Source organism: Streptomyces sp. NPDC046925 (assembly GCF_040644915.1).
GTDB lineage: Bacteria > Actinomycetota > Actinomycetes > Streptomycetales > Streptomycetaceae > Streptomyces.
This window is the reverse complement of the sequence record NZ_JBEYWZ010000001.1, coordinates 1,368,537-1,425,441: the sequence shown is the minus strand read 5'-3', so window position 1 is coordinate 1,425,441 and position 56,905 is coordinate 1,368,537. Positions and strand designations below refer to the sequence as shown.

General features: G+C 71.2%; 51 protein-coding genes (2 of these 51 only partly in view). 15 read left to right on the top strand and 36 right to left on the bottom strand.

Features of this window, described 5'->3' with window-relative positions:
* From ABZ906_RS05915 to ABZ906_RS05895, 5 genes are all read right to left on the bottom strand, one after another.
* On the bottom strand, positions 1–100 hold the 5' end (the start) of the coding sequence (locus ABZ906_RS05915) for an SDR family NAD(P)-dependent oxidoreductase (protein ID WP_361377823.1). Its footprint begins 1,406 nt before the window's first position; only the first 100 of its 1,506 coding nucleotides appear in the window; it begins with the start codon at positions 98–100; the stop codon falls past the left edge of the window.
* Between the two features lie 69 nt (positions 101–169).
* Positions 170–1,552 (bottom strand): wax ester/triacylglycerol synthase family O-acyltransferase, encoded by a 1,383-nt coding sequence (locus tag ABZ906_RS05910; RefSeq protein WP_361377820.1) that lies wholly within the window; start codon positions 1,550–1,552, stop codon positions 170–172.
* A 207-nt stretch (positions 1,553–1,759) separates the two neighbouring features.
* Positions 1,760–4,102 carry a GH92 family glycosyl hydrolase gene (locus ABZ906_RS05905; RefSeq protein WP_361377817.1) on the bottom strand — a complete coding sequence of 781 codons (2,343 nt, stop codon included), beginning with the start codon at positions 4,100–4,102 and terminating at the stop codon, positions 1,760–1,762.
* A 111-nt stretch (positions 4,103–4,213) separates the two neighbouring features.
* Positions 4,214–4,924, bottom strand: a complete 711-nt coding sequence (locus ABZ906_RS05900) for a hypothetical protein (RefSeq protein ID WP_361377814.1) — start codon at positions 4,922–4,924, stop codon at positions 4,214–4,216.
* 118 nt (positions 4,925–5,042) lie between these two features.
* Positions 5,043–7,652: a PA14 domain-containing protein gene (locus tag ABZ906_RS05895; protein WP_361378114.1), complete on the bottom strand. Its 2,610-nt coding sequence runs from the start codon at positions 7,650–7,652 to the stop codon at positions 5,043–5,045.
* 202 nt (positions 7,653–7,854) lie between these two features.
* Here ABZ906_RS05895 and ABZ906_RS05890 point away from each other — a divergent pair, with 202 nt between their 5' ends.
* The 5 genes from ABZ906_RS05890 to ABZ906_RS05870 all read left to right on the top strand — a co-directional run bounded on the left by ABZ906_RS05890 (position 7,855) and on the right by ABZ906_RS05870 (position 13,646).
* Positions 7,855–8,868, top strand: coding sequence for a LacI family DNA-binding transcriptional regulator (locus ABZ906_RS05890; RefSeq protein ID WP_361200093.1), 1,014 nt, complete (start codon positions 7,855–7,857; stop codon positions 8,866–8,868).
* A gap of 154 nt (positions 8,869–9,022) precedes the next feature.
* Positions 9,023–10,120, top strand: a complete 1,098-nt coding sequence (locus ABZ906_RS05885) for an ABC transporter substrate-binding protein (protein WP_361200096.1) — start codon at positions 9,023–9,025, stop codon at positions 10,118–10,120.
* Position 10,121: 1 nt separating this feature from the next.
* Complete coding sequence (locus ABZ906_RS05880) at positions 10,122–11,651, top strand: sugar ABC transporter ATP-binding protein (protein WP_361377811.1); 1,530 nt, start codon at positions 10,122–10,124, stop codon at positions 11,649–11,651.
* On the top strand, positions 11,644–12,618 hold the full coding sequence (locus tag ABZ906_RS05875; protein WP_361200102.1) for an ABC transporter permease: 975 nt from the start codon (positions 11,644–11,646) through the stop codon (positions 12,616–12,618). Before ABZ906_RS05880 ends, ABZ906_RS05875 begins: the two co-directional genes overlap by 8 nt.
* 29 nt (positions 12,619–12,647) lie before the next feature.
* Entirely contained in the window at positions 12,648–13,646 is a 999-nt protein-coding gene (locus tag ABZ906_RS05870) for an ABC transporter permease (RefSeq protein ID WP_361200105.1), read from the top strand.
* Between the two features lie 25 nt (positions 13,647–13,671).
* Here ABZ906_RS05870 and glgC read toward each other — a convergent pair whose 3' ends face one another.
* The 4 genes from glgC to ABZ906_RS05850 are packed head-to-tail and all read right to left on the bottom strand — an operon-like array spanning position 13,672 to position 17,622.
* Positions 13,672–14,892 carry a glucose-1-phosphate adenylyltransferase gene (gene glgC, locus ABZ906_RS05865; RefSeq protein ID WP_361377808.1) on the bottom strand — a complete coding sequence of 407 codons (1,221 nt, stop codon included), beginning with the start codon at positions 14,890–14,892 and terminating at the stop codon, positions 13,672–13,674.
* A 22-nt stretch (positions 14,893–14,914) separates the two neighbouring features.
* Positions 14,915–16,081 carry a glycogen synthase gene (gene glgA / locus ABZ906_RS05860; RefSeq protein ID WP_361200110.1) on the bottom strand — a complete coding sequence of 389 codons (1,167 nt, stop codon included), beginning with the start codon at positions 16,079–16,081 and terminating at the stop codon, positions 14,915–14,917.
* 51 nt (positions 16,082–16,132) lie between these two features.
* Positions 16,133–16,873: an IucA/IucC family C-terminal-domain containing protein gene (locus ABZ906_RS05855; RefSeq protein ID WP_361377805.1), complete on the bottom strand. Its 741-nt coding sequence runs from the start codon at positions 16,871–16,873 to the stop codon at positions 16,133–16,135.
* A gap of 11 nt (positions 16,874–16,884) precedes the next feature.
* Positions 16,885–17,622 (bottom strand): class I SAM-dependent methyltransferase, encoded by a 738-nt coding sequence (locus tag ABZ906_RS05850; RefSeq protein ID WP_361377802.1) that lies wholly within the window; start codon positions 17,620–17,622, stop codon positions 16,885–16,887.
* A 434-nt stretch (positions 17,623–18,056) separates the two neighbouring features.
* Here ABZ906_RS05850 and ABZ906_RS05845 point away from each other — a divergent pair, with 434 nt between their 5' ends.
* Positions 18,057–19,097, top strand: a complete 1,041-nt coding sequence (locus ABZ906_RS05845) for a DMT family transporter (protein WP_361377799.1) — start codon at positions 18,057–18,059, stop codon at positions 19,095–19,097.
* Between the two features lie 70 nt (positions 19,098–19,167).
* On the opposite strand, the gene ABZ906_RS05840 is transcribed toward ABZ906_RS05845, so the two are convergent.
* Both ABZ906_RS05840 and ABZ906_RS05835 read right to left on the bottom strand, forming a co-directional pair.
* Complete coding sequence (locus ABZ906_RS05840) at positions 19,168–20,346, bottom strand: transglycosylase family protein (RefSeq protein WP_361377796.1); 1,179 nt, start codon at positions 20,344–20,346, stop codon at positions 19,168–19,170.
* Positions 20,347–20,461: 115 nt separating this feature from the next.
* Positions 20,462–21,433 (bottom strand): acetylxylan esterase, encoded by a 972-nt coding sequence (locus ABZ906_RS05835; protein WP_361377793.1) that lies wholly within the window; start codon positions 21,431–21,433, stop codon positions 20,462–20,464.
* Positions 21,434–21,532: 99 nt separating this feature from the next.
* On the opposite strand from ABZ906_RS05835, the gene gndA reads away from it, so the two are divergent.
* Complete coding sequence (gndA, locus tag ABZ906_RS05830) at positions 21,533–22,975, top strand: NADP-dependent phosphogluconate dehydrogenase (protein ID WP_361377790.1); 1,443 nt, start codon at positions 21,533–21,535, stop codon at positions 22,973–22,975.
* 16 nt (positions 22,976–22,991) lie between these two features.
* Here the strand turns inward: gndA and ABZ906_RS05825 are convergent, their stop codons facing one another.
* The 12 genes from ABZ906_RS05825 to ABZ906_RS05770 all read right to left on the bottom strand — a co-directional run bounded on the left by ABZ906_RS05825 (position 22,992) and on the right by ABZ906_RS05770 (position 33,452).
* Positions 22,992–23,180, bottom strand: coding sequence for a hypothetical protein (locus ABZ906_RS05825; RefSeq protein ID WP_361200130.1), 189 nt, complete (start codon positions 23,178–23,180; stop codon positions 22,992–22,994).
* A gap of 102 nt (positions 23,181–23,282) precedes the next feature.
* Positions 23,283–23,723 carry a nitroreductase family deazaflavin-dependent oxidoreductase gene (locus ABZ906_RS05820; protein ID WP_361200133.1) on the bottom strand — a complete coding sequence of 147 codons (441 nt, stop codon included), beginning with the start codon at positions 23,721–23,723 and terminating at the stop codon, positions 23,283–23,285.
* A gap of 70 nt (positions 23,724–23,793) precedes the next feature.
* The gene (locus ABZ906_RS05815; RefSeq protein ID WP_361377787.1) at positions 23,794–24,453 is read right to left on the bottom strand and encodes an aspartate/glutamate racemase family protein; all 660 of its coding nucleotides are present in this window, start codon (positions 24,451–24,453) and stop codon (positions 23,794–23,796) included.
* Complete coding sequence (locus ABZ906_RS05810) at positions 24,447–24,797, bottom strand: GNAT family N-acetyltransferase (protein WP_361377784.1); 351 nt, start codon at positions 24,795–24,797, stop codon at positions 24,447–24,449. The genes ABZ906_RS05815 and ABZ906_RS05810 overlap by 7 nt, the downstream gene beginning before the upstream one ends.
* Positions 24,794–25,234 (bottom strand): aspartate 1-decarboxylase, encoded by a 441-nt coding sequence (panD, locus tag ABZ906_RS05805; protein WP_361200142.1) that lies wholly within the window; start codon positions 25,232–25,234, stop codon positions 24,794–24,796. The genes ABZ906_RS05810 and panD overlap by 4 nt, the downstream gene beginning before the upstream one ends.
* A 64-nt stretch (positions 25,235–25,298) precedes the next feature.
* A complete protein-coding gene (locus tag ABZ906_RS05800) occupies positions 25,299–26,246 on the bottom strand; it encodes a LysR substrate-binding domain-containing protein (RefSeq protein ID WP_361377781.1) in 948 nt (315 codons plus the stop codon).
* Positions 26,247–26,307: 61 nt separating this feature from the next.
* Positions 26,308–27,696 (bottom strand): MFS transporter, encoded by a 1,389-nt coding sequence (locus ABZ906_RS05795; protein ID WP_361377778.1) that lies wholly within the window; start codon positions 27,694–27,696, stop codon positions 26,308–26,310.
* A gap of 66 nt (positions 27,697–27,762) precedes the next feature.
* Positions 27,763–28,905, bottom strand: coding sequence for a M20 family metallopeptidase (locus tag ABZ906_RS05790; RefSeq protein WP_361377775.1), 1,143 nt, complete (start codon positions 28,903–28,905; stop codon positions 27,763–27,765).
* Entirely contained in the window at positions 28,905–29,579 is a 675-nt protein-coding gene (locus tag ABZ906_RS05785) for a DUF1028 domain-containing protein (RefSeq protein ID WP_361377772.1), read from the bottom strand. The genes ABZ906_RS05790 and ABZ906_RS05785 overlap by 1 nt, the downstream gene beginning before the upstream one ends.
* Positions 29,576–30,076 carry a RidA family protein gene (locus ABZ906_RS05780; protein WP_361377769.1) on the bottom strand — a complete coding sequence of 167 codons (501 nt, stop codon included), beginning with the start codon at positions 30,074–30,076 and terminating at the stop codon, positions 29,576–29,578. The genes ABZ906_RS05785 and ABZ906_RS05780 overlap by 4 nt, the downstream gene beginning before the upstream one ends.
* A gap of 9 nt (positions 30,077–30,085) precedes the next feature.
* Positions 30,086–31,372: an NAD(P)/FAD-dependent oxidoreductase gene (locus ABZ906_RS05775; protein ID WP_361377767.1), complete on the bottom strand. Its 1,287-nt coding sequence runs from the start codon at positions 31,370–31,372 to the stop codon at positions 30,086–30,088.
* A 199-nt stretch (positions 31,373–31,571) separates the two neighbouring features.
* Positions 31,572–33,452 carry an ABC transporter ATP-binding protein gene (locus ABZ906_RS05770; RefSeq protein ID WP_361377764.1) on the bottom strand — a complete coding sequence of 627 codons (1,881 nt, stop codon included), beginning with the start codon at positions 33,450–33,452 and terminating at the stop codon, positions 31,572–31,574.
* Positions 33,453–33,631: 179 nt separating this feature from the next.
* Here ABZ906_RS05770 and ABZ906_RS05765 point away from each other — a divergent pair, with 179 nt between their 5' ends.
* Positions 33,632–35,923 carry a glycoside hydrolase family 3 N-terminal domain-containing protein gene (locus ABZ906_RS05765; protein ID WP_361377761.1) on the top strand — a complete coding sequence of 764 codons (2,292 nt, stop codon included), beginning with the start codon at positions 33,632–33,634 and terminating at the stop codon, positions 35,921–35,923.
* A gap of 63 nt (positions 35,924–35,986) precedes the next feature.
* Here the strand turns inward: ABZ906_RS05765 and ABZ906_RS05760 are convergent, their stop codons facing one another.
* Positions 35,987–36,850, bottom strand: a complete 864-nt coding sequence (locus ABZ906_RS05760) for a GNAT family N-acetyltransferase (protein WP_361377758.1) — start codon at positions 36,848–36,850, stop codon at positions 35,987–35,989.
* A gap of 236 nt (positions 36,851–37,086) precedes the next feature.
* Between ABZ906_RS05760 and ABZ906_RS05755 the strand changes: the two genes are divergently transcribed.
* Positions 37,087–38,622, top strand: a complete 1,536-nt coding sequence (locus ABZ906_RS05755; protein ID WP_361377755.1) for an AMP-binding protein — start codon at positions 37,087–37,089, stop codon at positions 38,620–38,622.
* Positions 38,623–38,641: 19 nt separating this feature from the next.
* Here the strand turns inward: ABZ906_RS05755 and ABZ906_RS05750 are convergent, their stop codons facing one another.
* Together ABZ906_RS05750 and ABZ906_RS05745 are read right to left on the bottom strand one after the other, a co-directional pair.
* Entirely contained in the window at positions 38,642–39,022 is a 381-nt protein-coding gene (locus ABZ906_RS05750) for a hypothetical protein (protein ID WP_361377752.1), read from the bottom strand.
* Between the two features lie 111 nt (positions 39,023–39,133).
* Positions 39,134–39,844 carry a TetR family transcriptional regulator gene (locus ABZ906_RS05745; protein ID WP_361200184.1) on the bottom strand — a complete coding sequence of 237 codons (711 nt, stop codon included), beginning with the start codon at positions 39,842–39,844 and terminating at the stop codon, positions 39,134–39,136.
* Positions 39,845–39,952: 108 nt separating this feature from the next.
* Between ABZ906_RS05745 and ABZ906_RS05740 the strand changes: the two genes are divergently transcribed.
* The gene (locus ABZ906_RS05740) at positions 39,953–40,738 is read left to right on the top strand and encodes an electron transfer flavoprotein subunit beta/FixA family protein (protein WP_361200048.1); all 786 of its coding nucleotides are present in this window, start codon (positions 39,953–39,955) and stop codon (positions 40,736–40,738) included.
* Positions 40,739–40,794: 56 nt separating this feature from the next.
* Positions 40,795–41,757 carry an electron transfer flavoprotein subunit alpha/FixB family protein gene (locus ABZ906_RS05735; RefSeq protein ID WP_361377749.1) on the top strand — a complete coding sequence of 321 codons (963 nt, stop codon included), beginning with the start codon at positions 40,795–40,797 and terminating at the stop codon, positions 41,755–41,757.
* Between the two features lie 37 nt (positions 41,758–41,794).
* On the opposite strand, the gene ABZ906_RS05730 is transcribed toward ABZ906_RS05735, so the two are convergent.
* On the bottom strand, positions 41,795–43,816 hold the full coding sequence (locus tag ABZ906_RS05730; protein WP_361377746.1) for a BTAD domain-containing putative transcriptional regulator: 2,022 nt from the start codon (positions 43,814–43,816) through the stop codon (positions 41,795–41,797).
* 147 nt (positions 43,817–43,963) lie between these two features.
* On the opposite strand from ABZ906_RS05730, the gene ABZ906_RS05725 reads away from it, so the two are divergent.
* From ABZ906_RS05725 to ABZ906_RS05715, 3 genes are all read left to right on the top strand, one after another.
* A complete protein-coding gene (locus ABZ906_RS05725; RefSeq protein ID WP_361377743.1) occupies positions 43,964–44,887 on the top strand; it encodes an alpha/beta hydrolase in 924 nt (307 codons plus the stop codon).
* 166 nt (positions 44,888–45,053) lie between these two features.
* A complete protein-coding gene (locus ABZ906_RS05720; protein ID WP_361377740.1) occupies positions 45,054–46,679 on the top strand; it encodes a sigma-70 family RNA polymerase sigma factor in 1,626 nt (541 codons plus the stop codon).
* A 94-nt stretch (positions 46,680–46,773) separates the two neighbouring features.
* Complete coding sequence (locus ABZ906_RS05715; protein WP_361377737.1) at positions 46,774–47,562, top strand: VOC family protein; 789 nt, start codon at positions 46,774–46,776, stop codon at positions 47,560–47,562.
* A 79-nt stretch (positions 47,563–47,641) separates the two neighbouring features.
* Here ABZ906_RS05715 and ABZ906_RS05710 read toward each other — a convergent pair whose 3' ends face one another.
* The 9 genes from ABZ906_RS05710 to ABZ906_RS05670 form a co-directional block, all read right to left on the bottom strand.
* Positions 47,642–48,322 (bottom strand): hypothetical protein, encoded by a 681-nt coding sequence (locus ABZ906_RS05710; RefSeq protein ID WP_361377734.1) that lies wholly within the window; start codon positions 48,320–48,322, stop codon positions 47,642–47,644.
* Between the two features lie 63 nt (positions 48,323–48,385).
* A complete protein-coding gene (locus tag ABZ906_RS05705) occupies positions 48,386–48,793 on the bottom strand; it encodes an N-acetyltransferase (RefSeq protein WP_361377731.1) in 408 nt (135 codons plus the stop codon).
* A 142-nt stretch (positions 48,794–48,935) separates the two neighbouring features.
* Entirely contained in the window at positions 48,936–49,958 is a 1,023-nt protein-coding gene (locus ABZ906_RS05700) for a hemolysin family protein (protein ID WP_361377728.1), read from the bottom strand.
* The gene (locus ABZ906_RS05695; RefSeq protein WP_361186107.1) at positions 49,955–51,298 is read right to left on the bottom strand and encodes a hemolysin family protein; all 1,344 of its coding nucleotides are present in this window, start codon (positions 51,296–51,298) and stop codon (positions 49,955–49,957) included. The genes ABZ906_RS05700 and ABZ906_RS05695 overlap by 4 nt, the downstream gene beginning before the upstream one ends.
* 208 nt (positions 51,299–51,506) lie before the next feature.
* Positions 51,507–52,541 carry an alpha/beta hydrolase-fold protein gene (locus ABZ906_RS05690; RefSeq protein ID WP_361377725.1) on the bottom strand — a complete coding sequence of 345 codons (1,035 nt, stop codon included), beginning with the start codon at positions 52,539–52,541 and terminating at the stop codon, positions 51,507–51,509.
* A 68-nt stretch (positions 52,542–52,609) separates the two neighbouring features.
* On the bottom strand, positions 52,610–53,404 hold the full coding sequence (locus ABZ906_RS05685) for an ABC transporter permease subunit (RefSeq protein WP_361377722.1): 795 nt from the start codon (positions 53,402–53,404) through the stop codon (positions 52,610–52,612).
* Positions 53,401–54,357 carry an ATP-binding cassette domain-containing protein gene (locus ABZ906_RS05680; RefSeq protein WP_361377719.1) on the bottom strand — a complete coding sequence of 319 codons (957 nt, stop codon included), beginning with the start codon at positions 54,355–54,357 and terminating at the stop codon, positions 53,401–53,403. Before ABZ906_RS05680 ends, ABZ906_RS05685 begins: the two co-directional genes overlap by 4 nt.
* 186 nt (positions 54,358–54,543) lie before the next feature.
* Positions 54,544–55,218: a response regulator transcription factor gene (locus ABZ906_RS05675; protein WP_361377716.1), complete on the bottom strand. Its 675-nt coding sequence runs from the start codon at positions 55,216–55,218 to the stop codon at positions 54,544–54,546.
* Positions 55,219–55,471: 253 nt separating this feature from the next.
* Positions 55,472–56,665: a sensor histidine kinase gene (locus ABZ906_RS05670; RefSeq protein ID WP_361377713.1), complete on the bottom strand. Its 1,194-nt coding sequence runs from the start codon at positions 56,663–56,665 to the stop codon at positions 55,472–55,474.
* A gap of 180 nt (positions 56,666–56,845) precedes the next feature.
* Here ABZ906_RS05670 and ABZ906_RS05665 point away from each other — a divergent pair, with 180 nt between their 5' ends.
* Positions 56,846–56,905 carry the start of a helix-turn-helix domain-containing protein gene (locus tag ABZ906_RS05665; RefSeq protein ID WP_361186009.1) on the top strand. The gene runs 297 nt beyond the window's last position, so only the first 60 of its 357 coding nucleotides appear in the window; it begins with the start codon at positions 56,846–56,848; its stop codon lies off the right edge, out of view.

Below are 56,905 nucleotides of genomic sequence, written 5' to 3'. Positions count from 1 at the left end.
CGAGGCAGACGGCGAGCCGGTCGGGGTCGATGCCGGGGCCGAATTCGACGGCCTCTCCGGCCGGACCGGCAGCCCCCGGACTGTCCTCTGTCACCGTCATCGCCGCTGTCCTCGCGTCACTCATGCCGCGGCTGTCTGAGTGACCGCGGAAGCTCCAAAGAAGAGAACTTTACGTAGCGACGGGCCCCTCTATCAAACTCGGGCGCTCTACGCACGCGTCGACGAGCCCCGCGAGCTCCTCCCGCACACTGCGCGCGAGAACGTCCAGGTCGGGCACGGCGGCCGCGTCCGCGACAAGCCCGAAGTGCACCCGACCCCGGTAGGTCGACACCGCGACGGCGAGCGCCTGCCCCCGGGCCAGGGGCGCGAAGGGGTACACGGCGGCGAGCGGGCAGCCCCCGAGTCTCAGGCCCAGGCTCGGCAGCGGGACGCTGGTGACCAGGAGGTCGAAGAGCAGCCGTGCGGCCTGCGCGACGACGGGTCCGCCGATGCGGTGGCCGAGCGGCGGCACATGATCGGCGAGCAGCGCGACCGCGCCGGCGCCGCGGTTGGGGCCCGCGTCCTTGTTGCGGTCCATGGCGGCCCGCACCGCCTTCAGCCGCGCGACCGGGTCCGCCTCTCCGACGGGCAGCCGCACCAGATATCCGGAGAGCCGGTTGCCCTGCGGCTGCGCGCCGCGCGGCCTGCGCCGGGAGACCGGCACCAGGGCCCGCGGCTCCACGCCCTCGCTGCCGTCGCCCCGCTCGTCGAGCCAGCGGCGCAGGGCTCCGGCGACCACGGCGATCAGTACGTCGTTGACGGTGCCGCCCACGGTCTTGCGCACGCGGTGCACGTCGTCCAGGTCGAGCAGCACGCCCGCGGTGCGCCGCGTGCCGGTGGCCCGTGACGTGAGGGCGGCCGATGACCGTACGCCCAGCGTCGCGCGGGCCACGGACGAGCCGATGTCGAGGGCCTGCCCCACGTCGGTGACGGTGTCGCGGACCAGGCCGGGCAGCCTGCGCGGGTCGGGCAGCCACGACCAGCGGGAGGCCTCGGGTGCCGCGGGCGCCGGGCGCGCGGCGGGCAGGTCGACGGGGTCCATGACCGCGGCGGCGAGCATCAGGGCGCGCAGCCCGTCCGCGAGGGCGTGGTGGAACTTGAAGAGCACGGCGAAGGACGCTCCGTCGTCCCCGGGCAGCACATGCGCCTCCCACGGCGGCCTGCCGCGCTCCAGGGGGCGCTGCATGAGCGCGCCCGCCACGGCGTGGAAGTCCCCGGTGGGCTCGGCGAGCCGGACGTGGTCCAGCGGGTCGAAGGCGGGCGCGGGCGCCCGGACGGCCGCGCCGACCGGCAGCAGGACCGACCGGATCCGCAGCCGCAGTCCGGGCACGTCGGCCGCGCGGGAGGCGAGCAGCCGGGCGGCGCGCTCGGCCGCGTCCGGCGAGTCGGCGTCGAAGACGCCCAGTGCCCCCAGGTGCATGGGGTGCTCAGCGGACTCGATGTTCCAGAAGGCGAGGTCGAGGGGTGCGAGCAGGTCGGAGGTCTCGGCGGGCTGCGCTTTCAACGGGTTCAACGGGCTGCTCTCGCGTCGAGGACGATGCGGGGGATGGCATGAATCTGCAGTCAATCGCCGTTGCGTGACTACGGTCAAGTACGATCAAGCTACGCACAGTTAACAACAGATTAAGGCCCGCCTCTCTGGGAGAGGCGGGCCTTGTGGTGCACAAGTGGCGTATGTCCTACGTCACTTCCGAGCGGTCGGTCGTTTCGGGGCGGTCGGTCACTTCAGGGCGGGCGGGGCCGCGCTCGTCGACGTACCCCAGTCCGAGGGCTTGTCGCCGACCGTGAAGGACAGCTCGCGGGTGTCGCGGATGTCCTCGGTCGTCAGATACGTCTTGCCGTAGTCGGCGCCGTCCGCGCGCGCCGACTGGATGTACCGGTCGGTGTCGGAGGTGCCCGGCGCCTTCACCGTCAGGCGCCCCTTCGGGTAGTAGCGGCGGTCGAGGGTGAGGTCGACGCGCTCGAAGACGGGCGTCGAAAGACCCCAGGTGTCCGTGCCGGGCTGGACCGGGAAGACGCCGATCGAGGAGAGCACGTTCCAGGCGGACATGGTGCCGAGGTCGTCGTTGCCCGTCATGCCGGTCGGGGTGTCCGTGAAGAGGGTGAGCGCGGCGTGCACCACGTCCGTCGTCTTCCACGGCTGGCCCGTCGACAGATAGGTGTACGGGGCGATGAGGTCGGGCTCGTTCTGCGGGTTGTACTTGTCCGCGTTGTAGTAGTCGTACGGACCGTTGACCCACACCTCGCGCGCGGTCTTCGCCGGGTCCTTCAGGAGCTGCTCGTAGGCGAAGAAGGAGTCGAGGCGTTCATTGGTGGCCTGCTTGCCGCCGATGAGGTCGACCATGCCGGGCAGGTCCTGCGGGACGAGCCACTGGTACTGCCAGGACGTGCCCTCGTGGAAGCCTTCGCTCTTGGCGGGGTCGGCGGGTCCGGTGAAGGCACCGTCCTTGTCCCGCGCGCGGAAGAACCCGGTCGAGGTGTCGAAGATCTTCCGGTAGTTCTGCGCGCGCTTCGCATACCGCTCGGCGTCGGCCTTGTGTCCCAGCTCGCCGGCCATCTGCCCGAGCATCGCGTCCGAGAGGGCGTACTCCAGGGTCGCGGAGGCACCGTGGTCGTAGTCGGAGTCGCCGGGCTTGGCGTGCGGGCGGCCCTTGATGTACGGCGCGAAACCGTCGCTCAGGTACTCCTTGTTGGCCTCGCGGCCCACGGGCGCGGAGTCGGCGGGCGGCACACCGTCCGCGTTCTTCTTCAGCGCGCGGTAGGCCTCCTCCTCGTGCCCCTTCAGGAGACCCTGCTGGTAGGCGTTGGTGAGGAAGGGCGTGACCGGGTCGCCGGTCATGATGTTCGTCTCGACCGTGCCGTAGCCCCACTTGGGCAGCCAGCCGCTCTCCTCGTCGATCTTCAGGACGGAGAGCGCCATGTCACGGGACTCGTGCGGCGCGAGCAGCGACAGGAGCTGGGCCTGGGTGCGGTAGGTGTCCCACAGGGACCAGTTCTGGTAGTACGTGAATCCCTTGGCGCGGTGGGTCTTCTGGTCCCAGCCCGTGTAGCGGCCGTCGACGTCGCTGCCGATGTTCGGCGCGAGGAACGAACGGTAGAGGGACGAGTAGAAGGTGCGGCGCACGGTCTCGCTGCCGCCCTGCGCCTTCACGTCGTCGAGCCGGTCCTCCCAGGCCCGCTGGGCCGCCTTCGCCACCCGGTCGTACGAACGCCCGCCCTCCGCGCGGAGGTTGAGCGCGGCGCCCTTGGCGTCGACGTACGAGAGCGCGGTGGTGGCCTCGACGGTGCGGTCCTTGGAGGTGTCGAACCGGACATAGGCGCCGTTGCGCTCCTCGCCCGCCGACGAAGTCTTGGAGCCCGCCGTGACGGTGTCGCCCTTCCAGGTGCCCGACGTCTTGAAGGGGCGGTCGAAGCGGGTGATCGTGTAGACCGTGTACGGCTTGGTGTCCTGGCAGAAGCCGCTGCCGGTGATCGCCGTGCGGACCGTACGGCTGTCGAGGATCTCGACCTTGGTGCTGCCCGTCTTGTGCAGCGACTGGCCCGCGTTGAGCAGGACGTTGGCCTTGTCGGTGGCGGGGAAGGTGTAGCGCTGCACACCGGTGCGCTTGGTGGCGGTCAGCTCGGCGTCGATGCCGGACTTGAGGCCCACCTTGTACGAGCCGGGGCTCGCCTTCTCGTCGTCGTGGCTGAACTCCGCCGCGTACTTCGCGTAGTCCGTCTCCTTGACGTCGCCCGTGGTGGGAAGCACCGGCAGATCGCCGCCCAAGCCGCAGCCCACGCCCGAGAGATGGACGGTCGAGAAGCCGCGGATGTGGGTGTCGGAGTGGTCGTAGCCGGTGTTGTGGCCGGTGTCGGGCGAGAACTGGACCATGCCGAAGGGCACGGCCGCGCCGGGATAGGTGTTGCCTTCGTTCTCGGTCCCGATGAACGGGTTGACCAGGTCGGTAAGGCGGCCGTCCGCCGCCGGGGCGGCCTGCGCCGCCGGTATGGCGAGGGCTCCCCCGAGGAGTGCGGCCGCGGCCACCACCACTCCCGTGCCGCGTAGCCGTCGAGTCCGTCTCATGGGTGGGAACGCCTCCTTGGACAACGTTGTCAAAGCGCGGAACGCGATCATTCTTCGGGGGTGGCCTCGCGTGCGTCAAGGGGTGGGAGGCAGCCAGAAGGCCGCGGCGTGTCAGGCGGTGTGCAGCCAGACCCGCAGCGGCCCGATCGGGGTGAAGCCCTGGCGGACGGCGGCGTCGAGGCTGTCGCCGCTCTCGTATCCGACGACGGGAACGCCGGGCCAGAGCCGGGCCACCTCGGCGAGGACGCCGGCCCAGGCGGATTCCTCGTCCGCCGAGGAGAACAGGTTGGAGACACCGACCACCGACGCACTGCGGCTCGCGATGGCTCCCGCCACGATCCGCCCCTCGGAACGCCCGGCCAGGAACGTCGAGTTGCCGTCGAGCAGTGCGGGCCGGAACAGGCCCTCGCCCTCCTCGCCGCCGTTCCAGGCGGTCTCCCATGCCGGCAGCGACCCGGCGTCCTTGAGCGGCTCCCATGTGACGTCCTGCGCGAGAGCCTCGGGAACAGGCTTGTCCGCCGGGCGGTGGATCCACTGCGCCTCGAAGAGCACCTCGAAGCCCAGCGGCCCCAGATCGAGGCAGGCGAAGCTGTCCTTGACCGAGCAGCCCGGCGACGCCGTGTCGATGCGGGCCACGAGATCGGCCGCCGCCACCTCGGGGGCCAGCGAGACGGCGTCCGGATACAGCGGCGGTGTCCGCCGGGCGCTGCTCCAGATCCCTTCGCGCAACTCCCCCGCCAGGCCGTGCGCGCGGCAGACCGCGTCGCACCACTCGGCGTTGTTCCGGGCCGCGGCCCCTGCCCACTCGTTCACGGTGATCACCGGCTGATGATGCCAAGCCGGCGGGGCCGCGTCCACCGGTTATCGCGTCGGCGGGAAGTACGTACACGGGGCAGGCGCTCCGGACCGCCGACCGGTCCGGAGCGCCCCCGTACCCGGGTCAGGAACCCGGGCACCCCGCCGGGTCGGGCCGCGACGCGTCGCTGATCAAGGCTTCATGTGCTGCCTTGAGCCGCTTCACGTCGGGCTTGACGACCCTGCGGTCGTAGGTGAGCAGACCGTTCAACTCGCCTTCCACATCCGAGATCTGGGTGTAGACGGCGCCGTTGCCGCCCTTGCAGGCGAGCTTGTGCACCTCGTCGAGCTTGGTGAGGTAGTCGTCGGTGTACGTCGCCGGGTCCACGTCGACGTAACTCTGCTGGACGGACCATGCGTGGCCGGGCACCGCGAGTCCGAGACCGCCGTACTCGCCGTTGATCTGCGCCCGCACGCCGTCGGGCTTGGGCGGCAGGGCCGGGCTCGGGTAACCGTGCTCGTCCATGAGGTCGCCGGTGCCGCCGTCGCGCCCGAGGTTGAGGCCCGACATGCCGTTGACCAGGCGGGTCGGGTCCCAGGCCTTGGCCTGGGTGGCGATGCGGCCCTCGTCGTACTGGCCCCAGCCCTCGTTGAAGGTGACCCACATGACGATCGACGGGTGGTTCGCGTGCTCGTCGATCATCTGCTTCATCTCGGACTCGTACTGGGCACGTGCCGCCGTGCCCGGGTTACGGCCCGCGGCCATCGACGGCATGTCCTGCCAGACCATCAGGCCCAGCTTGTCCGCCCAGTAGAACCAGCGGTCGGGCTCCACCTTGATGTGCTTGCGGACGGAGTTGAAGCCCATCTCCTTGTGCATCTTGAGGTCGTACGCAAGGGCCTCGTCGGTCGGCGCGGTGTGCAGTCCGTCCGGCCAGAAGCCCTGGTCCAGGGTGGCCATCAGGAACTGCGGCTTGCCGTTGAGCATGGTGCGCGGGGTGCCGTTCACCTTCTCCACGGAGACGGTGCGCATCCCGAAGTAGCTCTTGACGTTGTCCCGGCCGACGGTGACCTTCAGGTCGTAGAGGAAGGGGTCGTCGGGCGACCAGAGGTGCGGCTTGGCGATCTTCAGCTTGAGCGGGGTGCCCGTGCGTCCGCTCGCCTCGGCGACCTTCTTCTTCCCCGCGTACGCGACGGCCTTGACCGGCACACCATCACGCACGCCCTTGGGCTCGACGGTGACCTGCTTGGTGGCCACGTCGGGCGTGATCTTGAGCGAGTCGGCGTGGTCGGCCGCGACCGGCTCCATCCACACCGTCTGCCAGATGCCGGAGGACGGGGTGTACCAGATGCCGCTCGGGTCCAGGCGCTGCTTGCCGACGGGCGGGTTCTCGCCGTTCTCGCCGTCGGTCGGGTCGTAGACACCGACGATCAGTTCCTGGGTCTTGCCCGGCTTCAGGGCGTCCGTGATGTCGGCGCTGAACTTGTCGTAGCCGCCCTTGTGTTCGGCGACCTTCTTGCCGTTGACGAACACCTCGGACTGCCAGTCGACCGCGCCGAAGTTGAGCTTGAGGCGCTTGCCGTCGCCGACCTTCCAGCCCTGCGGAACGGTGAAGGTCCTGCGGTACCACATGCGGTCCTCATGCCGCTGCAGGCCGGAGAGCTGGGACTCCACCGGGTAGGGGACGAGGATCTTCTCGGCGAGGTTCTTGCCGACCGGGGGCTTCTCGCCGGCCTTGGCCGACGCGAACTGCCAGGAGCCGTTGAGGTTGCGCCAGGAGTCGCGGGTCAGCTGCGGTCGCGGGTACTCGGGCAGCGCGTTGTCCGGGCTCACGTCATCGGCGAACTTGGTGCGCAGCTGGTGCTGCGAGTGGTTGGGGCCGCTGCTCCAGAACGCGGCGACCGCCTTGCCGTCGTCGCCGTTCAGGCCGCCCTTGCCGTCGTAGCGGATGTCGGCGGTGCCCTTCGCGTTGCCTTCCTTGTTGCCGACCACGGGCTCCTTGAGGCCCACGAGGAGTGCGCGCGGGTCCTTGGGGTCGGCCTTGACCGTGGAGAGGGGCCACTTGGCGCCTCCGATGACCGCCTCGATGTGGTCGGCGAGGCCGCTCGGGGGCGCGGCGAGCTTCTGGGCGAAGTCCAGCTTGAGGGTGCGGCCGTCCTTGAGGACCGTGGCGGCGGTGGCGCCGTCGTAGTCGAAGTCGTCGGGGAGACGGAAGGCGGACTGCGGGACGGCCACCTTGCTGCCGCCGGGCTCGGTCCAGCGCAGGTGGAGGTTGGAGCCGCCGTAGTGCTCGAAGTACTCGACCTTGATGTCGACGGCCTTGCCGGCCTCCAACTCGATCGGCTTGGCGGTCTGTTCCTTGTCCCAGTCGTCGACCCAGTGGTCGATGGCGAGCTTGCCGTCGACCCAGAGGCGGAAGCCGTTGTCGCCGATCATGGAGAAGGTGTGGGAGCCGGTCTTCTCCGGGACGACCTTGCCGGTCCAGCGGACGGTGGCGTCATCGGCCTTGCCGGTGGCGAAGGCCAGACGCGGGTCGAGGTTGTCGAAGTCGATCTTCTGATCGAAGCCGGTTGCCTTCAGCTCGTGGAAGTCGAAGGCGCCGGGGGCGGACTGGGTGTAGTACTCGCCCTTGAGGCCGTGGACTTCGGGGGGTTCGTCCGCGGCTGTCGCGGCCGGCACGGCGGTCAGTCCGGCGAAGGCGAGGGCGACGGTGAGCAGCAGTATCAGTCGCTGCCTGACTCGTCTGTGTCGGATGGGGCGCACGGATCCTCCTTGCTTGAAGCGGTGCTCGAAGGCTGAGGAAGGGGGTGGCGGCTCGCCGCCGCAGTCTGTACAACGAATCTGTACAACGTTGGAAGGAACGGCAGTTGGCATGACAGCACGCTCCCCGGCGTGCTGTCCAGGGCCATGACAAATACCCCGGCACAGGGGTGCATCCAGACGCAGGGAGCTGCACGTGCGGGTAAGCCTCAAAGACGTCGCAGAGCGCGCGGGCGTCTCCATCAAGACCGTTTCGAACGTGGTGAACAAATACCAGCACGTCACCCCGGCGATGCGGGCGCGCGTCCAGGAGGCGATCGACGAGCTGGGCTACCGGCCGAACTTGACGGCGCGTCACCTGCGCAAAGGCCGTACGGGGATCATCGCGCTCGCCGTTCCCGAACTGGGAAACCCCTACTTCGCCGAGCTCGCGGGCGCGGTCATCGACGCGGCGGCCGAGCATGACTTCACCGTGCTGCTCGACCACACCCGCGGCGAACGCGAGCAGGAGGTTCTGGTCAGTCAGGGGTTCCGGGCGCGGGTGATCGACGGCCTGATTCTGAGCCCCCTTGAGCTGGAGGCGGACGACCTCGCAGGCCGCGAGGACGACGTGCCGCTCGTGCTGCTCGGCGAGCGCCAGTACAACCTGCCCTACGACCACATCGCGATCGACAACGTGGCGGCGGCCCGCGCGGCCGTGCGCCATCTGATCAGCCGCGGACGCAGCCGCATCGCCTATCTCGGCGCCCGCACCGACTCCGCGAACCAACCCGCCAACCTGCGACTCCAGGGCTGGCGCGAGGAGTTGACGCAGGCGGGGATCGCGGCGCCGGACAACCTGGTGGGCCCGGTGGGCGGCTGGAACCGCTGGGACGGGGCGAAGGCGATGGCGCGGATGCTGGACGCGGGGGTGCGCCCGGACGCGGTGTTCGCCTACAACGACCTGGTGGCGATCGGTGCCATGCGCGTCCTGCACGAGCGGGGTCTGCGCGTGCCGTGGGACGTGGCGGTGGTCGGTTTCGACGACCTCGCGGAGGGGCAGTTCGGGGCGGTCACGCTGACCACGGTCTCGCCGGACAAGCAGGCCATCGCCCGTCTCGCGGTGGCTTCGCTGCTGCGCAGCCTGGAGGGCAATCATGAGCCGGAGGGACGTGAACTCGCGGCCGAATTCCGCCTGGTGGAGCGCGAGAGCACACTGGGCCGACGCTGAGCTGCCGAGTCGTCGGCGGAGGTCTCCGTGTGCGCGGAGGGTTTACAGCCCCCTTCCAACGATGTAAAAAGCTCCCCGTACCGCCGAGTTGACCGTAAGTGCCATCCTCCCGTGAGCGCTCTCAGCGCCGGGGCCGTGCCGTTTTGGGGACTCCATGAAGCCGACCACACGCCTTAGCCGCATCTCAGCCAGGACTCTCCTCGCCACCGGTCTGGCCGCGAGCCTCGCGCTCGCCACCGGATGCGCCAAGTCCGAGGACGACGGCGACAAGAGCTCCGCCTCGCAGGACAAGGGCGACTCGGGTCAGGTCGTCTCGGAACCGAGCGAAGGCAGCGGCCCGACCTGCGCGATAGACGCCTACGGCGGCAAGAAGCTCGACCTGAAGACCGCCACCGTCGGCTTCTCCCAGTCGGAGAAGGAGGCCAACCCCTTCCGCATCGCGGAGACGGCCTCCATCAAGGCCGAGGCGAAGAAGCGCGGCGTCAAGCTGCTCACCGCCAACGCCCAGTCGCAGTTCTCCAAGCAGATCAGCGACGTCCAGGACCTCATCGCCAAGGGCGCCGATCTGCTGGTCATCGCCCCGCTGAACTCCGACGGCTGGGAGCCGGTGCTTCGCTCGGCCTCCGCCAAGCACATCCCGATCATCACGATCGACCGCAAGATCAACGCCAAGGCCTGCAAGGACTACGTGAGCTTCATCGGCTCCGACTTCGTCGAGCAGGGCAAGCGCGCGGCCGACGCGATGATCGAGTCGACGGGCGGCAAGGGCAAGGTCGCGATCCTGCTCGGCGCGGCGGGCAACAACGTCACCACCGAACGCACCAAGGGCTTCCAGGACCGCATCAAGGAGAAGGCCCCCGACCTGAAGGTCGTCTTCAAGCAGACGGGTGAGTTCGCCCGCGAGAAGGGCCAGCAGGTCACCGAGCAGCTCATCCAGTCCAAGCCGGACATCGACGGGATCTACGCCGAGAACGACGAGATGGGCCTGGGCGCCGTCAACGCCCTCAAGGGCGCGGGCAAGAAGGCCGGCGACGTGAAGATCGTGACGGTCGACGGCACGCGCAACGCCGTGCAGGGCATCGTCGACGGCTGGATCTCCGGCGTCATCGAGTCGAACCCGCGTTTCGGCCCGCTCGCCTTCCAGACCCTGGACACCTTCACCAAGGGCACGAAGGTCTCGCAGGACATCGTCATCAAGGACAGCGCGTACACGAAGGACAACGCCAAGGCGGACCTCGGCAAGGCCTACTGAGATGTCGGACGTCCTCTCGGTCACCCAGCTCAGCAAGACGTTCCCGGGCGTACGCGCCCTGGACGGGGTCGACTTCACCGCCCGCGCCGGAGAGGTGCACGCCCTGATCGGCGAGAACGGCGCGGGCAAGTCGACCCTGATCAAAGTACTGACGGGCGTGTACGCGCCGGACGCGGGCGAGCTGACCTACCAGAACGAGCAGGTCAGCTTCGCCACCCCGCTCGACGCGCAGCACGCGGGCATCTCCACGATCTACCAGGAGGTCAACCTCGTCCCCCTGATGAGCGTGGCCCGCAATCTCTTCCTCGGCCGCGAGCCACGCGGCCGGCTCGGCCTCATCGACTTCCGCCGGATGCACCGCGAGGCGGAGGAGGCCCTGCAGCGGCTCGGCGTACGGGTCGACGTGCGCCGTCCGCTGCGCGAACTGGGCGTGGGCGCCCAGCAGATGGTGGCCCTGGCCCGCGCGGTCTCGGTCGACGCGCAGGTCGTCATCATGGACGAGCCGACGTCGTCCCTCGAACCCCGCGAGGTCCAGACCCTGTTCGGCGTCATCCGCATGCTGCGGGACCGCGGTATCGCGGTGATCTACGTCAGCCACCGCCTCGAAGAGCTCTACGAGGTGTGCGACGCCGTCACCGTGCTGCGCGACGGCAAGCTGGTGCACACGGGACCGATCGCCGAACTCGACCGGCTCCGCCTCGTCTCGCTGATGCTGGGCCGCGAGATCGGCGAAGTACGCGAAGAGGGCGTCACCAAGTTCTCGGGCGAGCACGCGCCCGACACCCAACCCATCGTCCAGGCACGGGACCTGACGATGCGCCACTACCTGCACGGAGTCTCCGTCGACATCCGCCCCGGCGAGGTCGTGGGCCTGGGCGGCCTGCTCGGCTCGGGCCGCAGCGAGACGGCGAAGGCGATCGCGGGCGCGCTCCCCACCGACTCGGGCAGCGTACTGATCGCCGGGACCCCGGTCCGGGCCGGATCGCCGCCCGCCGCCATCCGCGCCGGCATCAGCCTCCTGCCCGAGGACCGCAAGGCCGAGGGCATCGTCCCCGGCCTCTCGGTCCGCGAGAACATCGCACTGGCCGCACTCCCCCGCCTCTCCCGCTTCGGCCTGGTGGACGAGTCGGCGATCGACAAGATCGTGGACACGTTCATGAAGCGCCTGCGCATCAAGGCGTCGGGCCCCCACCAGAAGGTGGGCGAGCTGTCGGGCGGCAACCAGCAGAAGGTCCTCCTGGCCCGCTGGCTGGCGATGAACCCCAAGGTGCTCCTCCTGGACGAGCCGACCCGTGGCATCGACATCGGTGCGAAGGCCGAGGTCCAGAAGCTGATCGACGAGCTGGCCAACGACGGCCTGGCGGTCCTGCTCATCTCCTCCGACATGGAGGAACTGATCGAGGGCTCGGACCGGGTCGTGGTCCTCAAGGACGGCACGGTGATCGAGGAACTGACAGGCTCCAAGGTCACGGAGGACGCCCTCATGCGCGCAATAGCCACCACCGGAGGCTCCGGAGATCAACATGACTGACCTCGCCACGGACGCCGTCGGCGCCACCTCACGCGCCGACCGCGAGCGCATCCTGCGTTACCTCCAGGACTACGGCGTGTACGTGGGCGTAGCCGTCCTCCTGCTGCTCAACATCTTCCTCACCCCGCACTTCCTCTCCGCCGAGAACTTCCGCACCCAGGCGGTCCAGGTCGCCCCCGTCCTCATCGTCGCGCTCGGCATGGCCCTGGCCATCGGCAGCGAGGGCGTGGACCTCTCCGTCGGCTCCGTCATGGCGCTCTCCACGTCCCTGCTCTCCCTCTACCTGGGCTACGGAACATGGATCGCGCTCATCGTCGCGATCATCGGCGGCGCGGCCGTCGGCATCGCGAACGGCTCCCTCATCGCGTTCATCGGCGTCCAGCCCATCGTCGCCACGCTGGCGCTGATGGTCGCGGGCCGCGGACTCGCCCTCGTGCTGCTCCCCCAGCTCAAGGACGTCCGCGATCCGACCATGGCATCCCTCGGCTCCGGCGACATTCTCGGCATCCCCTATCTCGTCCTGATCGCCGCGGCCCTCGCACTCGTCGTGGCCTTCGTCGTCCGGCGCACCACCTTCGGCCGGCAGCTCCTGGCCATCGGCGACAGCCGCCCGGCCGCGCGCCTCGCGGGACTCCCCGTACGCCGCGTCCTGATCCTCGTGTACGTCTGCTCCGGTGTGCTCGCCGCCATCGCGGGCGTCCTGGCGACGGCACGACTGACCGCCAGCGATCCCACCTCGCTCGGCAACCTGATGGAACTGTCCGCGATCACCGCGGTCGTGGTCGGCGGCACCCCGCTCAGCGGCGGACGCGTACGGATCGGCGGCACCGTAGCGGGCGCCGTACTGATCCAGCTGCTCACCGCCACGCTCATCAAGCACGATCTGCCGCCCTCCTGGACACAGATCGCCCAGGCCGTAGTGATCATTCTCGCCGTCTACGCGGCACGGGAGAGGGGCAAGCGGTGACCGGCACCGTCCTATCCGAGGCCAAGCCCATGAAACAGCCAGAGGACCCCGAGGGCGCGGAGACCGGAGCGAGCCGCTCCGAGCGCATCAGCGCACTCGCCCAGCAGCACGGCGCCCTGGTCACCCTGGTGGTCGCCGTCGTCGCGGCGTCGCTCAGCTTCGACACGTTCCTGACCGGCGACAACCTGGAGAACATGGCGGTCTCCTCCGCCTTCCTCGCGGTCGTCGCCCTCGGCATGACCTTCGTGATCATCACCGGCGGCATCGACCTGTCGGTCGGCTCGCTCTTCGCGCTCGGCGGAGTGCTCGCGGCCTGGGGTTCGCAGTACGGCACCGCGGTGGCGCTGCTGCTTCCGCTCGCCGTCTGCGGACTCATCGGCCTCGTCAACGGCCTGTTGATCGCACGCTCCCGGCTCGCCCCGTTCATCGTGACGCTGGCCGCGATGCTCGGCGCGCGCGGCATCCTCCTGTCCGTCACGGACGAGGGCTCCACGACCTACCTGGTCGACAAGGACACCTTCTTCGCGACGCTCGGCCAGGAAAAGCTCCTCGGCATCGGCGTCCCGGTCTGGATCACCCTGGCCCTCTTCGTCGCCGGCGCCGTGGTCCTGCGCCGCAGCCGCTTCGGCCAGTACGTGTACGCGGTCGGCGGCAACGAGGACGCGGCGGCGCTCATGGGCGCCCCGGTGGCCCGCACCAAGGTCACCGTCTACACCATCTCCGGTCTCTGCGCGGGCCTGGCGGGGGCGCTCAACGCGGCCTGGCTGGTCTCGGGCGTCAACATCCTCGGCTCGGGCATGGAACTGGAGGCGATCTCCGCGGTCGTCATCGGGGGCACGCTGCTGACCGGCGGATTCGGCTTCATCAGCGGATCACTCGTCGGCGTGCTGCTCCTGAAGGTCATCCAGAACGTCATCAACCAGATCGGCTCGCTCGACTCCGCCTACCAGCAGGTGGTCAGCGGCGCCTTCCTGGCGCTCGTGGTGATCGCGCAGACCTGGCTGGGCCGCAGGCGCCGGGTGCTGTAAGCGCCCGGCTCCCGCGGGACGCCCGCTACATCGGGACGATCTGCCCCTTGCCGAGGGCGATCACGCCGCCCTTGGAGACCGTGTACAGCTGTTCGTCCCGCTCGGGGTTGACTCCGATCGTCGCCCCGGGCGGGACGTCCACGTTCTTGTCGAGAACGGCACCGCGCACCACCGCTCCCCTGCCCACGCGGACGTTGTCGTGAAGGACCGATCCCTGCACGACCGCCCCGTCCTCGATCGTCACGCCCGGCGAGAGCACGGAGCGCGTGACCTGACCCCGGATGACACAGCCGGGACTGACGATGGACTCGCTCGCGATGCCGGCCGCGCAGAACTTGGCGGGCGGCAGACCGCCCGGATGGGTGTAGATGGGCCAGCGCCGGTTGTCCAGGTTGAACACCGGCTGGTCGGAGATCAGGTCCATGTGCGCTTCGTAGTACGAGTCGAGCGTGCCGACGTCACGCCAGTAGCCGTGGTCGCGCGGGGTCTCCCCGGGCACGTGGTTGTCGTCGAAGTCGTACACCTGGGCAAGGCCACGCTCGGTGAGCATCGGCAGGATCGAACCGCCCATGTCGTGCTTGGAGTTGTCGTCCTCGGCGTCCTGCTGGATCGCGTCGACGAGGGTCTTCGTGGTGAAGACGTAGTTGCCCATGGAGGCGAACACCTCGTTCGGCGAGCCCGGCAGGCCCGGCGGATCGGCGGGCTTCTCCAGGAAGCTCTCCACGCGCGTGCCGTCCCGCGCGGGCGTGATGATGCCGAAGGACGACGCCTCCTTGCGCGGCACACGGATGCCCGCGACCGTCACCCCGGCACCGCTCTCGAAGTGCTGGTTGAGCATCTGCCGCGGGTCCATGCGGTAGACGTGGTCGGCGCCGAACACCGCGATGTAGTCGGGCTGTTCGTCGTGGACGAGGTTGAGGGACTGGAGGATGGCGTCCGCGCTGCCCAAGTACCAGCGCGGGCCCAGGCGTTGCTGCGCCGGGACCGGAGTGACGTAGTTGCCCAGGAGGCTGGACATCCGCCAGGTGGTGGTGACGTGCCGGTCCAGGGAGTGCGATTTGTACTGGGTCAGTACGCAGATCCGCAGGATGTCTCCGTTGACGAGGTTGGAGAGCACGAAGTCGACGAGGCGGTACGTGCCGCCGAACGTGACCGCTGGTTTGGCCCGGTCGGCCGTGAGGGGCTGCAGGCGCTTGCCCTCACCGCCCGCCAGGACGATTCCGAGCACCGAAGGTCCACCGCGCATCGCGCCGCCCCCTTAACTGGGATCACTTGGACTCGAGTAACTCCTCGTACACGCGGGTCGTCTGTCGCGCGACCGCGTCCCAGCCGAACTCCCTGACGGCACGGTCGCGTCCGGCCTCGCCCATACGGGTCGCGGCGCGCGGATCGTCGACCAGTTCGTTCAGGGCCTGTGCAAGGCGGGCCTCGAAGGCCGCCGGCTCCTTCTCCTCGTACGGGACGAGGAGCCCTGTGCTCTTGTCGGCGACGACCTCGGGGATGCCGCCGACGTCCGATGCCACGACCGGGGTGCCGCACGCCATCGCCTCCAGGTTGACGATGCCGAGCGGTTCGTACACGGAGGGGCAGACGAAGGCCCGTGCGTGCGTGAGGAGTTGGATGATCTGTTCGCGCGGGAGCATCTCCGGGATCCAGTGCACTCCCCCGCGGGACTGGCTCAGCTCCTCGAAGAGGGTGCGGAACTCGGCGTCGATCTGCGGGGTGTCGGGAGCTCCGGCGCAGAGCACGAGCTGCGTGGAAGGGTCCAGCTCCTTGGCGGCGCGCAGCAGATGGGGCACGCCCTTCTGTCGGGTGATGCGTCCGACGAACAGGACGTAGGGCCGCCCGGGGTCGATTCCCAGGCGTTCGAGGACGTCCGTGCCGGGGTCGGGGCGGTACAGGCTCGTGTCGATGCCGTTGTGAACGACGTGCACCTTCGCCGGGTCGATGGCGGGGTAGCAGCCGAGGATGTCGGCGCGCATGCCCCGCGAGACGGCGATCACGGCGTCCGCGGCCTCGACGGCGGTGCGCTCGGCCCAGCCGGACAGCGCGTATCCGCCGCCCAGTTGCTCGGCCTTCCAGGGGCGCAGGGGCTCCAGGGAGTGTGAGGTCATGACGTGCGGAATGCCGTGCAGGAGCTTGCCGAAATGGCCCGCGAGGTTGGCGTACCAGGTATGGGAGTGGACGAGGTCGCAGCCGGTGAGGGAGGCCGCCATGGACAGGTCCACGGAGAAGGTCCGCAGGGCGTCGTTGGCGCCGTCGAGGGCGTCCCAGGCCTGGTGGCGCACGAGGCCGTCGGTGGCCCCCTCGCTCCCCCAGCAGTGCACGTCGACGTCGACGAGGGCCTCTAACTCCCGTGCGAGGAACTCGACATGGACTCCGGCTCCGCCGTAGACATCCGGGGGATATTCCCGGGTGAGCAGTCCTACTCGCACGCAGAACCTCCGTCCGTCCACCCCAGCCGCCGGTCGCCCGCACCCACATGGTCACCCAGAAGCGCCCCGCGGGGAAGAGCCCCGCACCGACCTCTGCGGGGGCCGGTCGAAGCAGCAGTCCCCGCACACGCCGCCGCCCGGGCAGCGGTAGTAGAGACAGCAGCTGCGCCGGCGGAACGCGGTGCCGTGCAGGGTTCCGGTGCCGCGCAGGTCGGGGTGGTCGAAGAGTTCTACGGCCAGGGCCCGGGCACGCTCCGCCACGTCGGTACGTCCTTCGCGGCGCGCCCAGGTGTCCAGTTCGCGGGCCGCTCCGGCGAGCGCGGAGCCCGCGTTGCCCCACAGCAGGCGTGCGGAGATCCGGTGGCGGGTGCGCAAGGCGTCGGCCAGCGGCGCCAGATGACCGTCCATGACGATGTCCCGGATGCTCGCGGCGTTGGCGGGCCGCGTCGTCACGGACGTCAGCCACAGGTCGTCGGGCGAGGTGCCGTCCGCGTCCCAGTGCAGCAGCTCCGGGTCGAGGCCGGGCACCGCGCCGTGCAGCGCCGCCGAGCCGAGCGCCACGGACCACAGCCGCGCCGCGAGCCCCAGCTGCGCCACCGAGACCGCGATGCGCGTGTCCGGCGCCCCGATCCGGGCGGCGACCTTGGCGACGCGGAACGCGAGGGGCCCGTCGTCGCCCGCGTACACCCGTGCCAGGGAGGTCACTTGGGCGCCGCCCGGCGGCGCCCCCGTGCGCAGGGCGAAGAATCCGCCGACGGAGCCGACTGCAGTCAGGTCGAGAGGGGCTTTCACGAGAGCAGAGCCTAGGCGTCCTTGCGGAACAGGGCCGTCCACAGGAAGGGCTCGCCGAAGTACGCGGAGTCGGCCGGTTCGTCACGCATGCGGCGCACTTCGACCTCCGTCAGGTCGGAGAAGATCCGGCGCAGCGACTCGGGCGTGTAGGCGAGGCCGCCCTGGAGCCCGGACGCGCGGTAGAAGTCCGCGTCGGACAGTTCGGAGCCGGAGCCCTCCGCTCCGGCGGCGAAGGCGGTGAGGGCGAGGTGGCCGCCGGGGGCGAGGGCGCGCTCCAGGAGGGCGAGGTAGCTGACGCGGCGGTGGGGCGGCAGGTGGTGGAAGCATCCCGAGTCGGCGATCAGGTCGTACGGGCCGCTCGGTCCGGCCTCCGTGAGCGCGAACGCGTCGCCGCAGCGGAACCTGATGTCCGCCCCGGCCTCGCGGGCCCGCTCCTCGGCCCAGGCGACTGCCGCCGGGGAGATGTCGACGGCGTCCACCTCGAATCCCAGGGAGGCCAGATACAGCGCGTTGCGGCCGGGACCGCAGCCCAGATCGAGGGCGCGGCCGGGGGTGAGCAGGCCGCGGTCGGCGTACGAGGCCAGGTTCTCGTCCGGTTTCGCCGCGAAGAACGGGACCGGCCGGTCGCGGTCGGCGTAGAAGGCGTCCCACCAGTCCCCCGCGCCGGCGGTCCAGCGGTCGGCTTCCGGTGCGAACAGGCCGTCCATGAGCTTCAGGACGTCGTCGACAGTGCGTATGTTCCGGTGCATCCGGACCCCTTTCCACGAGGGGCCAAGATTACGGAAGCGGACCACAAAAGCCCAGGTCAGATTGCATGTACGGAAAGTCTGCAAGCCTCCTGAGCCGTCGTTCCGGGGCGCGGGAGCGGCAGGGCGGGGCAGGGGCCCGGCGGGAGTGCGCCATGCCGTCTGTGCCCCTCCCCACGGCCCGGACGAGGGTGTTGCGAGGGGCGCTCCCGCAAGAATTTCCGGGACTCCGGATGATCCACCGGACCGCTGCGTAACCCACCCGGGGGAGGACATCTCCCGTCCAGTACTCCATCGGTAGTAGGACCCAATGCCTGCTGAGGTACGACGACGTGGAGCGAAATCCGCGAGATCGTAGTGAGTATGGAAGCCGACCGTTCGCCGCACCGGACGCCCCGGGCCCACCAGGGGGCGCACCGCAAGCCGTGGAGCACCTCATGAGTGCCCTCACGCTCGCCGTGGTGCTGTCCCTCGTATCCGCCGTGGCGTACGCGGGCGGGGCCATTCTGCAGGAGCGGGTCGCCGTCAGCACGCCGGAGCGGCGGTACGCACCGCTGCGCCGCGGTGCCTGGTGGGTCGCCATCGCGCTCAACGGCCTCGGTGCGCTGCTGCACGTGGTGGCCCTCGCGTACGGGCCGCTGAGCCTCGTACAGCCCCTTGGCGCCCTGACCATCGTCTTCGCCCTGCCGATGGCCGCGCTCTTCGTGCGCCGCAAGGCCGGGGCGACCGCCTGGCGCGGTGCGATCATGGCGACCGTGGGCCTCGCGGGGCTGCTCTCGCTGACGCAGTCCGCGGACGCGCAGTCCCTGGACGACGCCGAGCGGGTCATGGTGGCCCTGGTGACCGCGGGTGCCGTGGTGGCGCTCATGGTCGTGGCGCACGCGGTGCACCGGCATCCGGTGGTGCGCAGCGTGCTCCTGGCCAGCGCGGCGGGCGTCGCGTTCGGCATCGCCTCGGTGTTCACCAAGACGGTGGCGGTGGACCTGGACGCGAACGTGTCGCTCTCACAGCAGCTGCCCGCCCTCGCCGTGATCGCGGTCCTCGCCTCGGCCGGTGTGCTGATCTCGCAGGCCTCGTACCGCGGCGCGGGCCTGGCGGCTCCGCTGTCGACGGTGACGGTCGTGAACCCGGTCGTGGCGGCCGCGGTGGGCCTCACGCTCTTCGGCGAATCGTTCCGCTACGGCACCGCGGGCACGATCGTCGCGCTGGGCTTCGGCGTGGTCGCCGCGGGCGGTCTGATCCTGCTCACCACCGAGCGGATCGGTGCCCAGCAGAAGGCCGCGGCATCGACGGTGCCGGTGGCCAAGGGCGGTCCCGTCGCGGCGGACGCCGTGGCGCCCGAGCCGCCCGCCGACGGGCTGCGGGCCGACCAGGTGCGGGCCGGGGAACTGCGCTCGGTGCCCTCCCAGCCCGCGACCGGTTCGCACTCGCACCGGCGGGTGCCGTTCCGCCACGGCCGCGAACACGTCGGCTCCTAGGCCTCTCGACGACAAGCAGCCGCACCGCACGAAGCCCCCGGATTCCTCCGGGGGCTTCGTGCGGTCCGCGTCAGATCCGGACGCCGTGGGCCCGCAGATACGCCAGCGGATCGACGTCGGAGCCGAAGCCGGGCCCCGTGCGCACCTCGAAGTGCAGATGCGGGCCCGTGCTGTTGCCCGTGGACCCCGAGCGCGCGATGCGCTGCCCCGCGCCCACCTTCTGGCCGGACTTCACGGTGAGCGCCGAGAGGTGCCCGTACTGGGAGTACTTGCCGTCGCCGTGCCGGATCACCACTTCGTAGCCGTACGAGCCGCCCCAGCCGGCCGACACGACCGTGCCCGCCCCGATGGACTTCACGGAAGTGCCGGTGGCCACGGGGAAGTCGACACCCGTGTGGTAGCCCTTGGACCAGGAGCCGCCCGCCGCCCGGTAGGGGGTGCTTGGCGAAGCCGCCACGGGTGCGGAGAAGCCCTGGGAGGCCCCGGCGGGCTTCGCCTTCCTCGGCTCGGCCTTCTTCGGCTCGGCCTGGGCCCGCTGCTTGGGCTCCGTGCGCCGCTCGGGCGCGGCCTCCGGCTTCCCGGACTTCTGCTGCGAGGCCTTCAGCGCGAGCCGCTGCCCCGGCGTGATCATGTCGGGGTCGCCGCCGATCGTCTGGCGGTTCGCCTCGTACAACTGCTGCCAGCCGCCGCTGACCCGGCGCTCGTCGGCGATCCCGGAGAGTGTGTCGCCGCGGACGACCGTGTACATCTGGCCGCGGCCCGCGGCGGACTGCGGGGTCACTTCCGGCTTGACGTCCTTGACCTCGCGCTTGGGCGTCGTCTTCGCCGCCGCCTTGGCGGCGCCCATCGGCGTGATGTCGGGTGCGTCGCCGCCCCGCGTCAGGCCTGCCCGCTCCGAGCAGACCGGCCAGGCCCGGGGCCCCTGCGCCTTGAGGACCTTCTCGGCGACGGCTATCTGCTGGTCCTTGCTTGCGCGGTCGGCGCGCGGGGCGTAGGCGGTGCCGCCGTACGCCTCCCAGGTGGACTGCTTGAACTGGAGGCCGCCGTAGAAGCCGTTCCCGGTGTTGATGCTCCAGTTGCTGGTGGACTCGCAGGCCGCCACCTTGTTCCAGGTGTCGACGTCGGCCGCCTCTGCCGTGCCGGTGCCGATCAGCGGGAGCGCCATCCCGGCACCGCCCGCCGTGACGGTCAGCGAAGCACGGTTGATCCGGTTCGGCTGATACCGGCGGTGACGACCGCGTACGGCCATGGGAGCCCCCTCAGTCACACACATCTCAGTCACGTCAGACACACGACAAGGCGGCAAGCTAGCCGCTTTGGCCGGTCCGTGACAAGAGCGCACGGCCGAGGGGGCGTGCGCCCGGTCAGCCCTTCAAGTGCTCCGCGAGCCAGCGGAGTTGAACACCTTGCTGGTAGGGCCCACCGCCCTCATGATCGTTGAAGGAGTACACCTCCATCGAACGCTCCGAACCCGCATAGGCGTTGTGCGCCGCGAACACCGTGGACGGCGGGCACGTCATGTCCTCCAGGGCCGCCGAGAAGAGCGCCGGCGCCGTGCCGCGCGCGGCGAAGTGCACGCCGTCGAAGTACGAGAGCGTACGGAAGACACGCTCCTCGGCGCCGCGCTTCGCCTTCATGTAGAGCGCGATCTCCCGGTACGGCGGCCGCTCGGTGAGGGTCGTGGCGCGCGGGAAGTCACACAGGAAGGGCACGTCGGCCGCGATCGCCGTCAGATCGTCGACGAGGCCGCCCACGGCCAGCGTGATCCCGCCGCCCTGGCTGCCGCCGACCGCGGCGACCCGCGAGGAGTCCACCAGGGGATGCGTGCGGGCCGCCTCGACCGCCCGCACGGCGTCGGTGAAGACCCGCCGGTAGTAGTACTCGTCCGGGTCGTCGATGCCGCGCGTCATATAGCCGGGGTAGGCGGGTCCGCTGCCGACCGGGTCGGGGGTGTCGCCCGCCGAGCCGCCGCTGCCCTGTCCCCGGGTGTCCATCACGAAGTGCGCGAAGCCCGCCGCCGACCACAGCAGCCGCTCGTGCGGCAGGCCCCGGCCGCCGCCGTATCCGATGTACTCCACGACGGTGGGCAGCGGTTCGGTCGTACCGGCGGGCAGTATCAGCCAACCTCTGACCGGGTGGCCGCCGAATCCGGCGAACGTCACGTCGAACACGTCTACCGTGCTCAGGTGCGCGTCGACGGGGACGAAACGCGCGTCCAGACCGTGCTCACGTGCGGCCGAAAGGGTCTTCTCCCAGAACGCGTCGAAATCCTCGGGCTCGGTCATGTCGGGCCGGTAGCGGCGCAGTTCGTCGAGCGGCATGTCGAAATGGGGCACGGGCGGCTCCTCCGTCGGACACAGTGTCGGGATGTCACGCTACGCCGCGGGGCAATACTGGCGAACACCACCGGCACTTCCACCTCCAGGAGCCACGGCATGAGCAGCACGTCAGCCCAGATCGGTGTCACTGGCCTCGCGGTCATGGGGCGCAATCTGGCCCGCAACTTCGCACGCAACGGCTACACCGTCGCCCTGCACAACCGCACGGCGGCCAAGACGCACGCATTGGTCGAGGAGTTCGGCGACGAGGGCGATTTCATCGCCACCGAGACCGCGAAGGAGTTCGTCGCGGCCCTGGAGCGCCCGCGCCGCCTGGTCGTCATGGTCAAGGCGGGCGAGCCCACGGACGCCGTCATCAAGGAGTTCGCGCCGCTCATGGAGCCGGGCGACATGATCATCGACGGCGGCAACGCGCACTTCGCGGACACCCGGCGCCGCGAGCGCGAACTGCGCGAGCAGGACATCCACTTCGTCGGCACGGGCGTCTCGGGCGGCGAGGAGGGCGCGCTGAACGGCCCGAGCATCATGCCGGGCGGCTCCCCCGAGTCGTACGCCTCGCTCGGTCCGATGCTGGAGAAGATCTCGGCGAAGGCCGAGGACGGTGCCCCGTGCGTCACCCATGTCGGCCCGGACGGCGCGGGGCACTTCGTGAAGATGGTGCACAACGGCATCGAGTACGCGGACATGCAGCTGATCGCCGAGGCGTATCAGCTGCTTCGCGAGGTGGCGGGCTACTCCCCCGCGCAGATCGCGGACATCTTCCGCACCTGGAACACCGGCCGGCTCGACTCCTATCTGATCGAGATCACGGCGGAGGTCCTCAAGCACGTGGACGCCGCGACGGGCAAGCCGTTCGTGGACGTCGTCCAGGACCAGGCCGAGCAGAAGGGCACGGGCCGCTGGACCGTGCAGATCGCCCTGGATCTGGGTGTGCCGGTGTCGGGCATCGCGGAGGCGGTCTTCGCCCGTTCCCTCTCGGGCCACTCCGAACTGCGCGCGGCGTCAGCGGACTTGCCGGGCCCGACGCCGAGTCAGCTGAACGAGGCCGAGGCCGGGGCATTCGCCGATCAGGTCGAGCAGGCGCTGTACGCCTCGAAGATCGTGTCGTACACGCAGGGCTTCCACGAGATCGCCGCGGGCAGCGAACAGTACGGCTGGGACATCGACCCCGGCGCGGTCGCCGCCATCTGGCGCGGCGGCTGCATCATCCGCGCCGCCTTCCTGGACCGCATCCGCGCCGCGTACGACGCGCGCGCGGACCTGCCGAGCCTCCTGTCGGACAAGACGTTCGCGCAGGAGATCGGTGCGGCCCAGGACGACTGGCGTGCGGTTCTGGTCGCCGCCACCCGGCAGGGAGTTCCCACGCCGGGCTTCTCGGCGGCCCTCGCGTACTACGACGCGCTGCGCGCGCACCGCCTTCCGGCCGCGCTCACCCAGGGGCAGCGGGACTTCTTCGGCGCGCACACCTATCGGCGTACGGACCGAGAGGGTTCGTTCCACACCCTGTGGGGCGGGGACCGCTCGGAGGTCGAGGCCTAAACGCTCCGGCCCGCCGTCAGACCGGCTTCGGCTCGGTCTCCGGCTCCGGTCCCGGCGGCGGGAGCGGGGTCGGCGGCGGGCCCGGCGACGGCCGCGGCACGGGGCCGGGGCCCGGTGTGGGGCGCTCGGGGTCCGGCACCGGACTCGGCGTGTTCGGGTCGGGGATCGGGCTCGGCGGCGCGGGCTCGGGATACGGAACGGTCATGTCTCCTCCATCGACGTCGGAGATCGGTCGTGTCCACTCTCTCCCGCCTCGCGTGCCCACGCCCGCCGAGTCCACGCGTCCCCGCGCCCCCCGATCCCGGGATCAGGTGCGCGTGAGCCGCACGACGGGGATGTCGCGATCCGTCTTGGCCTGATAGTCCGCGTAGGGGGCGAAGAGCTCGACGAGGCCCGGCCAGACCCTGGCCTTCTCCTCAGGCGTCAGGGTCTCGGCGCGGGCGTCGAATCGCTCCTCCGTGCCCACGCGAAGCCGTACGTTCGGTTCCGCGACGAGGTTGAGGTACCACAGGGGGTGTTCGTCGGCTCCGCCGTTGGAGGCCACGATGAGGTAGTCGTCGCCGTCGCGGCCGTAGATCAGTACGGTGCGGCGCAACGTCCCCGTGCGCCGTCCGCGGTAGTCGAGCAGCAGGCAGGTGACACCCTGCACCCCGGTGCCCGTGAGGCCGCCCGACTCCTCGTACTGCCGGGCCTGCTTGGCCACCCAGCCGGTGGGACTGATCACGGCCTCTTCGTCCTGCTGCGCCATGTCCGCTCCTGTGAAGTGAAGTCGAAGGTGTACGCGGGAGGTGAGCGGTCACTCACCTCCCGCACGCAGCCTACGACTTGACGCCTTCAGCGCACCGAAGAACAGCCGCGCGCAGACCGGGGCGCGGGCTGGAGACGACCGGCACGGGCAGGGTGGCGCGGTCGGCGGCGTCCGCCATGGACGCCTGGGCGAGGACGACGGAGTCGACGCCCTCCAGGGCGTCCACGGCGTCCACGATCAGGCGCGTGTGCCCTTCCCGGTCTCCGGCCTCGAAGCGCTCCCAGGCCCCTTCGACCAGGACCGTCGTGACGTCGACGGGCCGTCCGGCGCGGGCGGCCTCCTCCTCGACGAGCACGCGGGTGGGTCCCAGGGTGCTCTCCAGGGTGGCGACGACGGCCACCGACCGTCCCGCGGCCACGGCCTCGGCGGCCATGGGCCGGTCCACCCGCACGAGGGGCACCCCGACGGCGGCGGCGCGGGCCTCGGCGACGGCGCCGATCGTGGAGCAGGTGCAGAGCACGACGCCCGCCCCCTCGGCGACGGTCCGCACCAACAGCTCCTGGATGTCGTCGGCCACCGCCTCCGGGCCCTCCGCGCGGGCCCGCGCGAGCAGGTCCTCGTGGACGAGGTGCCGCAGGGCGAACCCCGGATGGTCCTGGTCGCGCAGCCCCTCGAAGACGGGGACGTGCACGGGCGAGGTGTGCAGCAGGGCGAGCGTCGGCGTCACCACGTGGTGGGGTGCGTCTTCTGCTCGTGCCGGGCCGCGGCGGCCAGTTCCGCCGAGGCGGCGGGCGCCTCGTCGGGATGCCGCTCGGCCCACTTCACGACGTACGGGCACAGGGGCGCGACCGCGACGGATTCCCGGGCCGCCATCGCGTACAGCTCCCTGGCCAGCGATCCCGCGATGCCCTCGCCCTCGTGCGCGGGCGCCACCTCGGTGTGCACCGGCACCAGGGCGGGCTCGGGGGCGTCCAGGGTGAAGTAGACGATCTTCCCGACGACTTCGCCGCCCGCACGTGCTTCGAAGACGCCGCGCGCCCTGTCGTCGCGGATCTCGATCCCGCTGCTGCTCATCGGCTCTCCTGGAGGGCGGGCGCGGCCTGCGGGCTGCGCGTCATGTCTTCGGCGCCCGGCACCGGCGCGGCCGCGTCGGTACCGAGGGCCACGATCCGGTTCCGCTCGCCCTCGACGTGCACGACCTTGGGTCGCAGGGTGCGGGCCTCGGCGTCGTCGACCTGGGCGTAGCTGATGATGATCACCTTGTCGCCGGGGTGCACGAGGTGCGCGGCGGCGCCGTTGATGCCGATGACGCCGCTGCCGCGTTCGCCCTCGATGGTGTACGTCTCCAGGCGGGCGCCGTTGGTGATGTCGACGATGTGCACAAGCTCGCCGGGCAGCAGGTCGGCGGCGTCGAGGAGGTCGGCGTCGATGGTGACGGAGCCTACGTAGTGCAGGTCGGCCTGGGTCACCGTGGCGCGGTGGATCTTGGACTTGAACATAGTGCGCAGCATGGAGCTACTCCTTGTCCTGGGCTCCCTGCCTGCGTATGTGCAGGTCAAGGGCTGGCCGCCCACTTTACAACGAGTCGCGGGCACGCAAAGGGCTCTTCTCGTCCGTCGCGATCTCCCGCAGCAGGCCCATCACCGCCCGGGCCCTGGCCGTCTGGGCCACGCCTCCCATGGAGACGATCTTGACTTCGAGCGGGTGCCCGCCGTCCCGCAGCCGCAGTTCCGCGACCTCGCCGCCGCCGTAGGTCTGGCTGGTCGCAGGCCGCTGATTGAGGACGGAGTAGCCCAGTCCGCGGGCCACGAGTGAGCGCACGGTCTCGTAGCTGCGGGTGCGGTAGCGGACGTCGGGGGCGGTGCCGGTGGCGGCCACCAGGGCATGGAAGTAGTCGCGGCTGTGCGGCAGGTCGAGCAGGACCAGGGGTTCGGCGGACAGCTCGGCCAGCTCCACGCTGCCCTGCCCGGCCAGCGGGTGGTCGGCCGCGACGATGACGTAGGCCGGAGCGCGGGCGATCGTCTCGCTGTGCAGTTCCGGCTCGGACGACAGACCCAGGCCGTAGGTGAGGGCGAAGTCGATGCGCCCCGCTGCCAGGGCCTGGACCAGCTCGTCGGTCTCCGCCTCCACCACGTCGATCTCTATGCCGGGATGGCGCCGGGTGAACTCGCTGAACAGCGGCGGCAGATAGTACGGGGCCAGGGTCACGAAGCAGCCGACCGCCACCGGACCGGAGAGGGTCTCGCCGTCGCCCCTGGCCTCCCGGTGGACCTCGCGGGCCCGCGCCAGCAGGTCCCGCGCCTGCTGCTGGAGCCGCTCCCCCGCGGGCGTCAGGGTCAGGCCCCGGCCCCGGCGCCGGATGAACAGCTGCACCTGAAGGTCCTGCTCCAGGCTGTGGACGGCGGCGGACACGGCCGACTGGGCGATGTGCAGCTCGGCCGACGCCTCCGTCATGGAGCCACGCTCGGCGGCCACGAGGAAGTAGCGCAGCTGAACGAGGGTGAATCCCAGCGGTGACGTCATACGAGACCTTCGTGCCCGGTGAGTGATCGGTGTCGGCTCCGACCCTATGCGGCGGCGACGGCTACACCCGCTCGGCGGGAGTGTGAGGCGCGTGGGGCGTGTGGGACGCAGGGGATGCGTGGGCGACGTCCTCGGGGCGCAGCAGCGTGGTGCCGACGGTCTCCTTCAGGGTCAGGGCGGCGACCAGGCCGCCCACCGCGAACACCATCAGGTACGGGCCCGGCACCAGGGTGCTGCCCGTCGCGGAGATCAGCACGGTCATCAGGTAGGGCACGGTCCCGGCGAACAGCGCCGCGGTGATGTTGTACGCGACGGAGAGGCCGCTCTGCCGGGTGCGGGTGGGGAAGATCTCCGCCGACCACACCGCGTAGGTGCCGAGGATCGCCGCCAGGATCGCGCCGAGCAGCAGGCCGGCGATCCAGGTGCCCACGAGCCCGGTCCGCATCAGGAGGAAGGCCGGGGTGGACAGGACGAGCAGGGCCGCCGTCGCCCCGATGAACACCGGCTTGCGCCCCACCCGGTCGGAGAGCGCGCCGAAGAGCGGCACGAGCGCGAGGCCCATCAGCGAGATGACGGTGGACAGCAGGGCCGCGTTGTCGGCGGAGTGGCCCAGGTGGTCGGTCTCGTAGGTGACGAGGTAGGTCAGCACGGCGTAGAAGGGGACGTGCATGGCGGCCATCAGGCCCGCCGCCTGGAGCAGTTCGCGCTTGTGGGAACGGAGCAGTTCGCGGGCGGGGCTGCTCGGCACGGTGCCGCCCGCTTCTAGCGCCCGGTACTCCGGCGTGTCCTCGATCTTGCTGCGGATGATGAAGCCGATGACGCCGAGGGGCGCGGCGATCAGGAAGGGGATGCGCCAGCCCCAGGCGGTGAGTTGGCTCTCGTCGAGCGCGGTGGACAGGACGAGGAAGACGAACGATCCGGCGAGGAAGCCGAGCAGGGAGCCGACCTCCAGCCAGCTCACGCCGAATCCGCGCCGTCGCCGCGGCGCGCTCTCGGCGAGGAAGCTGGCGGCGCTGCCGAACTCGCCGCCCGCCGCGAAGCCCTGGATCAGGCGGAGCACCACCAGGAGCACCGGGGCGGCGATGCCGATCGAGTCGTAGCCGGGGAGCAGGCCTATGGTCAGGGTCGCGCCCGACATCATGAAGATGACCAGTGACAGGGTGCGCTTGCGGCCGATCCGGTCGCCGAGCGGTCCGAAGACCAGGGCGCCGATGGGCCGGATGCCGAAGGAGACGGCGAACACGCCGAACACGGCGAGGAGTCCGGTCGTGCTGTCGTCGGCGGGGAAGAACACGGTCGCGACGGTGCCGGCGAGATAGGCGTAGGCAGCCCAGTCGAACCAGTGCACGAACACGCCTACGGCGCCCGCGGCGACGCTCCTGCGCAGTGCGACCACATCGGTGGCCGGCTCGGCCTCGGTCGTCGTGGCACTGCTGTCACGCGTGGGCATACGCGCCTCCTTGGGGGAAAGGGGTTCCGAAGCTGGAGCTGTGCGGGTGCCGCCGGCGTCGGGCCGTCAGGGCCGGGGTGGCGGGGCCGCGCTGCGGTCCACGCCGGTCCAGGCCAGTGCGAGCGCACCGTCGAGCAGGGCGCGCTCGGCCCTCCCGCCCACGCAGTGGGCGGCGAACTCGTGCTGGTGGTTGGTGGCGGGCAGGGAGCCGATGCCGATGTACGGGTGGATCGCCGGTACGACCTGCGAGACGTTGCCCATGTCGGTGGAGGCGCGGTTCATGCGCGCCGCCTGGCCGGGCGGCGCGAACGCGCGGCCCAGGGCCAGGGCGTTGGTCCGGTAGTGCGCGAGGGCACTCTCGTCGGTGCGGAACTCGGCGTAGGGCTTGCTCTCCGGTTCGATCTCCAGGTCGCAGCCGGTGGCGAGGGCGCCCGCCTCGAAGGCCCGCGTGACGCGCGGTTCGAGTTCGGCCAGTTCGGCGAGCGTCTCGGCCCTGACGTACCAACGCCCGCTCGACCGTTCCGGGATGGCGTTGGGGGCGTCCCCGGCGTGGGTCACCACACCGTGCACGCGCGCCGACGACGGCAGTTGCTGGCGCAGCAGCCCGATGGCGACCTGGGCGACGGTGAAGGCGTCGGCCGCGTTGATCCCGGCCTCCGGGTAGGCGGCGGCGTGCGCGGACTTCCCGGTGTAGGAGACCTTGGAGTGGCTGACGGCGAACGGGCGGGCCTCGGCGACGTCGACCGGCGCCGGGTGCACCATCATCGCGAGGTCCACGTCGGTGAAGGCGCCCCGGTCGAGCATCTCGATCTTGCCGCCGCCGCCCTCCTCTGCGGGGGTGCCGTAGACCTCCACGGTGATTCCCGCGTCGTCGGCGACGGCGGCCAGGCCGAGCGCGGCGCCGACGGAACTCGCCGCGATGAGGTTGTGCCCGCACGCGTGGCCGAGGCCGGGCAGCGCGTCGTACTCGGCGCACAGCGCGATCCGGACGGGACCGCTGCCGAACCGGGCGTGGAAGGCGGTGTCCAGGCCGAGGTAGGACGAGGTGACGTCGAATCCGGCGCGGTCGAGCAGTTCCGGTACGGCGGCGGCCGCCCGGTGTTCCTGCCAGGCGGTCTCCGGGTCGGCGTGCAGCCGCTCGGAGAGGCCGATCAGTTCTTCGGCGTGCCGGTCGACCGCGTGCCGTGCCGCCTCCTTCATCCGCTGCATCACAGGTCTCCCGGAACGCCGTACGAAGGAGAGGAGGCGGGATCGAGGCCGCGCCGCACGTAGTCGTCCCGTTGCGGCAGCCAGACGTCGAGCAGGTCGCCGAGCCGGTCGAGGGGGTCATCGGCCCAGTCGACGCGCAGGTCGGTGACCCGCCAGCCGACGTCCGCGACGACCGCCATCCCGGCGGAGTACACCGGCCCTTCCTCGCCACCGGCCGCGACGGCGGCCTTCATCGCGGTGAGCAGCCGTTCCTCGAGCTCTCCCGTGGCGGCGGCGTACGCGTCGACGAGTACGCCGGGCACGTGCTCGCCGGACAGCATGTTCCCGGCCGCGACGGCGCCGTCCGCGGTGGCCGACGCGAAGGTGCCCAGGGTGCGCGGACCGCTGAAGGCGAACCCCGGCCCCGACCGGCCGAGGACGGTCAGCTGCCGGTAGTCGACGGTCTCCTTGTTCGCTGCCGTGCCGGTGACGTCGGCCAGGGCGCGTTGGGCGTCGCCGTGCGCCGCGAGGCCGTCGAGGAGAGCGGTGCCGAGCATGGGGTCGGTGATGTTCTGCGAGGTCGCCGCGCCGACGCCGGGCCGCAGATGGACGACCCGGGCGGCGACCGCCGGACTCGACGAGCTGGCCGCGATGCCGAAGCGCTCGCCGTCCCGGACCACCAGGGAGAACGTCATGCCTGCTCCTCCCCGGAAAGTACGGCCTCGGGAAGTACGGCCTCGGGAAGTACGGCGATCGCGTCGATCTCGCACAGCCACTCGGGGCGGGCAAGGGCGGACACCACCAGGCCGGTGGAGATGGGGTGGACGCCCTTGGTCCAGCGGCCCACCGTGCGGTACACGGCCTCGCGGTAGCGCGGGTCGACCAGATAGATGGTCAGCTTGACCAGGTGCTCCATCCGGCCGCCCGCCTCTTCGAGCAGCATCTTGATGTTCGCCATGGCCTGCTCGGCCTGCGCTTCGACGTCGCCGATGCCCACGGACTCACTGGTGTCGAGGTCCTGGCCGATCTGGCCCCGGACATACACGGTGTTGCCCGCGACGACGGCCTGGCAGAGGTCGTTGTCGAGGTTCTGCTCGGGGTAGGTGTCGCGGGTGTTGAACGGGCGGATCCGCGTGTGTCCGCCCGCGACGATCGGGGCCTTGGGCCGCGGGCCCTGGTGCGTGGAGGTCACGTCTGCTCCTCAGGAGTTGGGGGTGGCCGAGGCGGCGCCGGGCCGGTCGGTGGTGTCGTACGCGAGGTAGCCCCGCCGGGTCACGATGTGGTCGGCGACGTACCGGGCGTCGTGCCAGACACCCCAGATGAAGCTGGAGCCGCGGCGGGAGAGCCAGGGCAGGCCGAGGAAGTAGACGCCGGGCTCGGTGGAGACTCCGCGTCGCTGCTGCGGGCGGCCCTTCTCGTCGAAGGCGTCCACGTCGAGCCAGCCGTAGTCGGTGGCGAAGCCCGTCGCCCAGACGACCGAGGTGACGCCCGCCTCGGCCAGGTCCAGTTCGAGGCGGGGGTCGCTCACGCACTCCGGGTCAGGACCGAGGACATGGGCCTGCGGCTCTTCGGGGAGGTCGAGGCCGTTGCGCTCCACGTATGCGTCGGCTGCCCGGAGCAGCGCGAGGTACTTCTCGTCGCCGAGCGCGATGTTCGTGGCGAGGTCGGGGGCGAAGCGCAGGACGCCGTCGGCGCAGGACGCGGTCATCCCAAGCAGTTCGATGCCGTCGGCGGCCAGGGCACGGAAGTCCACGGTGTGGCCGCCGCGCGCACCGCTGACCGCGATGGTCACGTGCTCGGCACCCCGGGGAGGAGTCTCCGCGTCCCAGAGCCCGAGCACCCCGAGCCACCAGCAGAAGTCACGCCCGCGGTACTCGCGGGGAGGCCGGTCGTGCGGGCCGACGGAGAGGAAGACCCGGCGCCCTGAGCGGCGCAGCTCGTCGGCGATCTGCACCCCCGAAGACCCGGCCCCGACCACCAGGACCGCGCCTTCGGGCAGTTGCTCCGGGTTGCGGTAGCCGCTGGAGTGGATCTGCACGGGGACGGCGCCGTCCGGAATGATGGGCGGGAACACCGGGCGCTGGAACGCCCCGGTCGCCACCACGACGAACCGCGCGTCGATCGAGCCCTCCGACGTCTCCACCCGGAAACCCGGCCGTCCCGTGTGCCTGCGCACGCCGGTCACCTCGACGCCGCAGCGGACCGGGGCACCGATCTTCTCGGCGTACGCGGCGAAGTACTCCGCGACCTGCTCCTTCGAGGCGAAACCGTCGGGGTCGACGTCGGTGAACTCAAGACCGGGGAAGCGGTCGTGCCACGCGGGACCGTTCGCCACCAGGGAGTCCCATCGCTCCGAGCGCCACCGCTCGGCTATGCGATGCCGCTCGAGCACGATGTGCGGCACTCCGTGAGCCCCCAGGTGCTCACTGGCCGCCACGCCGGCCTGACCGGCCCCGACGACGACTACTTCGGTCTCTTCGCTCGGCACTTCATCCTCCGCTCGTACGGCAGTTCATTCCGGTGTCGCGTTGACTGCGCTGCCGTACGGGACATCCTTGAACGCCCCGTGAATCCTGTCCAACAGATGTTTCCGTTGCAGGCGATCGGATTTCCAGATGTAGATTCTGAGACGCAGACGCGCAGGACCGGCCGGTGGTCTCCGGCCGGTCCTGCGCGTCGTGTGAGTGCTACGCCGCCACCTGCTCCGTCTTGTCGGCGAACTGCGTGCGGTAGAGCTCCGCGTACCGGCCACCCGCAGCGAGCAGTTCCTCGTGCGTCCCGCGCTCCACGATCCGCCCGGCCTCGACGACGAGGATCTGGTCGGCGGACCGCACCGTCGAGAGGCGGTGCGCGATGACGATCGCGGTGCGGCCCTCCAGGGCTTCGGCGAGCGCCTCCTGCACCGCCGCCTCGGAGGTGTTGTCGAGGTGCGCGGTGGCCTCGTCGAGGATGACGACGCGCTGTTGCGCCAGGAGCAGCCGGGCGATGGTCATGCGCTGGCGCTCGCCGCCGCTGAGGCGGTAGCCGCGCTCGCCGACCACCGTGTCCAGGCCGTCCGGCAGGGAGCGTACGAGGTCTTCGAGGCGGGCCCTGCGCAGGACGTCCCACAGGTCGTCCTCGGTGGCTTCGGGGCGGGCGAGCAGCAGGTTGGCGCGGACCGACTCGTGGAAGAGGTGGCCGTCCTGGGTGACCATGCCGAGCGTCCGGCGCATGGAGGCCGCCGAGAGATCGCGGACGTCGACCCCGCCGATGCGTACGGTTCCGCCGTCCGCGTCGTACAGGCGGGGAAGCAGTTGGGCGATCGTCGACTTGCCCGCCCCTGAGGAGCCCACGAGCGCCACGGTCTGGCCCGGCTCGGCGCGGAAGGACAGGCCGTGCAGGACTTCGTCGCCGCCGCGGGAGTCGAGGGACGCGACCTCTTCGAGGGAGGCGAGGGAGACCTTGTCGGCGGACGGGTAGCCGAAGCGGACGTCGTCGAACTCCACCGCGACCGGGCCCTGCGGTACTTCGCGTGCGTCGGGCTTCTCGTCGATCAGCGGCTTCAGGTCGAGCACCTCGAAGACCCGCTCGAAGCTGACGAGCGCGCTCATGATCTCGACCCGCGCACCCGCCAGGGAGGTGAGCGGCGCGTAGAGGCGGGTCAGGAGCATGGCGAGGGACACGATCGCGCCCGTCTCCAGGGTGCCGTCGAGGGCGAAGTAGCCGCCGAGGCCGTAGACGAGGGCCAGGGCGAGCGCCGACACCAGGGTGAGCGCGGTGATGAACGTGGACTGTGCCATGGCCGTGCGCACGCCGATGTCCCGCACCCGCCGGGCCCGCGTGGCGAATTCCTCCGACTCGGCGCCCGGCCGCCCGAACAGCTTGATGAGCGTGGCGCCCGGCGCGGAGAAGCGCTCGGTCATGCGGGTGCCCATCGCCGCGTTGTGGTGCGCGGCCTCGCGCTGGAGCCTCGCCATCCGGGAGCCCATGCGGCGCGCGGGCACGATGAAGACGGGGAGCAGGACAAGGGCGAGGAGCGTGATCTCCCAGGAGAGTCTCAGCATCATGGCCAGGGTCAGGAGCAGCATGACCACGTTGCCGACGACGCCCGAGAGCGTGTTGCTGAACGCGCGCTGGGCGCCGATCACGTCGTTGTTGAGGCGGCTGACGAGGGCGCCGGTGCGGGTGCGGGTGAAGAAGGCGACGGGCATGCGCTGGACGTGGTCGAAGACGGCGGTGCGCAGGTCGAGGATGAGCCCCTCCCCCAGGTTCGCCGACAGCCAGCGGCCGAGCAGGCCGAAACCGGCCTCGGCGGCGGCGATGGCAGCGATGAGCAGGGCGTACCGGACGACGAGCGAGGGCTCTCCGTGCGAGACGATCGTGTCCACGACGCTGCCCGCCAGGAGGGGGGTCGCCACCGCGAGCATCGCGGTGACGATGCTCAGGAGCACGAAGTAGACGATGCGGCGTCTGTGCGGGCGGGCAAAGGTCCCGATGCGGCGCAAGGTTGCGCGGGCGAAGGGACGGCGGTCCTGCTCGGCGTGCATGACGCTCTGCAGCTGGCTCCAGGCTGTCGTTTCCATGCTCATGAGAAGAACGTAAAACCTCAAGTTTCCTTGAGGTCAAGCGTCGGGGCGGGACACCCGGACGAGGCCCCCGCGCGTCCCTGCCGCATCCCTTGACCCGCATGTATCAGGAACGTACTTTCGCTTCAACTCTTGTGGCCATCACAGAGGTTGTCGACTTCCTGATGCGAGAAGGCGAACACATGCGAGAGCTACGAAGGCGTACTCTGCTGTCCGCGATCGGCGGCACCGCCGTCGCCGGAGGCGGCTTGACCGCTGCGGGGACCGGAGTCGCCGAGGCCGCGCCACAGCGGCCGAGCCCCCGGGGTCCCCTTGACCCGCACATCAAGAAGCTGCTCGACCGTATGACTGTCGAAGAGAAGCTGGGTCAGTTGCAGCAGCTCCCGTGGTCCGTCAGCACCGGTCCCGGCGGCAGCGAGACCAAGGACGTCGAGGACGCGGCGCGCGCCGGACGGCTCGGCTCCGTCCTGAACATCTTCGGCGCCAAGAGCAGCAACGCCCTGCAGCGCATCGCGGTCGAGGAGTCCCGGCTCGGCATTCCGCTGATCTTCGGACTCGATGTCATCCATGGCCTGTGGACGACGTTCCCGATCCCCCTCGCACAGGCGTCCAGCTTCGACCCGGAGGTCACCAGGCGCGACGCCGAGGTGTCGGCGAAGGAGTCCCGCTCGAACGGCGTGCACTGGACGTTCTCGCCGATGATGGACGTCACGCACGAGCCGCGCTGGGGCCGGATCGCCGAGGGCTGCGGCGAGGACCCGTACCTCACCACGGCGTTCGCCGTCGCCAAGGTGGAGGGATACCAGGGCGAGCAGGGGTCGGGCCTGGGCGACAAGGACCGCATCGCCGCCTGCGCCAAGCACTTCGTCGCCTACGGCGGGGCCGAGGGCGGCCGGGACTACAACACGGTCGACGTGTCGGAGTCGCGCCTTCGCAACCACTATCTGCCGCCGTTCAAGGCCGCGTTGGACGCGGGCGTGGCCACGGTGATGGCCTCCTTCAACACCATCAGCGGCGTCCCGGCCCACGGCAACTCCCACACCCTCACGGATGTCCTCTACAAAGAGTGGGGCTTCGAGGGCTTCGTCGTCAGCGACTGGAACGGCGTCGACGAACTGGTCGCGCACGGCTTCGCCGAGGACGGCGCCGACGCGGCCCGCCTCGCCCTCAATGCCGGTGTGGACATGGAGATGGCCAGCACGGACCTCGCCAAGAACGGCAAGAAGCTGCTGAGCGGCGGCAGGATCAGCGAGCGGCGCCTGGACGAGGCGGTGGCGCGGATCCTGCGCCTGAAGCACGCACTTGGACTCTTCGAGCATCCGTACGCCGACGAGGACGACGCCATCGACAAACCCTCCGCCGATGCCCGCAAGGCCGCCCGTGAGACCGCCGCCCGCTCGATGGTGCTCCTGAAGAACGACGGCAAGGCGCTTCCGCTGAAGAAGTCGGCCGGGTCGATCGCGGTCGTCGGCCCGTTCGGCGACTCCGACGACCTCCTGGGCACATGGACGTTCCCGGGCGCGGCGAAGAGCTTCCCCTCGGGCAAGGTCCTTGCCGCGGTGAAGGCCGCCGCCCCGCAGGCGAAGGTGACGTACGCGAAGGGCGTCGACGCCGAGGGCACGGAGACCGGCGGCATCCCGAAGGCGGTCGCCGCGGCCAAGAAGGCGGACGTGACCGTCGTCGTGGTCGGCGAACCCCCTGCGATGAGCGGCGAGGCGGCCGCGCGCAGCGACATCGGCCTGCCGGGCGGGCAGGAGAAGCTGATCGAGGCGATCGCCGCGACGGGCAAGCCGTTCGTGGTGGTCCTGGTCAACGGGCGCCCGTTGACCGTCGGCGACTGGCTGAAGTCGGCGCCCGCCGTCCTGGAAGCCTGGCACCCGGGGCTCGAAGCGGGCAACGCGATCGCCGACGTGCTGTTCGGCAAGGTCAATCCGGGCGGCAAGCTGCCCGTCTCGTTCCCGCGCACGGTCGGCCAGATCCCCTGCCACTACAACCACGAGTCGACGGGCCGCCCGTACAGCGCGGACAACAAGTACACGTCCAAGTACCTCGACCTGCCCCCGGACCCGCAGTTCGCCTTCGGCCACGGACTCTCGTACACGGACTTCGAGATCGGTGAGCCCCGGCTCAGCCGCGACCGCGTGCCGGCGCGTGCGCTGCGCAAGGGCGACACCCTGGAGGTCTCGGTCTCCGTCCGCAACACGGGCAAGCGCGCGGGCGACGAGGTCGTCCAGTTGTACGTGCACGACATCGCGGCGAGCATCGCGCAGCCGGTGCGCAAGCTGCGCGGATTCCGCCGGGTGACGCTGGAGCCCGGCAAGTCGAAGACCGTCCGCTTCCGGCTCGGCGCCGACGACTTCGGGTTCTGGACGAACGCGGAGAACGGCGAGTTCCGGATCGAGGAGGGGGCCGTGGACATCTACGTCGGCAACAGCTCCGAGACCGAGGCGAAGAAGAGGCTGACGATCACCTAGGCACGGTGGGGGCCAGGCCGGTCGGTCCGGCCCCCTGTCCGTCAGCCCAGTTCCAGCTGTCCGTCAGCCCAGTTCCAGCGTGGTCACGCCGAAGACCCGCTCCCCGGTCATCTCCCGGACCGGGCCCGTGTACATACGGGCGGTCTCGAACGTGGGCTTCATGCCGCGCGCCTCGGCCATGGCGACGGCGTGCGGCTGGGTCTCGGGGACGTCGATGACGACTCTCTCGCCGTCCGCCTCGGCCGTGAGGGCGTCGAAGAGCTCCTCGGCGTCGGCGCGCGTGTCGGCGAACAGGGGTCCGATGCGCCGGGCGCCATGGGCCGGGCGCAGCACGCCGTATCCGGTGATGCGGCCGTCGACGATACGTACGAGGGCGCGGTGTCCCGGAGCGGTCAGCCACGATTCCAGGAAGCGCGGGCGGTCGGCCGGACAGCTCTCGGCGTCGTACGCGGTGATCGCCCGCAGGCCCGCGGCCTCGACCGGCAGGATCTGCGGGGACCTCGATGCGCCGGGCGGCACGGGCACCGGGCCCGCGTACCGGACGGTGCGGTGGGCGAGCTCGAAGCCCGAGCGGCGGTAGTTGTCCTGCTGGGCGACCACGCCGTCGAGGCCGACGGTGCGGGTGCCCGCGTGGGCGAGGGCCGTCCGCCAGGTGGCGAGGCCGTGGCCGCGGCCCCGCATGTCGGGGCGGACGAGGTAGAAGCCGAGGAAGGCGTACACCTCGTCGTAGTTCACGACCGAGATCGCGGAAACCGGCTCGTCGTCGATGCGGCCGATGAAGAATCCTTCCGGGTCCTGCGCGAAGAACGACGCGCTGTCCCGCAGGCCCGGATTCCAGCCCTCGTCCGCCGCCCATCCGCCGACGACCTGCCAGTCGTCGAGCGTCGCCCGCGTGATGGTGAGCCGCCCGGGGCCCGAATCCGTCATCTGTGCACCCTTCGTACGTCCTGCGCCGGAGGGGGCCGCCCCCTCTCACCGGAAAGGGACGGTCCCACACGTCGGAGAGGGACCGTCCCCGGCACGGCCGCCTTCGCCGCCGCACCGAATCCATCCTGCCCGGCTCCACTCCCCGCTATCCGCTCCGGTGCCGCGATGGATGGCCGGTTTCCCGCGGGGCGTGGTCGGATAGGCGACGTACATCAACTGAGCTTCGGGAGGCCAGGATGTTCGTCCCGTTCGGGGCCCTAGATTTTCTGGACCGCGCCACGACCGTATACGGGGAACGGGTCGGCATCGTCGACGAGCCCGATCAGCCGGCCGAGCCCTGGGAGGGGCTGACCTATCGGCGCGTGGGCGAGCTGGCGCGGGCGCAGGCCGCCGGTCTGGACGCGCTGGGGGTGCCGCACGGCGCACGGGTGGCGGTGGTCTCGCCGAACAGCGCACGGCTCCTCACCTCGTTCTTCGGCGTGAGCGGTCACGGCCGGGTCCTCGTGCCCGTCAACTTCCGCCTCTCCGCGGAGGAGGTGAGCTACATCGTCGGCCAGTCTGGGGCGAGCGTCCTGCTTGTCGACCCGGAACTGGAGGACCGGCTCTCCGGGGTGACCTGCAAGCACCGCTACACGCTCGGCCCGGAGGCGGACGCGGAGCTGTACCGCTTCGACACCGAACCCGAGCCCTGGCAGCCCGACGAGAACGCCACCGCGACCATCAACTTCACCAGCGGAACGACGGCGCGCCCCAAGGGCGTACAGATCACGCACCGCAACATCTGGGTGAACGCCCTGACGTTCGCGCTGCACGCCGGGGTCACGGACCGGGACGTCTATCTGCACACCCTGCCGATGTTCCACGCCAACGGCTGGGGTATGCCGTTCGCGATGTCCGGCATGGGCGCGCGCCACATCGTGCTGCGCAAGGTGGACGGCGCGGAAATCCTGCGCCGCGTGGCCGAGCACGGGGTCACGGTCATGTGCGCGGCGCCCGCGGTGGTCAACGCTGTCCTTGCCGCGGCGCGGACGTGGGACGGGGAGATCCCGGGCCGTGATCGGGTGCGCATCATCGTCGCCGGAGCTCCGCCGCCCACCAAGACGGTCGAGCAGGTCGAGTCCGAGCTCGGCTGGGAGTTCATCCAGATCTACGGCCTCACCGAGACGTCTCCCCTGCTCACCATCAACCGTTCCCGCGCCGAGTGGGACGACCTCGGCTCGCAGCAGCGCGCGGAGAAGCTGGTCGCGGCCGGGGCCCCCGCCCTGGGCGTCACGCTGCGCACGTCGGACGAGGGCGAGGTGCTCGCCCGCTCGAACGTGATCCTCGAGGGGTACTGGGAGCAGCCCGAGGAGAGCGCGAAGGCCCTGGAGGACGGTTGGTTCCACACGGGCGACGGCGGAACGATCGGCGCGGACGGCCATCTGACGATCAGTGACCGCAAGAAGGACGTCATCATCACCGGCGGCGAGAACGTGTCCTCCATCGAGGTGGAGGACGTCCTGTTCAGCCATGCCGCGGTCGCCGAGGTCCCGGTCATCGGGGTGCCCGACGAGAAGTGGGGCGAGACCATCAAGGCCCTTGTCGTCCTCGCCCCGGGCGCGCAGGCCACGGAAGAGGAGCTCATCCGGCACTGCAAGGATCACCTCGCCGGCTTCAAGGCGCCCACCTCGGTGGAGTTCCGCGACGAACTGGCCCGCACGGCCACCGGAAAACTCCAGAAGTACAAGCTGCGCGGGCCCTATTGGGAGGGCCGCGAGGGCGGCGTCAACTGATCCGCGGCACGCCGCGGCACTACCAGTCGGCGCTCGCGTTCGTCTCGCAGAGCTCGAAGACGGCCTCCCCGGTCTCCGGATCTGACCCGGCCACGGGCCGCACGCGCGCGCCGACCCATACGAGGTGCGGCGAGGCACCCACGACACGGCAGCGGAACACGAACCCCTCGGGGAAGCGGACCAGGGACTCGTTGCGCGCGGTCCCCGTGTAGCGGTTGACCACGCTGGACTGGACGACGACGCCTTCGCCGTCGCTGTGCTCGGTCGCCAGATCACTGGACGCGCACACCGGACACAGCATGCGCCGGAAGGACGCGGTGTTGCACCATCGGCAGCGGTGGTAGGTCAGGCCGGTTCGCTCGTGCTCTGTCGGCGCGACGCTCAATTCCTGCTGGGACACCGTCTCGACCCCCTGCGTTCGGCTCGGATGCGCCGCGCTCGGCGTCGACGCCTCCGCACCATATGGCACTGAGTGCCAGCAGGTAAAGGCACTGAGTGCTACCTGTTGCTTTCAGTCCTGGCCGAGGGCCGACTCGACGCGCTGGACCACGCGCCACATGGGGGCGCGTTTGGAGACCACCATGACCACGACCTCGTCGTCGGTGCCGCCGGCGGCCGCCTCCCCGTTCGCGGCGGCGCTCCCCCAGCCGCTCCGTACCAGCTCAAGGGCATGGTCCACCGCGGCCTCCGCGTCACCGTCGCCGCCCGAACGCAGCCAGGAGCGCAGGGCGTTGTTGTGCGCGGCGACCACGGCGGCGGCGATCACCTCGGCGCGCAGCGAGCCGTCCTCGGTCTCGGCGTAGCGGCCGCGGAGGTAGCCGGCCATGGTGCGTTCGTAGCGGCGCACCACGGAGAGTTCGTACGTACGAAGGCCGGGGACCTCCTGCGTGAGGCGGTAGCGCTGTACGGAGAACTCCGGATTCGTGGCGTACATGCGCAGCACGATCCGGGCCGCGTCGCACACGGCCTCCACGGGATCACCGCCGTCGGCCGCGTCGAGGAACGCCGTCATGTCGGCGAGGCAGCTCTCGTGGTCGGGGAAGACCGCGTCCTCTTTGGACGGGAAGTACCGGAAGAAGGAGCGGCGCCCGACACCGGCCCGCGCCACGATGTCGTCCACCGTGGTCTGCTCGAAGCCCCGCTCCAGGAACAGCTGGAACGCCGCATGGGCGAGCACCTCCCGCATGGGGGCCTTCTTCGCTGGTCCGCGCGCCTCAGTCATGCGGGGAACGTAGCATCGTGATGCCCCTTCTGGCACTACGTACCTTTACAGGGGGTACTGAGTGCCATAACGTCGTCATGACGAACAACACCAGGTAGGAGAGCCGGCGTGAGCTTGAGGATCGTTGTCACCGTGAAGTACGTGCCCGACGCCACCGGCGACCGGCACTTCGCCGATGACCTGACCGTGGACCGGGATGACGTCGATGGCCTGCTGTCGGAGCTGGACGAGTATGCGGTCGAGCAGGCGTTGCAGATCGCGGACGAGGCGGATGACGCGGAGATCACCGTGTTGACGGTGGGTCCGGAGGACGCCAAGGACGCGTTGCGCAAGGCGCTGTCGATGGGTGCGGACAAGGCCATCCATGTGGAGGACGAGGACCTGCACGGCACGGATGCGCTGGGCACCTCGCTGGTGTTGGCCAAGGCGATCGAGAAGGCCGGCTATGACCTGGTGATCTCGGGGATGGCGTCCACCGACGGCACGATGGGCATCGTGCCGGCCCTGCTGGCCGAGCGCCTGGGCGTGCCGCAGGTGACCCTGCTGTCGGAGGTATCGGTGGCCGACGGGAAGGTGACGGGCCGCCGGGACGGCGACACCGCCTCCGAGCAGCTGGAGGCGGCGCTGCCGGCGGTGGTGTCGGTGACCGACCAGTCGGGCGAGGCGCGCTACCCCTCCTTCAAGGGCATCATGGCCGCCAAGAAGAAGCCGGTGGAGGCCTGGGACCTGTCGGATCTGGATCTGGAGGCCGGGCAGGTGGGCCTGGAGGGTGCCTGGACGACGGTCGATGCGGCCACCGAGCGGCCCGCGCGCAGTGCGGGCACGATCGTCAAGGACGAGGGCGAGGGCGGCAAGCAGCTCGCCGAGTTCCTCGCGGGCCAGAAGTTCATCTGAGCCCCGCCGCCCCCTCCTTCTCTCGCTTCCTCGTCTCTGCAAAGGATTGAAGTTTCATGGCTGAAGTTCTGGTCTACGTCGACCACGTGGACGGTGCCGTCCGCAAGCCCACCCTGGAGCTGCTCACGCTGGCCCGCCGCCTCGGCGAGCCGGTGGCCGTCGCGCTGGGCAGCGGCGCCGCCGAGACCGCCGGCGCGCTGGCCGAGCACGGCGCGGTGAAGGTCCTCACCAGCGAGGCCGCCGAGTTCGCCGACTACCTGGTGGTGCCGAAGGTGGACGCGCTGCAGGCCGCCTACCAGGCGGTCTCGCCGGCCGCGGTGCTGGTGCCCTCCTCCGCGGAGGGCAAGGAGATCGCCGCGCGTCTTGCGGTGCGCATCGGCTCGGGCATCATCACCGACGCCGTCGACCTGGAAGCGGGCGACGAGGGCCCGGTGGCCACGCAGTCGGCGTTCGCCGCCTCCTACACCACCAAGTCCCGTATCACCACCGGCACCCCGGTCATCACCGTCAAGCCCAACAGCGCCGCGGTGGAGGCCGCCCCGGCCGCCGGTGCGGTCCAGGCCCTTGAGGTGTCCTTCTCCGACCAGGCCACCGGCACGAAGGTGACCGCGCGCACGCCGCGTGAGTCGACCGGGCGTCCGGAGCTGACCGAGGCCGCCATCGTGGTCTCCGGCGGCCGCGGTGTGAACGGCGCGGAGAACTTCCACCTCATCGAGTCCCTTGCCGACTCGCTGGGGGCGGCCGTGGGCGCCTCGCGCGCCGCGGTGGACGCGGGCTGGTACCCGCACTCCAACCAGGTCGGCCAGACCGGCAAGTCGGTCTCGCCGCAGCTGTACATCGCCTCGGGCATCTCCGGCGCGATCCAGCACCGGGCGGGCATGCAGACCTCCAAGACGATCGTGGCCATCAACAAGGACGCCGAGGCCCCGATCTTCGAACTGGTCGACTACGGCGTCGTCGGCGACCTCTTCGACGTCGTCCCCGCCCTCACCGACGAGGTCAACACCCGCAAGGGCTGAACACGTGTGACGGGCCTGACCGGTGGTTCCGCCACCGTCAGGCCCGCCGCGTACCGCTCCCCCGCCGGAGGGTCGCGGTGAGGTCGTCCAGGTACCGCGCGACGGGACCCAGCGTGAGCAAGCCGCTGCCCGCTCCGGCCAACTCCCCTTCAGCGGGCGTCAGTTCGGCGTGAGCGCGCTGCATCGTCTCGCGGTCACCGATGGCGATCGCCGCTCGTGCGGTCAGGCACCACAGGGCTTCGAGCAGTAGGTCGCGGGGCGGTTCGGGGAGTCGGCGCAGGGCCTTCGCCGCCTCTGCGCGGCGGTCTTGGGCCAGCAGCAGCAAGGGGCGGACCCAGGGTTCGTAGGGGCCCCAGTCCGTTTTCTCGTGGTTCTCGGCCCAATTCCCTTCGCTCAGAACGCCGTTCGGGGTGCTCTTTGCGCTTTGTAGCCGTAGGGACAGCTGGGCGAGCGGCAGCAGTCCGTGTTCAAGGCCCGGCATGCCCGCGCCGTCCAGTCGTGCGGCGGCCTCCTGGTACGCGGCCTCGGCTGCCGGTGTCTGCCCTGTCGCGGCGAGCCGCAGCGCCGCGTACCAGTCGGTGAACACGCCGACCAGCGGCAGTTCATGACGTTCCGCCAGGAGATCCGCGGCTTTCGCGTGGCCGTCGGCTCCCTCGAAGTCCGCGAGTGCGCTGCGGGCCTGGAGGCGGATGAGGTGGCCCGTGACCTCGTAGGTGGTCAGGCCGTTCCGGGCGGACAGGGCGATCAGCTCGGCGCCGATCGCATCCCGGCGGGCGGCAAGCCCCGCGCGGGAAAAGGTCTGCATGAACAGGCCGTTGAGGGTGAACGCGAGGAGCGCGGGGTCGTCGAGACCGCGGGCGATCTCCTCCGCCTGGCGGGCCGCCTGGGGTCCGCGCGCCGAGCTCGTACCGCGGGACTCCAGGGCGATCGTGGCCAGCAGACGGGCCCGTGCCGCGGGGTGCGCGTCCGGCCGGAGCGCGGCCAGGGTGCGTTCGGCCGCCGCCACCACCTGCGCGGCCTGCGGCGGGTCGTCGACGCGGGTCCAGATCGCCGGGACGTCGTACGCGCCGATCACGCGGGCGGTGAGTTCCGCGTCGCCCAGTTCCTCCGCCGCCTCGATGGCCGCCACGCGGTGCTCGCGGGCCGCTTCGAGGCCGCCGCCTCCGGTCACCGCCAGGTTGCGCAGCAGGCCGACCGTGGAGTCGAGACGGGCGCGGGCCCCGGACGCCACGGCCCGGTCGTAGGCGGTGGCGGCCCGGGCCCACACCCGTTCGGCGGCGTCGCCGGTCCGCGGCGGCGCCGGGTCGAGGTGGCGGGCCTGGCCGAGGATGTCCGCCTCCAGGCGGCGCAGCGCGGGGCCGGGGTCCACGCCGAGCTGCTCGACCAGGAGCGCACGGGCCCGGCGCAGAACCGCGAGCGCGTCGCCCTGCCGTCCGGTGCGGTAGAGCGCGAGGGCGAGGAGCCGCCAGGCGTCCTCACGCCAGGGGTGCTCGGCCACATGCGCGTCCAGGTCGGGCACCGCGTCGGCCGCTCGCCCCAGGTCGAGGCGCGCTCCGGCCCGCAACTCGACCGCGTGCAGGCGCAGTTCGCCCAGGCGGGAGCGCTCGGAGCGGGCCCAGGGCTCATCGGCGAACTCGGCGTAGGCCGAACCGCGCCACCACCCGAGCGCCTCCTCCAGACAGGCGAGGGCGTCCTGCGGCGGCAGGTTCGCGGCGGCCGTCACCGCCTGCTCGAAGCGCCAGGCGTCCACCGTGCCGGGCTCGGCGCGCAGGGCGTAACCGGGCCCCTCGGTGACGAGCAGCCGGGCCGGGGTGCGGGGCGGGCGCTCCGGTTCGAGGGCCCGGCGCAGGGCGGCCACGAAGGTGCGTACCGCCCCGACCGCGTCCCCGGGCGGCTGCGCCCACAGGTCGTCGACGAGGCGGGCCACGGGGACGACGTGACGGCGGGCGACGATCAGGCGGGCGAGCACCGCGCGGTGCCGCGGCCCTTTCAGCGCGATGGCGCCCCCGGCACCGTCCCTGGCCACCACAGGACCGAGGACCCCGAACGCGACCTGCACGCCTGACCACCTTCCGCGGGCATCTTCACGGGCGCCGCCCGGCATCATCCAGAGCATCGCCCCTGGTCACGGTAGCGCGCTCATTGGATGCTCATCGGCGCCCGGCAGGCTCGGAAGCACTTGTTCCGCCACCGAAGGAAGCGAACCATGAGCCCTGCCATCGAGAACTTCGCCTACCGGCGCGTGCCCGTGTCGGACGGCGTGAGCCTGAACGTCGCCGTCGGCGGCTCGGGCCCGCCGCTCGTGCTGCTTCACGGCTTCCCGCAGACCCATCTGATGTGGCGGCACGTCGCGGCGGATCTCGCCGCCGACCACACGGTGATCTGCCCCGACCTGCGCGGCTACGGAGCGAGCGACAAGCCCGCGGAGACGGACGGGAGCACGTACTCCAAGCGCACCATGGCCGCGGACGTCGTCGCTCTGGCGCGTGCGCTGGGGCACGAGCGCTTCGCGCTCGCCGGACATGACCGCGGCGCCCTGGTCGCGTTCCGTGCCGGGCTCGACCACCCCGGCACGATCACGCACCTCGCCTGCCTCGACGTGCTGCCCACCCTGGACATGTGGGACGTGATGCACGGCGTCACCGCGGCCGTCGGCTTCCACCTCTATCTGATGGCCCAGCCTCCGGGCCTGCCGGAGCAGCTGATCTCCGCGGCGCCCGACGCGTTCTTCGGGCACTTCCTCGACATCTGGACGAACGACCCGGGGGCGATCCCCGCCGATGTGCGCGCCGCCTATCTGGACGCCTGCCGCGCCGCGGTGCCCTCGATCGTGGCCGACTACCGCGCCTCCGCCGGTATCGACGCCGACCACGACCGGGCCGACCGGGACGCGGGCAACAGGCTGGCGATGCCGGTCGCCGTGCTCCAGCAGGACTGGGGCGCCGCGCTCGGCTTCGACGCGGCCGCCCTGTGGGGCGCCTGGGCGCCCGACCTGCGGCACACGCCCGTCACCTGCGGCCACTTCATGGCCGAGGAGGCCCCCGCCGAGATCGCCGGGGCGCTGCGGGAGCTCCTCACGGGCCACCGGTCGGAGCAGCGGAAGTGCGCACAAGTAGCTGATATCCGGTAAGCCGGACAGATGGGCATGCGCACCGCCGTCGCTGACCGGGTGCGTATGCTCGCCGCAGATTTCCGTTCGGGGATTGTTCGCGGATTTCTGTTATCGCCGTGCGCTCCTGCGTTCTCCCAGGTGTAAGGCCACAACGTGCCGACGAAGAAAGCGAGTGAGGCATTCCATGATCGGTGATCACGATCCTCTGGTGACGGCGGCGCAGACCGGGGACCAGCAGGCGCAGGACGACCTGGTGGCCGGATACCTGCCGCTGGTCTACAACATCGTCGGCCGGGCGCTCGACGGCCATGCCGACGTCGACGACGTGGTGCAGGAGACCATGCTGCGGGCCCTCGCAGGGCTGTCCTCGCTCCGTGACCCGGCGAGCTTCCGGTCCTGGCTCGTGGCCATCGCCATGAACGAGATCCGCAGGCACTGGCAGCAGCGCTCGTCCGGGCAGAAGAGCCCGAGCCCGCTGCACGAGGCGCACGACGTCGTGGACCCCGGCGCGGACTTCGTCGACCTGACCATCATCCGGCTCGGCCTGGTGGGGCAGCGCCGGGAGGTGGCCGAGGCCACCCGCTGGCTGGACACCGACGACCGCGCGCTGCTTTCGCTGTGGTGGCTCGAGGTCTCCGGCGAGCTCACCCGCGCGGAGGTCGCATCGGCCATGGAGCTGCCGACGCAGCACGCCACGGTCCGGGTGCAGCGGATGAAGACCCAGCTGGAGACGGCCCGGATCGTGGTCCGCGCGCTGGCCGCCGAGCCCCGCTGCCCCTACCTGGGCGACGTGGCGGCCACCTGGGACGGCACGCCCTCCTCCCTCTGGCGCAAGCGCCTGGCCCGGCACGTCCGTGACTGCGCGATGTGCTCGGGCCACGGCGCGGGCCTGGTGCTCGCCGAGCGCCTTCTGGTGGGCGTCGCCCTGGTGCCGCCGACCGCCGCTCTCGCCGCTCCCGGCGCGATACGCGCGATGGGCGCGGCCGATCCGCTGCAGCCGGCCGGCTCATCGCAGATATCGCCCGACGCGCACACCACGGCCGGGAACACGTACGAGATATCCGGCGCCCGGAGCGCCCCGGCGAGACACGCCGCACAGCGCCACCGGATGCCGCGCAAGGGCCGTACGGTCGCCGCCGGAATCGCCGTGCTCGTCGTCGCGACCGGGGTCATCTACTCGGCCACGCGCCCCTCGGACGGCGAGAAGACCGAAGCCGAGCCGCTCACCGCCTCCCAGCCGCCCTCCACGGCCGCTCCCACCACCACCTCCCCCTCGCCGAGCAAGTCACCGTCGGCCTCCCCCAGCAAGAAGAAGCCTTCCCCCAAGCCCACGCCGTCGAAGTCCAAGACGAAGGCGCCGAAGCCGAAGGCGACCCCGAAGCCCACCCGTACCAGCAGCCCGCCCCAGGCACCGCAGGCCCCGGCGGGCAACTCGTACAGCCAAGAGGTCACCCGGCTCGTGAACGCCGAGCGCGCCAAGAGCGGCTGCGGCGCGGTGACCCTCAACAGCAAGCTGGGCGACGCCGCGCAGGGCCACTCCGACGACATGGCCGAGCGCGACTTCTTCGACCACACCAACCCCGACGGCAAGGACCCCGGCGACCGGGTCACGGCGGCCGGCTACCGGTGGACCACCTACGGAGAGAACATCGCCGCGGGCCAGCGCACCCCGGCGGCCGTGATGGACTCCTGGATGAACAGTTCGGGCCACAAGGCGAACATCCTCAACTGCTCCTTCAAGGAGATCGGCATCGGCTACCGGCAGGGCAGCGGCGGCCCCTGGTGGACGCAGAACTTCGGCGCGCGGTGAGCACGGGTCGCCGGGGCGGCGGCCGACGGGCGCGGGAGCCTGCGTTCGAATAGCGTGAAATGCGACAGGATTCCCGCACGAGGAGGCCCTCGCGATGTCCGCGTACCCGGAAGGCACGCCCTGCTGGGCGGACGCGATGTTCCCCGACGTGGAGGCCGCGAAGAGCTTCTACGGGGAGCTGCTCGGCTGGACGTTCGACTCCGGCTCGGATGAGTTCGGCGGCTATGCGCAGGCGCGCTCCGACGGCAGGGCCGTGGCCGCGGTCGTCCCGCAGATGCAGGGCGTGGAAGGACCCGCCGCCTGGAACCTCTACTTCGCCTCGCCCGACGCCGCCGCGACGGCCGCGAAGATCCGCGACCACGGCGGGACTCTCGCGGTGGAGCCGATGCGGGTGGGCGAGTTCGGCACCATGGTGACGGCACAGGAGCCCGGCGGCGCGTACTTCAGCGTCTGGCAGGCCGGTGCCCACGAGGGCTTCGAGAAGGTCGGCGAGCCCGGCGCGTACTGCTGGGCGGAGCTGACCACGCGGGATCCCGCGGCGGCGGACGCGTTCCTGCCGTCCGTGTTCCCCTTCGAGATGCGGACGATGGACGTCGACGACGTGGACTACGGCGTCTTCCAGGTCGGCGGCAGGCCGGTGCTCGGGCGTCTGAAGATGACCGCGGACTTCCCCGCGGACCTGCCGCCGTTCCTCAACGTGCACTTCGCGGTGGACAATTGCGACGCCGCGATCGTCACCGTCACCAAGCTCGGCGGGCGGCTGCTCTCCGGCCCGATGGACAGCCCCTTCGGCCGCTTCGCCACGGTCGCCGACCAGCAGGACGCCGCCTTCAGCATCGTCGATCTGTCGACCACGGAGGGCGAGATGCCGTCCTACGCCTGAGCCCCCGCGTCCCCGCGTCCTTGTGCCCTTGGGTCCCCGCGCCACAGCGCCATGCAGCCGAACCCGCCCCCGGGAGGCGTCAGAGGACGTCGGCGAGCGTGAGGCCGGCCGCCAGCAGGCCGAAGCTCAGCAGGACGACCACGAAGACGGCCAGCAGCGGAATCCATCCGATGAGTCCCTCGCGGATGGTGCGCCCCGCCTTGAGACGGCCTTGCGGGCGACGTACTTCCGTCCGCAGGTCGAGGCGTTCGGCGGCCCGGTCCGACACGACCACGCCCGCACCCGGCGGCCTGCGCAGCAGCGCCCTGCGCACCGGCGAGTCGACCGTGTCGTCGCCGCCCGCGAGCTTGTCGAGGATGATCCGCACGCCGTGCGCGTCGGTGAGGATCAGCCGGTCGTCGGTCCGGACCTGGCCCGGCACCTCCATGCGGCCGACCTTGGTGAGCGCGGCGAGGTCGACGGTCCGCCGCCCGGTCAGGGTGCGTGCGGTCAGCAGATCGCCGTCGTGGAGGCGGGCGCGCCAGCCCATCGGGGCGTACGCCGCGACCAGGAGGCTGACGAACGGCGAGACCAGGCTGAGGAAGAGGAACCCGTCGTCGATCGACCGGGCCCGGACCAGCAGGACCGGCACCACGAAGAGAAGGGGCGGTGCGAGGAGGGCGACGGCGTCGGACACCCGCCGTGCCGTACGCCCCTGCCCCCGGAACGCCTCCGCCCGTGCGGCGGAGTCGGCCCTGTTCCCACGCGCGTTGATCGTCACGGCGGTGACGCTATCGCGCGGGGACCGCCCGGCGGCGGACGGGTCCGGACAACCGCGTACGGCTCAGCGCAGGGCGCCGCCGGACCCGGGTCCCGGGGGATGGGCGGTGATGTGCGGGCAGCCGTCCGCTCCCGGCACGAAGTCCACGCCGGTCTCCTCCGCCATCGCGGCGAAGAACTTCCGGCCCTCGGAGGACTGCCGGGACGTGGACCACGCGTACGCGGACCACGGGTCCGCGGCGCGGTGCAGTGCCTCGCGCCCCAGGCCCATGCCCTGCCATGGTCCGGCGATCGCGATCGTGTTGAGGTGGGCGGCGCCGCACACATGGCACACCTGGTACTCGACGTGCCCGATGTCGCGGCCCTTGCCGTCCAAAAGCGTGATGACCTGGCAGCCCGCCGCCACCGCCGCCGGGGCCCATCGATAGGTGACCGCCTGCGGACAGGGAGGAGGCGGTCTTCGGAACTTCACGGCGCCGCGCTCACGCGCGCCGGTCTGCGATGCGTGACTGCGTCGGCACGGGACATTGCGAGCACAGTAGCCACCGGGCGCAACACCCGTACATCCCCGTTACGAGTGCTTCTTCGTGCCCCGAGGGGTGCGTCGGCGGCCATCAGGCGGGCTGCCTCGGTTCCATCAGGCGGGCGAGCAGGTCGTCCAGGCTGACCAGGCCGGTGAGGCGGCCCGATTCGTCGCAGAGCACGGCGAGCGAGGCGCGGCGGCGGCGCAGTTCCTCCACGGCGTGGCCCACGGTGTCGTCGGCGGCCAGTTCCGCGACGGGGCGCGCCAGTTCGCGGGCCGTCAGGGCGCGGCCGCGGGCGCGGGCCACCAGGGCGTCACGGGCGTGCACCGAGCCGAGTACGGCGGCACCGTCCCTGACGAGCAGCCGCGTGCGGTCGCTCGCCGCGGCCACTTCGAGGACCTCGTCGATGCTCGCGTCCGCCGGGACGGACGTGATCTGCGCGGCCGCGGTCTGGAGGTCGCCGACGGCGGTCAGCGGCGCGGTGAGCGAGGTGGTGATGAGGCCGGAGTCGGTCTCGCTGATCAGGCCGAGCCGCCACGACTCCTGGACCAGGTGCGTGAGTTGCTCCCGGTTGTGGACCGAGGTGAGCTCGTCGCGCGGGGTGACCTTGCAGAGGCGCACGAGTGCGTTGCTGACCTTGTTGAGGAGGGTCAGCAGCGGCCGTACGACCTTGACCACGGCGCGGAAGGGCGGGGTGAGCAGCATCGCCGAGCGCTCGGGGTGGGCGATGGCCCAGGACTTGGGGGCCATCTCGCCGACGACCATGTGCAGGAACACCACGACGATCATGGCGAGCGCGAAGGCGATGCCGTAGCTGACCCCGGCGGGCAGGCCCAGCTTGGCCAGGATCGGGTCGAGTTCGTGGGAGATGGCGGGCTTGGAGACCGAGCCGAGGCCCAGGGTGCAGACGGTGATGCCGAGTTGGGCCCCGGCGAGCATCAGGGACAGCTCGCGCATGCCCGCGAGCGCGGACTTGGCGCCGCGCTGCCCGGCGGCGACCGCGCGCTCCATGCGGTGACGTTTGGCGGCGACGAGCGCGAACTCCGCGGCGACGAAGAAGCCGCTGGCGATCAGCAGCAGGACGGTGACGAAGAGGGCCATCGGGAAGCTCATGCGGTGGTCTCCTCGGCGGTCGGCGCCTGCGCACCCGGCAGGCGCTCGATCCGTACGCGCTCGGGCACGTGCCGGTCCAGGCCGAGTACGGCGACGGCGACCCGGCTGCCGTCGGACAGGTCCACGGTCAGACGGTCACCGATGGCCGGGAAGCGGCCGAGGCGGTCCACGATGAGCCCGGCCACGGTGTCGTAGTCGTCCTCCTCGGGCAGGTCGATGCCGGTCGCGTCGGCCACCTCGTCCAGGCGGCGGCCCGCGTCGACGAACCAGCCCGTGCCGTCCGCGACCGCGAGTTCGACGACCGTGTCGGACTCGTCGGCGATGTCCCCGACGAGTTCTTCGGCGATGTCCTCGTAGGTCACGATGCCCGCCACTCCCCCGTGCTCGTCCAGGACGACGGCGAACTCGTCGTCCCGCTCACGCATCTGCGCCACCGCTCCCGGCAGCGGCAGGGTGTCGGGAAGGAGCAGGGGGCGGCGGGCCTGTTCGCCCGCCGTGGTGCGCTCGAAGCGGTCGGCGGGCAGCCGCATCAGCTCGCGCACCCCGAGGACGCCCGCGACGTCGTCGGGATGGTCGCCCATGACGGGATAGTTCGAGTGCCCGTGCACGGCGATGAGCCGCACCGCCTCGTCCGCGGTGGCGTCCTTGCGCACGAACGTGACGTCGGCCCGCGGCACGAGGACCTCGCCCAGCGTGCGCTCGGAGAACTCCAGGGCGTGGTCGAGGAGTTCGGCGCTCTCGCGCGGCAGCTGGCCGTGCTCGTGGGACTCGCCGATGAGGTGGCTGAGCTCTTCGAGCGTGGCGCCGTGGTGCAGCTCTTCGACGGGCTCGATGCCGATCCTGCGCAGGAGGCGGTCGGCGGCGCCGTCGAAGACGCGGACGACGGGTCCGACGACCTTCAGGTACGTCAGCGTGGAGGCGGCCAGGGACTTCGCGAGCCGTTCGGGGACGGCGAGCGCGAGGTTCTTGGGGGCGAGCTCGCCCAGGACCATCTGGAGCACGGTGGCGACGACGAAGCCGAGGACCACGGAGAGGGCGGAGACCACGCCGTCGGAGAGGCCGGTGCCGTCCAGGGCGGGCTTGAGGAGCCCGGAGACGGACGGCTCGGCAAGGAAGCCGACGACCAGACCGGTGACGGTGATGCCCAGCTGGGCGCCCGACAGCATGAACGAGAGCCGCCCGAGCACCTGCACGGCACGGGCCGCCCGCCGGTCGCCCGCCTCCGCCTCGCGCGCGAGCGCAAGACGGTCCGCGGCCACGTAGGCGAACTCCTGGGCGACGAAGTATCCGGTGCCCGCGGTCAGGACGAGAACGGCGAGCAGACCGAGTACGGCGGACAGCAACAGTGGCTCCGTTCCGATGAAGGGGCGTGCCCGTCAATTCTCGACGCGGCCGGGGCGTACCGCCACGCCGGACGGGGCTACGCCGCTGCCGCGCAACGACAGTGGGTGGAGAAGTATGGCTAACTTCTACACCCACTGTAAAAGAATCGCAAAAAAACCGTCTCCGGAGTGCCACGAAGGCGGGGCCCCGGCGCGCCCCCGCCCCCTACGGGGCACGGACTCCGAGCGCGCGCAGGAGATCCGGCAGAGTGCTGCGCAGCTCCCTGCTCCAGTACGGCGGGGAATGGGTCCCCGCGTAGAAGTGCGTGGTCACCGGAGCGCCCGCTGCCGCCAGGCGGGTGGCGAGGGCCCTGGACTCCTCCCCCATGATCGCTTCGGTCGGCGAGACGACGTTCTCGGGGAAGGGGGCGTCCGGGTCCTCCAGGCCGGGCACATGCGGGTCCGGCTCCACGTCCGGCGGATCGAGGGCACCCGCGGTCCCGTCCCCGCTGGACAGGTGCACGGGAGTGCCCCGCAGCCGCTGGGCCAGGTAGTAGGGGTCGTGCGCCTTCCAGTTGGCTCGCTGCGCGACAGGGTCGCCCCACAGCGCCCGCCAGTCCATGCCCATGTAATCGAGGCCGGCCTTGACCGCGTGGGGGTGCTGGAGCGGGTGGACGTAACCGCTGTAGCCGGCCACCGCCCGGAACAGGCCCCGGTGGCGCGCCGCGTAGGAGATGGCGCCGAAGCCGCCCTGCGACTCCCCCGCGGCCACCCGGCGGGTCCCGGCACCGTACTTGCGTTCGAGCAGCGGCCGCACCTCGTCCAGGTGGAAGGACTCCACGCCGGGCGGGCCCCCGGCGCCCTTGTTCCACCAGTCGCTGTAGAAGCCGAATACCGGCATCTCCGGCATCACCACGAGAACGTCACGCAGTTCGGGCAGCTCGTGGACCGCGTAGTCCTGGGTCCAGGCCTCGGGGTCGCCGTGTCCGCCCGCCAGCAGATAGAGCACCGGCCAGCGGTCGCCGGGGGCCCGCCGCTCCCAGCCGTCGGGGGTCAGGAGGCGCACCTTGGCGTCGCGTCCCAGGGCCGCCGAATCAAGGGTGAGTTCGACCAGCCGGGAGTCGAGCCTCTTTTCCCGCACCACCTCGGGCCCGGTGCCCCGGGTGTCATCGACGGCTGCCGCCGCACCCTGAGGAACGAGGAGCGCCGCCGTGGTCAGAGCGGCCATCAAGAGGCGGGGCAGTAGTCGTACGGAACGCATGGCGGTTCTCCGTGATCTTTCGCAGGGGTCCGGTGGCGGGCGCGACGCGGGGTTCCGGGGCCGGGACGTCATACGTCGCGTCGGCGCAGGCGCCATGTGGCCGTGCCGAGGAGCAGCAGGGTGTAGGCGGCGACCAGGCCGAGCGAGGGCCAGGGGCCGAGGCTGCCGACCGTTTCGGGGCTCGCGTCCGAGGTCTGGGTCAGCTTCTCCAGGGCGGCCGTCGGCGTCGCCCCCGCGACCCAGCGCCGGACATCGCCGAGCAGCGGGCCGAAGAGGGACGGCAGCAGCAGGACGCCGACCACCGTGACGACGGCTCCCGCCGAGTGCTTCATGAGGGTGCCGACCGCAAGGCCGAGCAGCCCGACGAGCGCGAAGAGCGCCGCGATGCCGAACAGCGCTGGCAGCGGCTCTCCCGGGGCGTACTCGCCGTCCTCCAGGACCGCGCCGCCGAGGAGGTACGCCGCCGCGCAGGAGACGAGCCCGGTGGCGTACAGGAGGCAGGCGAGGAGGGCCGCCTTCGCGGCGATGACCCGGCCGCGGCGCGGTACGGCGGTGAGGGTGGCGGCGATGGTGCCGCTCGCGTACTCGCCGCACACGGTGAGCGCGCCCACCGCGCCCGCGACCATGAGCGAGACGACGCTGAGGGTGAGGCTGCCGCCGAGCACCGTGTCATCGGGCTGCAGGCTGCCGCTCAGGCCGACGAACACCGCGCCGACGACGGTCAGCAGGCCGGTCGTCAGGAGGGTCCAGCGGGTGGAGCGCAGGCCCGCGAACTTGGTCCACTCGAAGGCGAGGGCCTCGCGGAAGCCGGGGACGGGCGGGGTGGTCGTCGCTGTGGTGGTCGTCGCTGTCGTCGTGGTCACCGGACCGGCTCCTCTGCCTCGTGCGCGTTTTCGTACGTCGTCGTCGCCGTGCCCCGGTACTCCACCGAGGTCCGCGTCATGTCGGTGTAGATCTCCTCCAGGGAGGAGAAGACCGGGGTGAGCTCGTGGACCGCCAGGCCGTGGGTGCGGGCCAGTTCGCCGATCTCGGCGGGTGCGAGGCCGCCGACCCGCCAGCCGCCGCGCGCGTCGAGGCGTACGGACGCTCCCGCCGCCTCCAGCAGGACCCGCATGCGCTGTGCCTCCGCGTCGGGGGTGCGCAGGAGGGTGGCGCCCCGGGAGTTGGTCTCGATGAAGTCCCTCATGCCCGTGTCCGCGAGGAGCCTGCCGCGGCCGATCACGATCAGGTGATCGGCGGTCAGTTCCATCTCGCTCATGAGGTGACTGGAGAGGAACACCGTCCTGCCGTCCGCGGCGAGGGACGTGAGCAGGTCGCGGATCCAGCGGATGCCTTCGGTGTCCAGGCCGTTGACCGGTTCGTCGAGGATGAGGACGCCGGGATCGCCGAGCAGCGCGGCCGCGATGCCCAGGCGCTGGCCCATGCCGAGGGAGAGGCCCTTCGCCCGCTGCCCGGCGACGTCCGTGAGGCCCACCGCTTCGAGGACCTCGTCGACCCGGCCGCCGCCGATCCTGTTGCTGCGGGCCAGGCCGAGCAGGTGCTGTCGTACGGTGCGCCCGCCGTGCACCGACCTGGCGTCCAGGAGGGAGCCGACCTCGCGCAGGGGTGCGGCGAGGCGGTCGTAGCGCCGCCCGTTGACCGTGACCGCGCCGCCGGTGGGCTCGTCGAGGCCGAGGATCATGCGCATGGTGGTCGACTTTCCGGCGCCGTTCGGGCCGAGGAAGCCGGTCACGCGGCCGGGGCGGACCGTGAAGGTGAGCCGGTCGACGGCCGCCTTGCCGCCGTACCGCTTGGTGAGTTCCCGTGCTTCGATCATGCCGTCGACGCTACGGAGAGCGGGCGCCCCGGACATCTGCCGTGGGGAGTCGGCCGCTACTCCCCCGGGAGTAGCGGGCGGCTTTCCCCAGGGGGCGCCGGTCAGGGGAGGCGCCGGCCAGGGGAGGCGCCGGCCGCTGATCCGGCTCGGCTCTCGCCCGCGCGGCTCGACTCTCTGCCGCGCGGCTCAGCTCTCGCCCGCGCGCACCAGACCTGTCTCGTACGCGAGCACCACCAACTGCGCCCTGTCCCGCGCCCCGAGCTTCGTCATGGCCCGGCTGACGTGCGTCTTCGCGGTCAGCGGCGACATGAGCAGACGGGCGCCGATCTCGTCGTTCGCCAGGCCGCGGCCCACCAGCGCGAGTACTTCGCGCTCCCGGTCGGTCAGCGGATCGAGGAGGCGCAGCGCCTCGGCCTCGGGGGCCTTGAGCCGGGCGAACTCCTCGATCACCCGGCGGGTGACGCCGGGCGCCAGGAGGCTCTGCCCGGCGGCGACGGTGCGGATCGCGGTGCGCAGGTCGTCCGGTTCGATGTCCTTGAGCAGGAAGCCCGCGGCGCCCGAGCGCAGGGCCTCGAAAACGTACTCGTCGGCTTCGAAGGTCGTCAGGACGAGCACCCGTACGGCATCGAGGGTGCGGTCGGCGACGATACGACGGGTGGCTTCGAGGCCGTCGGCGCGTGGCATGCGGATGTCCATCAGGACGACGTCGGGGCGGGTGGTGCGGGTCAGTTCCACGGCCGCGAGACCGTCCGCGGCCTCGCCGACGACGACCAGATCGTCGGTGAGGTCGAGCAGAGCACGGAATCCGGCACGAACGACGGTCTGGTCATCGGCCAGCACCACCCGGATCCGCCCGCTCATGCCACCGCCTCCCCACCAGAATTCACCGCACGCACCGGCCCGCTCGCGTCCGATGCCGACCCGTACCAAGATGCCCACCCACCGCGGCAACCTGCTCCCGACGGCCAGTCCACTCTTCGGCGGGCAGCCCGCTCCCGGCCGACAGCCCGCTCCCTGCCCGGCGGCGTCTCCGCGCCGAGACGGCACTCCGCCGCCCTGGCCCGCTCGCGACCGCTGCCCCGTCCAGCGCCCGACGACGCCTCGGACCCGCCGCTCACGCCGCGCCCTCCCCCACGGGAATCACCGCGCACACCCGCCACCCCCCGCCCGCCATCGGCCCGGCCTCGAGGCCGCCGCCCACCGCGGTGGCCCGTTCCCGCATGCCGATGAGGCCGTAGCCCTCGCCCGTCACCGCGTCCGTCGTGGGCCCGTCGTCGGTGATCTCCACCGTGACGGTGTCCTTGGTCGCGGCGACGGACACCGCCGCGTGCCGGGCGTCCGCGTGCTTGATCACGTTGGTCAGCGCCTCCTGGACGATGCGGTACGCCGCCAACTCCACCAGTTGCGGCAGCTCCCGGCCACCGGTGTCGGCGGGCAGGGAGGTGTGCAGGGACACCGTCAGGCCCGTGCCGCGCACCCCCGCCACCAGTTCGTCCAGCTGGGCGAGGCGGGGCGCCGGGTCGACGGAGGCCGCCCGCTGCCCCTCGCGCAGGACGCCCACCGTGGCCCGCAGCTCGCGCACGGCCTCCTTGCCGGACGTCCGCACCTGCCGCATCGCCGTCCGCGCCACCTCAGGCCTGCTGTCGAGCGCGTCGAGGGCGAGACCCGCCTGCACGGTCATCGCCGAGACCGTGTGGGCGATCACGTCGTGCAGTTCGCGCGCGATGCGCACCCGCTCCTGGTCGACCTTGCGCCGCGCCTCCCGCTCCCGGTCGGCCTCGGCGCGCTCGGCCCGGTCGGCGTACTCCTCCAGCAACTCCCGCCGTCCGCGCACCACTTCACCGAGCAGCAGCGGCACGAGGGGCCAGAGCATCTCCAGGAGCGGTGCGCCCTGCGGCTGGGCGACGTCCTTGCCCGCGATGACCGACACGACCCCCGAGACGAGCGCCGCGATCACGGCGGTACGCAGCGTGCGGCGCCGGCCGCCCTGCACGGCGAGGGCGTAGAGCGCGACCATCACCGGCAGATTGAGCAGCTCCCCGATGTGCCCGTAGAGCGCCCAGCCCGCACCGGCCGCCCCGGTGACGACGGTGACGGCGACCGGCCACCGGCTGCGCACCAGGAGAGCCGCGACGGACACGGCGTACAGCAGCCACGTCAGCCAGTCGGCCTGGCGGTGGCCGGGGTCGTTGACCGCCGCGTCCAGGCCCGTGAGGAGGGCGACGACAGCGGCCACGGCGAGGTCCGTGAGCTGCGGCGGCAGGGGCCAGGGGAGGCGCCGCTGCCAGGGGCGGGAGGCGGGGGTCACGGAACTCACGATAGGAGCCGCGTACGGAGTGTGCGTACGACAGCGGGAGTACCCCCGGATGTCCTCCTGGGCGCACCCCGAGGGGGTGTCCCTTAGTTAACCCTGAGATGTGTCAGGAATGTTTGACAGGTAGGAGTGCGCGTGTCAGATTTTCCTGACAGGCACGAAAGAGAGGCCACGATGGCCGAGGCCCCGACCCCGGAACCGACGGGCGACGAGCTGCTGAAGGCACTCAGCGCG

Bases quoted from the DNA above. Each gene is read 5' to 3' on its own strand.
- ABZ906_RS05905 (WP_361377817.1), bottom strand. From the start codon at position 4,102: ATGAGACGGACTCGACGGCTACGCGGCACGGGAGTGGTGGTGGCCGCG.
- ABZ906_RS05885 (WP_361200096.1), top strand. From the start codon at position 9,023: ATGAAGCCGACCACACGCCTTAGCCGCATCTCAGCCAGGACTCTCCTC.
- ABZ906_RS05880 (WP_361377811.1), top strand. From the start codon at position 10,122: ATGTCGGACGTCCTCTCGGTCACCCAGCTCAGCAAGACGTTCCCGGGC.
- ABZ906_RS05875 (WP_361200102.1), top strand. From the start codon at position 11,644: ATGACTGACCTCGCCACGGACGCCGTCGGCGCCACCTCACGCGCCGAC.
- ABZ906_RS05870 (WP_361200105.1), top strand. From the start codon at position 12,648: ATGAAACAGCCAGAGGACCCCGAGGGCGCGGAGACCGGAGCGAGCCGC.
- glgC (WP_361377808.1), bottom strand. From the start codon at position 14,892: ATGCGCGGTGGACCTTCGGTGCTCGGAATCGTCCTGGCGGGCGGTGAG.
- ABZ906_RS05850 (WP_361377802.1), bottom strand. From the start codon at position 17,622: ATGCACCGGAACATACGCACTGTCGACGACGTCCTGAAGCTCATGGAC.
- ABZ906_RS05845 (WP_361377799.1), top strand. From the start codon at position 18,057: ATGAGTGCCCTCACGCTCGCCGTGGTGCTGTCCCTCGTATCCGCCGTG.
- ABZ906_RS05840 (WP_361377796.1), bottom strand. From the start codon at position 20,346: ATGGCCGTACGCGGTCGTCACCGCCGGTATCAGCCGAACCGGATCAAC.
- gndA (WP_361377790.1), top strand. From the start codon at position 21,533: ATGAGCAGCACGTCAGCCCAGATCGGTGTCACTGGCCTCGCGGTCATG.
- ABZ906_RS05825 (WP_361200130.1), bottom strand. From the start codon at position 23,180: ATGACCGTTCCGTATCCCGAGCCCGCGCCGCCGAGCCCGATCCCCGAC.
- ABZ906_RS05820 (WP_361200133.1), bottom strand. From the start codon at position 23,723: ATGGCGCAGCAGGACGAAGAGGCCGTGATCAGTCCCACCGGCTGGGTG.
- ABZ906_RS05810 (WP_361377784.1), bottom strand. From the start codon at position 24,797: ATGAGCAGCAGCGGGATCGAGATCCGCGACGACAGGGCGCGCGGCGTC.
- panD (WP_361200142.1), bottom strand. From the start codon at position 25,234: ATGCTGCGCACTATGTTCAAGTCCAAGATCCACCGCGCCACGGTGACC.
- ABZ906_RS05800 (WP_361377781.1), bottom strand. From the start codon at position 26,246: ATGACGTCACCGCTGGGATTCACCCTCGTTCAGCTGCGCTACTTCCTC.
- ABZ906_RS05795 (WP_361377778.1), bottom strand. From the start codon at position 27,696: ATGCCCACGCGTGACAGCAGTGCCACGACGACCGAGGCCGAGCCGGCC.
- ABZ906_RS05790 (WP_361377775.1), bottom strand. From the start codon at position 28,905: ATGCAGCGGATGAAGGAGGCGGCACGGCACGCGGTCGACCGGCACGCC.
- ABZ906_RS05785 (WP_361377772.1), bottom strand. From the start codon at position 29,579: ATGACGTTCTCCCTGGTGGTCCGGGACGGCGAGCGCTTCGGCATCGCG.
- ABZ906_RS05770 (WP_361377764.1), bottom strand. From the start codon at position 33,452: ATGAGCATGGAAACGACAGCCTGGAGCCAGCTGCAGAGCGTCATGCAC.
- ABZ906_RS05765 (WP_361377761.1), top strand. From the start codon at position 33,632: ATGCGAGAGCTACGAAGGCGTACTCTGCTGTCCGCGATCGGCGGCACC.
- ABZ906_RS05760 (WP_361377758.1), bottom strand. From the start codon at position 36,850: ATGACGGATTCGGGCCCCGGGCGGCTCACCATCACGCGGGCGACGCTC.
- ABZ906_RS05755 (WP_361377755.1), top strand. From the start codon at position 37,087: ATGTTCGTCCCGTTCGGGGCCCTAGATTTTCTGGACCGCGCCACGACC.
- ABZ906_RS05745 (WP_361200184.1), bottom strand. From the start codon at position 39,844: ATGACTGAGGCGCGCGGACCAGCGAAGAAGGCCCCCATGCGGGAGGTG.
- ABZ906_RS05735 (WP_361377749.1), top strand. From the start codon at position 40,795: ATGGCTGAAGTTCTGGTCTACGTCGACCACGTGGACGGTGCCGTCCGC.
- ABZ906_RS05725 (WP_361377743.1), top strand. From the start codon at position 43,964: ATGAGCCCTGCCATCGAGAACTTCGCCTACCGGCGCGTGCCCGTGTCG.
- ABZ906_RS05720 (WP_361377740.1), top strand. From the start codon at position 45,054: ATGATCGGTGATCACGATCCTCTGGTGACGGCGGCGCAGACCGGGGAC.
- ABZ906_RS05715 (WP_361377737.1), top strand. From the start codon at position 46,774: ATGTCCGCGTACCCGGAAGGCACGCCCTGCTGGGCGGACGCGATGTTC.
- ABZ906_RS05700 (WP_361377728.1), bottom strand. From the start codon at position 49,958: ATGAGCTTCCCGATGGCCCTCTTCGTCACCGTCCTGCTGCTGATCGCC.
- ABZ906_RS05690 (WP_361377725.1), bottom strand. From the start codon at position 52,541: ATGCGTTCCGTACGACTACTGCCCCGCCTCTTGATGGCCGCTCTGACC.
- ABZ906_RS05680 (WP_361377719.1), bottom strand. From the start codon at position 54,357: ATGATCGAAGCACGGGAACTCACCAAGCGGTACGGCGGCAAGGCGGCC.
- ABZ906_RS05675 (WP_361377716.1), bottom strand. From the start codon at position 55,218: ATGAGCGGGCGGATCCGGGTGGTGCTGGCCGATGACCAGACCGTCGTT.